Source organism: Pantoea sp. Seng (assembly GCF_009829935.1).
Taxonomy (GTDB): domain Bacteria; phylum Pseudomonadota; class Gammaproteobacteria; order Enterobacterales; family Enterobacteriaceae; genus Pantoea; species Pantoea communis.
Genome location: NZ_SZZV01000016.1, coordinates 1 through 57,671 on the forward strand (window position 1 = coordinate 1; position 57,671 = coordinate 57,671).

Consider the following 57,671-nt stretch of genomic DNA (forward strand, 5'->3'; position numbering starts at 1 on the left):
AGGCAAGGCGCCGACCGGGACGGAACGAAGGAGCATACTGAGGTATGTGACTGAGTTACGCGAGGGAGAGCAACGCAGCATCAGCACAAAAGACACAGGACAGAGCACAAGAATTTGCCTGGCGGCTTTAGCGCGGTGGTCCCACCTGACCCCATGCCGAACTCAGAAGTGAAACGCCGTAGCGCCGATGGTAGTGTGGGGTCTCCCCATGCGAGAGTAGGGAACTGCCAGGCATTAAATAAGTGAAGAAACCCTGAACGAAAGTTCAGGGTTTTTTTACGTCTGCAGATCGGCGAAATCAATACTAACAGCCACGAAGATCGCCAAAATACCGCTAAATGCGCTGCGAAAAAAGATTGAAGTGCTCCGTAAAATCCCCCATTTTTCCTCTCAAAGACTGTCATTACACCTCATCTATATGCAAAAAACGCATAGAACACCGCGTTGGTCGCGCAAAGATGTAGCATAAATAGGCGGATCAGACCTCCAAATCCCCCTTTAAACTGAAACATTTTCATAATCCGCATGAAGACTCGACATTCAGCGGATGTCAGGCTAATCTCGGGCATCTGGATGTCTAAACGTTTATACGGTTATCAGTAAGAGGTCAGTTAGCTATGCCAATCAGAATCCCCGACGAATTACCGGCAGTGAATTTTTTGCGTAATGAGAACGTGTTTGTCATGGCCTCATCGCGCGCCAGTGTTCAGGAGATTCGCCCGCTAAAAGTACTGATCCTCAACCTGATGCCAAAAAAGATCGAAACGGAAAATCAGTTCTTACGCTTACTCTCCAACTCGCCACTGCAGATCGACATACAGCTACTGCGCATCGACAGCCGTGAGTCACGCAATACGCCGAGCGAGCATCTCAATAACTTTTACTGCAACTTCGAAGATATTGAGCACGATAATTTCGATGGTCTGATCGTTACGGGTGCCCCGCTGGGATTGGTGGATTTCAATGACGTGGCATACTGGCCGCAGATTCAGCGTGTGCTGCACTGGGCGAAAGAACACGTCACATCCACGCTGTTTGTCTGTTGGGCGGTACAAGCCGCGCTGAACATTCTGTACGGCATTCCAAAGCAAACGCGTCAGAACAAACTTTCAGGCGTGTATGAACATCAAATCCTGCATCCGCATGCTTTGTTAACCCGTGGATTTGACGACAATTTCCTCGCGCCGCATTCGCGTTATGCTGATTTCCCGAGCCAGTTAATTCGCGACTATACCGATCTAGAGTTGTTTGCCGAATCTGACGCCACCGGGGCTTACCTGATGGCGAGCAAAGACAAGCGCCTGGCGTTTGTAACTGGCCATCCTGAATACGATGCGCTGACGTTATCCGGTGAATACCATCGTGATTATGATGCCGGGCTGCATCCGGAAGTACCATTTAACTACTTCCCACAAGACAATCCTGAACTGCCACCGCGTGCCACCTGGCGCAGCCACGGTAATCTGTTGTTCTCAAACTGGCTAAACTATTACGTTTACCAGATTACACCGTTCGATCTGCGTCATATGAACCCCACACTCGACTAAAGCAAAGCTCGCTTTTCTCGTTAAATGTGCCGTGACAGCCTCGTGCTGTCGCGGCATTTTTTTTGCCTTGCGCAAGCTTGTGGAATCCATTGCCTTTAATTTGAGAGTTTAAATTACATATTTATCAGTATAATAAGGCAGTTTAAATATAAAAATGGAAATAGTTTTTGAAAATAAGATAAAAATCATTATGCTCTGATCTTGCCGGTTAAAAATCACCCTACACCCGGATCCCCGTAAATGGGGACGGATCATAACAGGAGCAGCCCGCATGACAGATTCGGTTATCCACAATACGCTGACCTTCACTCAGCCCCTTACCTACGCGGAAAAGCAGCTGCTCACCCCGCAAGCCATCGACTTCCTGCACACACTGGTCGCGCGTTTTGCACCGGAACGTGAGCGCCTGCTAAAAGCACGTCAGCAGCGCCAGCATCGTTACGATCAGGGTGCCTTACCTGACTTTGATTCGGAAACCACTTCCATTCGTGAACGTGACTGGCAGGTTCGCCCGATTCCCCAATTGCTGCGCGATCGTCGCGTCGAGATCACCGGCCCGCCGGATCGCAAAATGGTGATCAACGCGCTGAATGCGAACGTCAACGTCTTCATGGCCGATTTCGAGGATTCGCTGGCACCCACCTGGCAGAAATTGATGGATGGCCAGCTGACACTGCGGGATGCGGTCAACGGCACGCTGAACTTCACCAGTGAAGCGGGCAAGATCTACCAGCTGAAATCCGATCCTGCTCTGCTGATGTGTCGTGTACGTGGGCTGCATCTGAATGAAAAACACGTTGAGTGGCGCGATCGGGCCATTCCCGGCGGGCTGTTTGATTTTGCGCTCTACCTGTTCCACAACGTTGAGGCACTGCTGGAAAAGGGGCATGGCCCCTGGTTTTATCTGCCAAAAACCGAGCATGCATCTGAAGTGGCGTGGTGGCGTGAGATTTTCCGCTTTAGCGAGGATCGCTTTGATCTGCCGCGCGGCACCATCAAAGCCACGGTATTGATCGAAACGCTGCCAGCGGTATTCCAGATGGATGAGATCTTGTGGGAGCTGCGCGATCACGTGGTGGGCCTGAACTGTGGTCGCTGGGATTACATCTTCAGCTACATCAAAACCCTGGCACAGCACGGCGATCGCATTCTGCCGGACCGCCAGCAAATCAGTATGGATCAGCCCTTCCTCGATGCCTATTCACGGTTGCTGATCAAAACCTGCCACCGCCGCGGCGCACTGGCGATGGGCGGCATGTCCGCGCTGATTCCGAGCAAAGATGCCGAGCGTAATGCGTGGGTGATGCAGAAAGTACAAGAAGACAAAGCGCGTGAAGCCGGCAACGGTCATGACGGCACCTGGGTCGCGCATCCGGGGCTGGCCGATATCGCCATGGCTGAATTCGACCGGCAGCTCGGCAATCAGCCTAATCAGCTGCAGGTCAGTCGCGATCAGGATGCACCCATCACCGCCGAACGTCTGCTGCGGCCATGTCGGGGTCTGCGCACTGAAGTGGGTATGCGCGCCAACATTCGCGTGGCGTTGCAGTACCTTGAGGCGTGGATTGGGGGTAACGGCTGCGTGCCGATTGATGGGTTGATGGAGGATGCCGCCACGGCAGAAATTGCCCGCACCTCCATCTGGCAGTGGATTCATCACAAGCAGATCCTCAGCGATGGCCAACTGGTGACCGCCGAACTGTTTGAGCGGCTACTCGATGAAGAGATGCTGGCCCTGCAACAAACGCTGGGCGAGGAGCGCTTCCGTAGCGGACGCTTTGCCGATGCCGCCGCGCTGATGGCGCAAATCACCACGGATAACGAGCTGGTTTCTTTCCTTACTCTGCCGGGCTACCGCCTGCTGCCATGAACCTGGAGATAACGCTATGAATCGTCACCAACAGATCAAACAACTGGAATCGAGCTGGAACGACGCACGCTGGCAGGGCATTACCCGCCCCTATAGCGCGGAAGATGTTATCAACCTGCGTGGCTCAGTGAATCCGGCCTGCACGCTGGCAGAGCGCGGGGCGAATAAACTGTGGTCGTTGCTCAATGGTGAGTCCACCAAAGGGTATATCAACAGCCTCGGCGCCTTAACCGGCGGGCAGGCAATACAGCAAGCCAAAGCCGGAATAGAGGCGATCTATCTCTCCGGCTGGCAGGTGGCTGCGGATGCGAATATGGCCGGGCAGATGTATCCCGATCAGTCGCTCTATCCGGCGAACTCGGTGCCGAATGTGGTCGAGCGTATCAATCAGAGCTTCCAGCGCGCCGACCAGATTCAGTGGGCGAATGGTCTGTCGCCAGAAGATGAAGGCTTTATTGACTACTTCCTGCCGATTGTGGCGGATGCAGAAGCGGGTTTTGGTGGCGTGCTCAATGCCTTCGAGCTGATGAAATCGATGATTCAGGCAGGTGCCGGTGCGGTGCACTTTGAAGATCAGCTGGCCTCGGTGAAGAAGTGTGGCCATATGGGTGGCAAAGTGTTAGTGCCCACTCAGGAAGCGATTCAGAAACTGGTGGCTGCGCGGCTGGCAGCTGATGTCATGGGTGTGCCGACGATATTGCTGGCACGCACCGATGCGGATGCCGCTGACTTGATTACCTCCGACTGTGACGAGCGCGATGCGCCGTTTATCACCGGGCAACGTACCGCTGAAGGGTTCTTCCGTACTCGCGCCGGTATTGAGCAGGCGATCAGCCGTGGCTTGTCGTATGCGCCGTACGCAGATGTATTGTGGTGCGAAACCTCGACGCCGGATCTCGAACTGGCGCAACGTTTTGCCGACGCGATTCACGCGCAGTATCCGGGCAAGTTGCTGGCCTACAACTGCTCGCCGTCATTCAACTGGAAGAAGAATCTCGACGATCGCACCATCGCCCGTTTCCAGCAGGCATTAAGCGACATGGGCTATCGCTTCCAGTTCATTACGCTGGCCGGCATTCATAGCATGTGGTTCAACATGTTCGATCTGGCACACGCGTATGCGCAGGGTGAAGGGATGCGCCATTACGTTGAGAAAGTGCAGCAGCCGGAATTTGCCGCGCGCGAAAAAGGCTACACCTTCTCCTCGCATCAGCAGGAAGTGGGCACCGGCTATTTTGATCGCATCACCAACGTGATTCAGGGCGGCCAGTCTTCCGTGACCGCACTGACCGGTTCGACAGAAGCTGCGCAGTTCTGATCAGTCTGCATGCGTACCCTACGAAAATTGCAAGACCCATTCGTAGGGTCGCCATTGATGCCGACTAAAACCGCATCGCGGACTTTCATCACGCCTGGCCCATGGATGGGCTCCCTTTGCCGGAGCGTTGCCGATGACACCGAGAGAATCTCTGATCGCCCACACCATTCTGCAAGGTTTCGACGCGCAGTATGGCCGCTTTCTGGATATCACCGCAGGCGCCCAGCAGCGCTTCGAGCAGGCCGACTGGCATGCCGTGCAGCAGGCAATGAAAGCGCGTATCCATCTTTACGATCACCATGTTGGATTGGTGACCAACCAACTGCGCATCCTCAATGATGTGTCAAACTGGGATGAAGCGTTCTGGCTGCGGGTAAAAAGCCACTATGAGACGCTGCTACCCGGTTATCCGCGCCATGAAATTGCCGAAAGCTTCTTTAATTCCGTCTATTGTCGCTTGCAGGGGCACAGCCATCTCGATCCCAATCGGCTGTTTATCTTCCCGTCGCAGCCCTATGTCGCCGCGCCGATGGCACAACGTCCATTGTCGCGGCTGTACCGTCCACAAGGCAGCTGGCATGAAGTATTAAGGCAGGTTCTGAACGATATTCCTTTGCGCTTGCCCTGGCAGGATATCACCCGCGATATCGGCTGGATCGTCCGCCACTTGCATGAACAGTTCAGCCCCGCTCAACTGGCCACCGCCACGCTGGATGTCGCCGGTGAACTGTTCTACCGCAATAAAACCGCCTGGATCGTGGCGCGATTGCAGTTGAGTGATGGCATGGTGCCTTGCTTGCTGCCCATCCAGCGCGATGAGGCGGGACGCTTGTGGATCGATACCTGCTTAACCGACAGCGACGACGCCAGCATCGTGTTTGGCTTCGCACGCGCCTATTTTATGGTGTATGCACCGGTGCCCGCCGCGCTGGTTGCCTGGCTGCAACCGATTCTGCCGGGTAAAACCCTCGCCGAACGCTACATGGCCATCGGCTGCCAGAAACACGGCAAAACCGAATGCTACCGCGAATACCTGCATTATCTGTCACACAGCGACGAAGAGTTCACCATCGCGCCCGGCATCCGCGGCATGGTGATGCTGGTGTTTACACTGCCCGGATTTGATCGCGTATTTAAGGTGATTAAAGATCGCTTCGCGCCGCAGAAAGAGGTCACCGATGCGCAGGTGCGTGACTGCTATCGCATGGTCAAAGAGCACGACCGCGTGGGACGTATGGCTGATACCCAAGAGTTTGAGTACTTCGCGATACCGCGCGCACGCATCCCGGCAGCGCTGATGGCGGAGTTTGAACGCGATATTCCGGAGAAGATGGAACTGCGTGACGATGTGCTGATCATCCGCCATCTGTGGCTGGAACGCCGTATGGAGCCACTCAATTTGTGGCTGGCGCAGGCCACACCAGAACAGCGTCAGCACGCGATTGGCGAATATGGCGATGCGATTCGCCAGTTGGCGGCAGCGAACATTTTCCCCGGCGACATGCTATTCAAAAACTTCGGCATGACGCGTCACGGTCGCGTGGTGTTTTACGACTACGATGAAATTCGGCCTATGACTGAACTGCAGTTCCGCGATGTGCCGCCAGCGCGTTACGAAGAGGATGAGCTGCAAGCCGAGCCGTGGTACAGCGTGGGGCCGGATGATGTGTTCCCGGAAACTTTCCGCTATGCGCTGTGCAGCGAGCCGGGCACCGGTAAGTTATTGCTCGCGCTGCACCCGCAGCTGTTTGATCCGGGCTGGTGGCGCGCGCTGCAAACGCGCATCCGGGAAGGGTATATCGAAGAAGTGATCGCCTGGCGCGCCGGACAGCGTTTCAGCGCGCGCTATGCGTCGGTGGCCGCTTAGCGGCCAGAATAGGTCTGCGTGACCTGCCTGGCGGCGCGGATCACCAGCGCGCCCAGTTCGGTCACACGGTCGTCGGTCATGCGTGCTATCGGGCCGGAAATCGAGATGGCGGCAAAAGGCTCGCCGTGCTCATCATAGATGGGTGCCGCCACGCAGCGCAGGCCCAGCGCGTGCTCTTCATCATCATGTGAGAAGCCCATCTTGCGAATCAGCGCCAGATTCTCTTTCAGGCTGTGCGGAGACATCAAAGTTTTCGGCGTGTAGTGGTGCAATCCTTTCTGATGCAACAGCGCGGTCACCTGCTCATCGCTGAGATGGGCGAGAAATGCTTTGCCTGCGCCAGACGCGTGCATCGGTAGCTTACCGCCAATCGGTGCCGACATACGCATCAGCTGCGTACACTGCACCTGGTCGATAATCACTGCCTGATAGTCGCTGAGATCCAGCACCGCCAGATTCACTGTCTCTCCGGCATCTTCCATCAGTTTACGCAGGATGGGATGCACAATCGCCAGCAGATTGCGGCTCTGAAGAAAACTGCTGCCGACCACAAAGGCATGTGAGCCGATGGTCCAGAAGCCCAGATCACCAACCTGATGCACAAATCCCTGCTGCTGCATGGTGGTCAGCAAGCGGTGCGTGGTGGAGTTAGGTAATCCGGCCTGTTGTGCCAGCTCGGTCAGGGCAACGCTGCCGTGAGATTCGGCGATCAGTTCAAGTAAACGCAAACCGCGCGTCAGGGATTGAACTTGCCCACCTGCCGGGGCGCTGGTGGCTGTTGCGGCACGCGGTTTTTTTCCACGTTTCGCCGGTACTGGGGTTGCCATAACGTCTCCACAATCGCATCAATGCTGGAAACCATTTTCGTTTTTGGGCGTATGAATGCAAACGCTGCTTTACTGGTCGGATCTGTAATGCTTTCAGGCTGAAAATGTCTCATCTGTCGTGACTTTTGCTCACCGGAAAGTTATGCCAGTATGTTTGGCTGGCATATTAGCCAACGCAATGACGTGGACGGGGCGAGAGTGAGCAATAAAACAGAAATGCTGCATCAGCAACTGGCACAGCGGATTATGATTTTGGACGGTGGCATGGGCACCATGATTCAGAGTTATAAACTCAGCGAAGCCGATTTTCGTGGCAGCCGTTTTGCCGACTGGCCCTCCGATTTGAACGGCAATAACGACCTGTTAGTGCTCACCAAACCGGACGTTATTCGCGAAATTCATGATGCTTATCTTGCCGCTGGCGCAGATATTCTGGAAACCAACACCTTCAACTCCACCACCATTGCGATGGCAGATTACGCGATGGAAGCTTTGTCAGCGGAGATTAACTTTGAAGCGGCAAAACTGGCGCGCGCCAGTGCGGATGCATGGACGGTAAAAACACCTGACCGACCGCGCTATGTTGCGGGCGTGCTCGGCCCCACCAACCGCACCTGCTCCATCTCGCCGGATGTGAATGATCCTGCCTTCCGAAACGTCACCTTCAATCAGCTGGTGGAAGCCTACCGCGAATCAACGCATGCGCTGATTGCGGGTGGTTCAGATCTGATCATGATTGAGACGGTGTTCGATACCCTGAATGCCAAGGCGGCGATTTACGCGGTGCAGGTCGAGATGGAAGCGATGGGCGTGAAGCTGCCGGTGATGATCTCCGGTACCATTACCGATGCCTCGGGTCGCACACTCTCCGGCCAGACCACAGAAGGTTTCTACAACTCACTGCGCCACGCCGAGCCGCTGTCGTTTGGCCTGAACTGTGCGCTCGGTCCAGACGAGCTACGCCAGTACGTGCAGGAGCTATCCCGCATTGCGGAAGGTTATGTCACTGCTCACCCTAACGCCGGTTTGCCGAATGCGTTTGGTGAATACGATTTAGATGCGGCAACCATGGCTGAACAGATCGGCGAATGGGCGCGAGCCGGTTTCCTGAATATCATCGGCGGCTGCTGCGGTACCACGCCGGAACATATCGCGGCGATGGCGGCGGCGGTTGAGGGCGTTGCCCCCCGCCAGCTGCCTGAAATCCCTGTTGCCTGCCGTCTGTCCGGTCTGGAACCCCTGAATATTCACGCTGAGTCGCTGTTTGTGAACGTCGGTGAACGCACCAACGTCACGGGTTCGGCCAAATTTAAGCGTCTGATTAAAGAAGAGAAGTACAACGAAGCGTTGGATGTGGCCCGTCAGCAGGTGGAAAGCGGCGCGCAAATTATCGATATCAACATGGACGAAGGCATGCTGGATGCGGAAGCTGCGATGGTGCGCTTCCTCAACCTGATTGCCGGTGAACCCGATATCGCGCGCGTACCGATCATGATCGACTCCTCCAAGTGGGAGGTGATCGAGAAAGGGCTGCAGTGCATTCAGGGCAAAGGCATCGTTAACTCAATTTCGATGAAAGAGGGCGTTGAGCCGTTTATCGAACACGCGCGTAAAGTGCGACGCTACGGTGCCGCCATGGTGGTGATGGCGTTTGATGAAGTCGGCCAGGCGGATACCCGCGCACGTAAAATCGAAATCTGTCGTCGCGCCTACAAGATTCTGACGGAAGAGGTCGGTTTCCCGCCAGAAGACATCATTTTCGACCCAAACATCTTCGCAGTCGCCACCGGTATTGAAGAGCATAACAACTATGCGATGGACTTTATCGGCGCCTGTGAAGACATCAAGCGCGAGCTGCCGCATGCGATGATCTCCGGCGGCGTGTCTAACGTGTCGTTCTCCTTCCGTGGTAACGATCCAGTGCGCGAGGCGATTCACGCGGTGTTCCTCTATTACGCGATTCGCAATGGGATGGATATGGGCATCGTCAACGCCGGTCAGCTGGCGATCTATGACGACTTGCCCGCAGAACTGCGTGATGCGGTGGAAGATGTGGTGCTGAACCGTCGTGACGATGGCACTGAGCGTTTGCTGGAGCTGGCGGAGAAATATCGCGGTAGCAAGAGCGACGGTGAGCAGGAGAAGCAGCAGGCCGAATGGCGTAGCTGGGATGTGGTTAAACGTCTGGAATACTCGCTGGTAAAAGGCATCACAGAGTTTATTGAGCTGGACACCGAGGAAGCGCGTCAGGCTGCCGCAAGGCCCATTGAAGTGATTGAAGGGCCGCTGATGTCCGGCATGAACGTGGTCGGTGATCTGTTCGGCGAGGGCAAAATGTTCCTGCCGCAGGTAGTGAAATCGGCGCGCGTGATGAAGCAAGCGGTGGCCTATCTCGAACCTTATATTGAAGCCAGCAAAGAAGCCGGGCGCAGTAACGGTAAAATCGTGCTGGCGACGGTGAAGGGCGATGTGCATGACATCGGTAAAAACATTGTCGGCGTGGTGCTGCAGTGTAATAACTACGAAATTATCGATCTTGGCGTGATGGTGCCAAGTGACAAAATCCTGAAAACCGCCATTGCTGAAAATGCCGATATCATTGGGCTTTCCGGGCTGATTACGCCTTCGCTGGATGAGATGGTCAACGTGGCGAAAGAGATGGAGCGCCAGGGCTTCACCATCCCGTTACTGATTGGCGGTGCGACCACGTCGAAAGCGCATACGGCAGTGAAGATCGAGCAGAACTACAGTGGTCCAACGGTGTATGTGCAAAACGCCTCACGCACCGTGGGTGTTGTCTCTTCACTGCTCTCAGAAAGCCTCAAAGAGGAGTTTGTGGCCCGCACGCGCAAAGAGTACGACACGGTGCGCATTCAGCACGCACGTAAGAAGCCACGCACGCCGCCGGTCAGCCTGCAAACCGCACGCGACAACGATTACGCCATCGACTGGGAAAGCTATACGCCGCCGGTCGCGCATCGCCTTGGGGTCAGCGCGGTTGAAGCCAGTATCGACACCCTCCGTAATTACATCGACTGGACGCCGTTCTTTATGACCTGGTCGCTGGCGGGGAAATACCCGCGCATTCTCGAAGATGAAGTGGTGGGTGAAGAGGCTAAACGCCTGTTTGCCGATGCCAACGCCATGTTGGACAGGCTCAGTGAAACCGGCACCCTCAATCCGCGTGGCGTAGTTGGGATTTTCCCGGCAAACCGCGTCGGAGACGATATTGAAGTCTACCGTGATGAAAACCGCGATCAGGTGATAGGTGTGAGCCATCACTTACGTCAGCAGACCGAGAAAACCGACTTCGCCAACTACTGCTTAGCTGACTTTGTCGCACCGAAATCCAGCGCTAAAGCCGATTATCTCGGCGCGTTTGCTGTCACCGGTGGACTGGAAGAGGATGCGCTGGCCGAAGCCTATGAACAGCAGCATGATGACTACAACAAAATCATGATCAAGGCGCTGGCAGATCGTCTGGCAGAAGTTTTTGCCGAATATCTGCATGAGCGGGTACGTAAGGTGATTTGGGGCTTTGCCGCTCATGAGAACCTGAGTAACGAAGAGTTGATTCGCGAAAATTATCAGGGCATTCGTCCTGCTCCGGGCTATCCGGCCTGTCCGGAACACACGGAGAAAGCGCAAATCTGGCAGTTGCTGGATGTGGAGACGCACACTGGCATGAAGCTCACGGAGTCCTTTGCTATGTGGCCGGGTGCGGCAGTATCCGGCTGGTATTTCAGCCATCCGGACAGCAAATACTTCGCTGTGGCGCAGATTCAGCGTGATCAGGTGGAAGATTACGCGGCGCGTAAAGGGATGAGTGTCAGCGAGGTTGAGCGCTGGCTGGCACCGAATCTGGGTTATGACGCGGATTGATGGGCTGATGGCGTAAAAGGATACGCAGAGCATTCAGTCGGGGCCCAACCAGGCAAGGCCCCGAAACCTCCAGGAATGCGCCTGGAGGTCAACGCCGTTTCAACCTTCCACACTTGTCGTTAATTAAACCGCGCATCACGATCTGAGGTCATGTCATACAGCTGATATTTACGCCCCAGCATCTGTCCGCCATCACGCGTTAGCGGCACCCAATTCACCTGCGCACGGCCACGGGTTGGCGTCACGGTAAACAGATCCATTGGAATCGAGATATAGAAGCCTTTGGTGAAGTCGCCTTCGCCATAGGCTTCGGCGGACACGTTGGTTTTGGTGGCGTAGAAGCCGACCATCACACCGCTGTCGAAGCGCTTCGACACATCGACCGTCACACCTTTATCTTTCGCCAGATATTCACCGACGCTGGCTTTCACCAGCACGTCCTGCATGAACCATGGGCGCCAGTACGCGGTGAAGTGTCCGGTTGGCGCTTTGTAGTCGGTGAACTGCATCATGTTGTCCCAGTCACGTTGTTTCACGTAGTTGGCATCAACACCAAAAGCCCAGTTGCTGTCTATCGGACGATACAACACTTCACCACCCACGCCGCCGTACATGGTTTCGAGATAACCGCCGTACACCTGGCCATAGAAGCCATTGCCGAGATACCCCATGTAGTTGGCTTGCAGGTCATTAACGTAGACATTGTTCTCGACGTAGTCGCGAATATGGGTACGCACGCGCGGCAGGGTGGAGTCAGCCGGTGCGCCGTTGTAGTTAAATTTGTCGTAGTTATTGGCGAGGTTACCAAACAGGCTGCCGCTAACCAGCAGGTGATCGGTCAGTGCGTAATCAACGCTGCCCATCACGCCCAGTTGGTACATGTAGAAGCTCTCAGGCCCACCAACCGACTGATTGAGCACCGGTGCCAGATTGTAGTGAAGGCGATCTTTGCGGATAAAGAAGCCTTGTTCAGTCTCGCCAGGATCGACCGGATTCTCACGCGTCTGCTGCAGCGGCTGCTCATGACCCAGCGGGTAACCGCTCAGCGCATTGTGCAGACTGGCGACATCAGTGCGGGTGGTCACCTGCGGCATATTGAGACGCGACTCGGTGACATCTATGGTATCAATGCCGGCCGGCAGGTTGTTCATGATGATGCGATTGGCACGATCGACGCCTTCGCGCGTATCGCGGTATTTCGTCTGTTCGCCAGAGACATACAGCGTACTGCCTTTGGTCTGGATGCGCGGACCGCTTAATCCGGCGTTGTACTTCAGATCGGTCAGCTGGTTGGCTACCACCGTCGGTTGCAACAGATCACCCTGCGGCTGCGGGTTATAAGCCGGTTTGGCACTATCAATGTGCGACTGGCGCAAATCGTTGAAGTTAGTGCGCACGGTCACGCCAAACATAAAGGTGTTGCCACGCTCATAGCTGGCGTTGATATCGGCCCAATCGGTCAGGCGATAAATCGCTCCCACGTTGACCTTGCTGCGCTGTTCCAGACGTCCGGCAAAGTCATCCTGATAGTCATTGCCTTCATATTCCAGCTTCAGACGTAGCGGCTGCCAGGGGGTTTGATACTCCACGCCGCCAAACAGTGCTGCCGGGCCGTGGAACATCTGGGAACCATTGATAGAACCCGCCGAGCCACCGCCGGTACGGCTACAGAAGCTATCGCTGTAGGAGCAGAACGGGTTTTTGATACTGCCGCTGTTACCGAGGTAGCCCCAGCCGATGCCCATGGTGAAATCAAACGGTCCCCAGGCTTTGGTTGCCACCAGATATTCACTGTCAAACAGGCCGGTACCGCCCAAATCACGCGATCCGACTGCCACTTCAGGCAGCCAGTAGCTCTCCTGCCACAGACGCAGCTTCACATCGAAGGCTTTGTCTTTATAACTTTGGTCGCCACTGAAGCCTTCAACTGCGCTATAGCGGCGCGTACGCACGTCAGTGTAACGCACGGTGGTTTCCAGCCATGGGAACAGCTGCAGCGAAGCAGAGTAGTAGCGATATTGATCGTTATCGCGGAAGTTCAGGCTGAATTCGCCCTCTTTCGCCATGCGTGCCGTGGGGGTCTGCATCAAACCCACGCCGCCGAAATCCGATTGTGATGGCCCGATGGGTTCCGGCCAGGTTTCCGCGTGCACCTGGCATGCCGCAGAGACAGAAGCAGCCAACAGGCTGAGAAGTAATTGTTTTTTCATCAGTCTGGAATCCGGTGTGTCAGAACAGAAAGCATGCGCGCATTCAAATCAGCTTTTCCCCACGGCAGGCTCCATGAGGTAAAGCCCAGCCAGATGATGCTGCCGGGTGCCACTTCCACGTGACGTTGATTCCAGTAGGCGACCGGCACCTGCTGCATCTGGCCCGAAGGCGAGATCACCGTGGCGAAACTGCGCTCGGCTCCTGACAGGCGATCGTGGGTATCAAGGTAATCACGCACGGTGCGACCGGGTTGCCAGCTTGCTTTGCCGGGATGTTCCAGCGCGCCGAGAATCAGCACCTGGTCAGGCTGAGGCAGCGTGTAGAGCTCGTAGCTGCCCTGTAGCGTGCGATTGGCTTCTGGACGCAGGCGCACCCAATCAGGATCGAGTTCAGTGAACTGGCGTCCGGTGACCTGTATCGTGCTGAGCTGATGGATCACTGCGCCAATGGTCGCTGCCAGCGCATCGCCGCTTTCGGCCTGCCAGGTGCGTAAATCAGCCAGCAGCTGTTGCTGTTGTTGCTGTGCCACCGCCGTTGCGCCACGTTCAGCGATCACCGTACCGGGCCACCAGGTGTGCAGTGCCGGGTTGGTGACCAGCTGCGCCAGATTCTGTGCATGATCGATCTGCAGGCTGTGTTGGCTGTGCTGGTCATGCACCGTTACCTGGCTATCTGCCTGCGCATAACCGGCCGTCAGCAGCGCGATGGCCGTTAACAGAGGGGAGATTATTTTCATGATTTTGCCGGCTTCAGAATAGTGGTTTCAACTGGGAAGGCATCTGCGGCGAGCATTTGATTTGCCTGCAAAACGCTGCCATCACGGTTATCGATCCAGAAGGTGTTTTGCCATTCTGCGCCGACATCATCCATTCGCACGGTCTCGATCCAGATACGGCAGGGCACGCGCTCACCGGCGATGTTCAGCACGGTGTCATCGCCGCGCTGAAAGGTGGAAGTGGCGGTGGCAGCGCGTACTTTCTCTTTCTCGCGCCACTGCACCACGCGGGTCCAGCTGAAATTGTTTTGCAGATGCAGCGCATCGGCGAGCGGATCCTGCGCCAGATTGCTGACCTCATCAAGGTTGCTGGCCAGCCCCAGTGTTTTGACGAGCCTGCCATGCTGCATCACCAGCATCGCTTTATCCTGGGTGATCCATTTCAGCTGGCCGTTTTCGTCATACCCAAGTACCACGAAGATACGCGGTCCTTCATTGATGCGCGCATACAGGCTGGCGTAAGGGAGACTGGCAACCTGCTCATCGGTGACGGTGACATCATCCGGACCTTTCACGGCCAGCATCACGGTTTGTTCCAGGCCTTTTTGTGTTTGTGTGCAGGCCTGCAGCAGCAGGCAGAAAAGTAGCAAGGAGAGTCGGTGCACTGTGTATATCCCTGTCAAAAATAAAACCAGGCAAAAAATAACCACACGGCTGTGTGGTTATGTTTAAAGGTGCTACATCAACGCGTGGTGCTCGTTGTGGTGGTCGTTGTTGTGCCGGTATTTGCGCCGTCACCGCCGCCAGCAGCAGCGATGCCGAGTCCTACTAACGCGCCCAGTGCGCCGATACCCACAGCGGTCGTGGCACCGGTCGAGATTGCTCCCGCCTGCGCGCCCGCTGCAGCACCAGCTTCTTCCGGTGCGGCAATCGCAGCGGAAGAAACGGCAACGTAAAGTAAGGCTGCACCGGCAACCATCAGTTTTTTCATAACAACGTTTCCTGCATTTTTAGAAACAAATGAATGAAGGATGTACCCTAATTTCGGGCGCGTTCAGTATAGGGCAACAAATTACCAGAGTTCATCGCCAGTAAAAGAGGGTGAAAAACAGGGGTTATTCTGGTGATAAATACGGCGAATTGGCGATAGCTGCTTTTTTTAAATGAATATTTTTCAGGTAGCGGGATATTTGAGTGGTTGGGGCTGACACGGCAGCATTTTTCACTTTTGCATTAAAAAATGGTACGGAATAGGATTAATCAGATTTTCCTGAGTGTGCTTTAATTTTAATGATAGATTAATCAAATAGATGCTTATTTTAGGTGGGCGAATTAGATCCATTTTTTGATGAGTGCCATGCTATTCATTTTAAACAAACTCCGATTTTCCTTAGCGCATTTTAAGAATTATCTAACCGTAACGGGATCGCTGAATAACAAAATTGCGAGGTTTATTGCATGTTTGATAGAAATAAGGCGGCAATTAAGCCGCCTTATTCAGATTGGCAGGAAAATTATCGCCAGGATTTATAGCGGTTAATTAAGCCATTAGTGGAACTGTCGTGGCTGCTGATCTGCGATTCATTTTCCAGCTCTGGCAGAATACGGTTTGCCAACTGTTTACCCAATTCAACACCCCATTGGTCAAAGGTGAAGATGTTGAGAATCGCGCCCTGAGTGAAGATCTTGTGCTCGTACAGCGCAATCAGTGCACCCAGGCTGAACGGGGTGATTTCACGTAGCAGGATGGAGTTGGTTGGGCGGTTACCCTCGAACACCTTGAACGGCACGATGTGGGCAACAGACTCAACGGATTTACCGGCATCGGTAAACTCTTTCTCGACCACCTCACGTGATTTGCCAAACGCCAGCGCTTCGGTCTGCGCGAAGAAGTTCGACAGCAGTTTCGGATGGTGATCGGTCAGTGCGTTGTGGGTCTGCGCCGGGGCGATAAAGTCGCAAGGGATCAGTTTGGTGCCCTGATGAATCAGCTGATAAAACGCATGCTGACCGTTGGTGCCAGGCTCGCCCCAGATAATTGGACCGGTCTGGTAATCCACCGGGTTACCTTCGCGATCCACGTACTTACCGTTGGACTCCATGTTGCCCTGCTGGAAGTACGCTGCGAAACGGTGCATGTACTGGTCGTAAGGCAGGATGGCTTCGGTTTCGGCACCAAAGAAGTTGTTGTACCAGATACCGATCAGTGCCAGCAGCACCGGCAGGTTTTGCTCGGCTGGCGTGTTGGCGAAGTGGTTGTCCATCGCATGTGCGCCGCTCAGCAGCTGTTCGAAGTTCTCGAAGCCCACTGACAGGATGATCGACAAGCCAATCGCTGACCACAGTGAATAGCGACCGCCGACCCAGTCCCAGAACTCAAACATATTGTCGGTATCGATACCGAACTCGCCCACCGCTTTACCGTTGGTCGACAGCGCAGCAAAGTGTTTGGCGACATGCTGCTGGTCGCCCGCGGTTTTCAGGAACCAGTCGCGCGCGCTGTGGGCGTTGGTCATGGTCTCCTGCGTGGTGAAGGTTTTAGACGCCACGAGGAACAGGGTGGTTTCCGGGCTGAGATCTTTCAGCGTTTCGGCAATGTGTGTGCCATCAACGTTAGAAACAAAGTGCATGTTCAGGTGATTTTTATACGGGCGCAGCGCCTCAGTCACCATGAATGGACCGAGATCCGAACCGCCGATACCGATGTTCACCACGTCGGTGATCGCTTTGCCGGTATAACCTTTCCACTCACCGCTGATGATGCGCTCAGAGAAGCCTTTCATCTTCGCCAGCACCGCATTCACTTCTGGCATCACATCTTTGCCATCAACAATGATTGGCGTGTTGCTGCGATTACGCAAAGCAACGTGCAGCACGGCACGCTCTTCGGTGCGGTTGATCTTCTCACCAGAGAACATGGATTTGATGGCGCCCGCCAGATCGGTCTCTTTTGCCAGCGCCTGTAACTTATCGAGGGTTTCCTGGGTGATGCGGTTTTTTGAGAAATCCACCAGCATCTGATCGTCGAAAGTGGCAGAGAATTTCGCAAAACGATCGGCATCATCTTTAAACAGGTCGGCGATCTGCACCGATTTCATCTGGTCAAAATGCTGCTGCAGCGCTTTCCAGGCTGCGGTTTGTTTCGGATTGATATTTTTCATGGCAACACTCTTGTTGAAATAAGAACCGTCATTCCAGCCGGGCGCGTCCTGCTGGCCCAGCGTGCTAAGCATTTCTTGTGGCTGATACGCTACCGCGAACGGGTTTCAGTATGACCACAGTTGCAAACGAAGGGAAAAAATTTGTGACCGTGGCCGCAAGGTTTCAGGTTAATCCGGCGGTGATTGTCGATGTTCTGGCAAAAAAATTCCCTGTGCCGCATCAGCAAAAAGCCGCGTTTTTGCGCGCCGTTGACTACTTTAGGCGGGTGTGGCTGCCAGCGTTTGTTCTGCGATGCGCTGGCGTAATTCTAAAAAAGAATTTTCAACGTGTTGCAAGGCTGGACAGCAGCAAAATTAATCAGTATTTTGTGCCCGCGACTTGCACCTTTGGGTGCAAGCCAGAAGAGGCGCGTCGCCCAGGCAGTGTGTTTGAGGATCCGTATCCAACGACAACACATCATGGGGTGCGACGCCGAGATGGAACAACACGCGGAGTGTTGTCCTGTCGGCTGCAGGGGCTGAATCCTCTGGGTTGTCACCAGAAGCGTCCGCAGTCGGACGTTTCGCAAGGTGAAGTGCTTTTGGTGACTCATCTCCTGATCTTGTCTGTCCAATTCTGCTCTTCTCTTGTGCCAAGGCTGAAATCACCTCTTCCGTTTAACCACGGGAGAAAGCTAATCTGACACGAGGTTCGTAACATGTCTCAAAACCTGATCGTGGCAAAATTTGGCGGCACCAGCGTTGCCGATTTTGATGCCATGAACCGCAGTGCGGATGTTGTGCTCTCTGATGCCAATACCCGTTTAGTGGTGCTCTCTGCGTCTGCTGGCGTGACTAATCTGCTGGTTTCTCTGGCTGAAGGCCGGGAACTGGAGCAGCGCGCGCACCTGCTGGACGAAATTCGCAACATTCAATACGCCATCATTGATCGCCTGCAATCCCCTGAAGTGATTCGCCAGGAGATTGATCGCATGCTGGAAAACATCCTGATGCTGGCGGAAGCGACTGCGCTGGCGACCTCACATGCGCTGACCGATGAGTTGGTAAGCCACGGTGAGCTGATGTCGACCCTGCTGTTCGTGGAAGTGCTGCGTGAGCGTCAGGTCAATGCCGAATGGTTTGATGTGCGTAAAGTGATGCGCACCAGCGACCGTTTTGGTCGTGCTGAGCCTGATGTTGCCACGCTGAAAGAGCTGTCCACCGCGCAACTGGCTCCACGTGTTGCAGAAGCACTGGTCGTTACTCAGGGCTTTATTGGTAGCGAAGGCAAAGGGCGCACCACCACGCTGGGACGTGGCGGCAGCGACTATACCGCAGCACTGTTGGGAGAAGCTCTGCAGGCATCGCGTGTGGATATCTGGACCGACGTGGCCGGTATCTACACCACCGATCCACGCGTGGTGCCCACCGCGAAACGCATCGAAGAGATCACCTTCGAGGAAGCGGCGGAAATGGCGATCTTCGGCGCGAAAGTGCTGCATCCAGCGACCTTGCTGCCAGCTGTGCGCAGTGACATTCCGGTGTTCGTCGGTTCGAGCAAAGATCCGGCTGCAGGTGGCACGCGCGTGTGCAATGAAACCCAGAATCCACCGCTGTTCCGCGCGCTGGCACTGCGTCGTAAGCAAACGCTGATGACGCTGCACAGCCTGAACATGCTGCACGCGCACGGCTTCCTGGCTGAAGTGTTCGCGATTCTGGCTCGCCATAACATCTCCGTCGATCTGGTCACCACGTCAGAAGTGAGCGTGGCGCTGACGCTGGATACCACCGGTTCTTCGACCACCGGTGAAAGCTTGTTGACGCAAGCACTGCTGACTGAGCTCTCATCACTGTGCCGCGTGGAAGTGGAAGAGAACCTGGCGCTGGTGGCGATTATCGGCAACAACCTGTCGAAAGCCTGCGGCGTTGGCAAAGAGGTGTTTGGTGCCCTTGAGCCGTTTAATCTGCGCATGATTTGCTACGGTGCCAGCAGCTATAACCTGTGCTTCCTGGTACCAACGCCAGACGCAGAAGAAGTGGTGCGCGCGCTGCATAAGAACTTGTTTGGCAGTTAATCCAGACATGCTGAAAACGAGCCGGACATCGTCCGGCTTTTTTATTTCTTTAACAGGCTACAGGCGTGCGATATCTCGTCCACCGCCTTAAAAGCAGCGGATATCATTGCCGTTTTCCCTGCTTTGCCGCAGACGATCCGCATTTTATCCTGCCAGCGACTTCCCGCCTTACGTCACGATAATGAAATGTTATGATCCCGCGTCCGTCGCTGTGGTCGTTCCCCGCGCGGCACTTCATCTGTGGCATATGAAATAAATTAAAAAATATCTAAGGAAGTCTCTCCATGCTCGCCAAATTAACCCGCCTGTTCCCGCTCTGGGCCGTGCTGCTCTCGGTCGCGGCGTATTACTCACCCTCGACGTTTCTCGGTATTGGGCCGTGGGTCACTTACCTGCTAATGCTGATCATGTTCGGCATGGGCGTCACTCTGAATATTGATGATTTCAAACGTGTGCTGACGCGTCCGGCACCGGTTATTGCCGGCACCTTTTTGCACTATCTGGTGATGCCACTCGCCGCCTGGGGCCTGGCTAAGCTATTCCACATGCCGCCGGACCTTTCAGCCGGGATGATCCTGGTGGGCAGCGTGGCCAGCGGTACCGCGTCCAACGTGATGATCTATCTGGCGAAGGGCGATGTGGCCCTGTCCGTGACCATCTCTTCAGTGTCTGCGCTGGTGGGTGTGTTCGCCACGCCGCTACTGACGCGCTTCTATGTCGATACTCACATTCAGGTCGATGTGATCGGCATGCTGCTCAGCATTATTAATATCGTGGTTATCCCGATTGGTCTGGGTCTGATCATCCACCACTCAATGAACAGCGTGGTGCGCCGTGTTGAGCCCTATCTGCCGGCATTTTCCATGGTCTGCATTCTGCTGATTATCAGCGCAGTGGTAGCGGGTTCTCAGGGCTTTATCGGTTCTGTCGGCCTGGTGGTGATTGCGGCGGTGATCCTGCATAACGCCATCGGCCTGCTGGGCGGTTACTGGGGCGGCAAGCTGTTTGGCTTTGACGAATCCACCTGCCGCACGCTGGCACTGGAAGTGGGTATGCAGAACTCCGGTCTGGCGGCAACGCTGGGCAAACTCTACTTCTCGCCACTGGCCGCTTTGCCGGGTGCGCTGTTCTCGGTGTGGCACAACCTGTCAGGTTCGCTGCTGGCCGGTTACTGGTCGGGCAAACCGATTGAGAAGAAGCAGAAGTAATCCTGCGAGCGGGCGGCCAAAGTGCCGCCCGCTGTCTATTTACTAAAGTTTTAGATAAGCGCGGATCCCATCCAGGAACATCTGCGTTGCCAGCATAATCAAAATCAAGCCCATCAACCGCTCCAGCGCGTTAACGCCTTTGTCGCCCAACAGGCGTAAAAACAGTCCTGACATCAGCAGAATGACCACGGTAACGCCCCAGGCAATCAGCAATGCGCCAACCAAATGTGACATCTGATTAGGATATTGATGTGACAGCAGCATCAGCGTGGCTAACAGCGAAGGGCCTGCGACCAGCGGAATCGCCAGCGGCACCAGAAACGGTTCTTCACCTGCAGGTAATCCGCTGGTGCTGGTTTCGCCAGAGGGAAAAATCATGCGAATGGCAATCAGGAACAGGATGATGCCGCCGGAGATCGAGACGGTTTCGGTGCGCAAATTCAGGAACGCCAGAATACGTTCGCCGGTAAACAGGAAAAGCAGCATGATGATCAGTGCGATCAGCATTTCACGTATTAGCACCGCGCGCCGGCGCTTGGGTTCGAGATGCTTAAGCACCGACATAAAAATCGGCAGGTTGCCTAGCGGATCCATAATCAACAGCAGCAATATGGTCGCAGATATCATTTCAGTCATAGGTAAAAGCCATCCCTTGTTCCCGTCATTTTTCAACTAAGGTGCGTTGGCGGCGATGGGCTTCCGGAGCGCTGACTCGCGTAGCCGATCGAGATACTCCGAATTTCCGCCTGCCCGTACCTCGATTCATTGAGGGGAGTATTAGTTGTACTGCTGAAAAAGTTGGCGCAATCGAATTAATTCACTTGCCAGAAAGCCTGCATTTTGTAGAGTTGGAGGTCGCAGGTAAACCTGATTATTACGCAGATCAACTGGATATTCCGCTTGGTCTTTTCCTCGCACCACGAAGGGCACAGTGATAACGCCCCGGACGGACAGAAAATGAAGAATGTAGGCTTTATTGGTTGGCGTGGCATGGTCGGCTCTGTGCTGATGTCACGCATGAGTGAAGAACGCGATTTTGATGTGATTAATCCGGTCTTCTTCTCCACGTCTCAGCTTGGTCAGGCTGCACCGACATTCGGCGGCAAGTCGACCGGTGCGCTGCAGGATGCTTTTGATATCGAGGCGCTGAAGGCGCTGGATATTATTATCACCTGCCAGGGCGGTGACTACACCAGTGAAGTTTACCCTAAGCTGCGTGAAAGCGGCTGGCAGGGTTACTGGATTGATGCGGCCTCGACGCTGCGCATGAAAGATGACGCCATCATCATTCTCGATCCGGTTAACCACAATGTGATTCGTCAGGGCCTCGACAACGGTATCAAAACCTTCGTCGGCGGTAACTGTACCGTCAGCCTGATGCTAATGTCACTCGGCGGCCTGTTCGCTAACGATCTGGTGGAGTGGGCCTCTGTCGCTACTTATCAGGCGGCGTCGGGCGGCGGTGCGCGCCATATGCGTGAACTGCTGACCCAGATGGGCATGTTGCACGACCACGTGGCGAAATCCCTGCAGGATCCGGCTTCGGCGATTCTGGATATCGAACGCAGCGTCACCGATTTCACCCGTTCAGGCACTTTGCCGACCGACAACTTCGGCGTACCGCTGGCGGGCAGCCTGATTCCATGGATCGACAAGCAGCTGGATAATGGCCAGAGCCGCGAAGAGTGGAAAGGCCAGGCAGAAACCAACAAGATTCTGCGCACCAGCAGCGTGATCCCAGTGGATGGTCTGTGTGTGCGCGTCGGTGCACTGCGCTGCCACAGCCAGGCATTCACCCTGAAGCTGAAAAAAGATATCCCGCTGAACGAAATCGAACAGCTGCTGGCTTCTCATAACGAGTGGGTGAAAGTGGTGCCAAATGACCGCGAAATCACCATGCGTGAACTGACCCCTGCAGCGGTGACCGGTACGCTGACCACGCCAGTGGGCCGTCTGCGCAAACTGAACATGGGGCCGGAATACCTTTCCGCCTTTACCGTGGGTGACCAATTGTTGTGGGGCGCGGCTGAACCGCTACGCCGCATGTTGCGTTTGCTGATCGACTAAGCGCAGCGACAAAGCAGACAGGCCGGGATTTCCCGGCCTTTTTTATGCCAACCAGGTTGCAAAACTTAACCCAAATTGCGCCTGACAAGTGATCCGCTTCCCCTTTTTGCTTGCCCGACAAGATTTTTTTGCTTTCCCCCCTGGCTTCTGCCAGCCCCAAGCTATGATTTAACAGTGATGTGCCGGTTGTTTACTGTTTTTGCTTTCCGAACTGAATGGTTGTTGTACACGGCAAAGATCTTCTCCCATGGACGGTGTCCTCTCTTGCTGATGTACGTATGGCTCAATGAAAAGCAGCGCACCAGAGGCGGCATTATTGTCCACTCCGGTCGCCTGCGCAAAATCATAGGAAGAAAGTCATGTCAGAGCTTCCCGATCGCCAGGCGATCAATGCCCTTTTTGCCGGGAATTATGCCGATCCCTTCTCTTTTTTGGGGATGCACCAAACTGTCGAAGGCCTTGAAGTGCGCGCGCTGCTGCCCGATGCCTCCGAAGTCTGGGTGATTGAAACCAACACCGGACGCAAATGCGCGCAGCTTAAATGCCTCGATTCACGCGGCTTCTTCTGCGGTGTGATCCCACGCCGTAAAAACCTGTTTCGCTATCAGCTGGCGGTCACCTGGCACGGCCAGCAAAACCTGATCGATGATGCCTATCGCTTCGGTCCTCTACTGGCCGAAATGGATGCCTGGCTGCTCGGCGAAGGCACGCATCTGCGCCCGTATGAAACGTTAGGTGCACATAACGCCACCATCGATGGCGTCAGCGGCACCCGTTTCTCGGTGTGGGCACCGAACGCACGTCGCGTCTCTGTGGTAGGCGAATTCAATTTCTGGGACGGTCGTCGTCACCCGATGCGCTTCCGCCGTGAGCTGGGTATCTGGGAGCTGTTTGTGCCGGGCGCGGTGAATGGCCAGCTGTACAAATATGAAATTATTGATGCGTCAGGGCAGATGCGCATCAAAGCCGACCCGTTTGCCTTTGAAGCACAGATGCGCCCGCAAACCGCCTCAATGATCTGCGGTTTACCGCCGAAGGTGGAGATGCAGCCGCAGCGCAAAGCCGCCAATGCTTTTGATCAGCCGATCTCGATTTACGAAGTGCATCTGGGATCCTGGCGCCGCCACACCGACAACAACTTCTGGCTGAGCTACAAAGAGCTGGCCGAACAGCTGGTGCCTTACGTCAAAGAGATGGGCTTCACCCACATTGAACTGCTGCCGATCAACGAACATCCGTTTGATGGCAGCTGGGGCTATCAGCCTCTTGGCATGTATGCACCCACGCGCCGCTTTGGTACCCGCGATGAGTTCCGCCACTTTATCGCCGCAGCGCACGATGCCGGCCTTAATGTGTTGCTTGATTGGGTGCCGGGTCACTTTCCCAGTGACGATTTCGGATTGGCGAAATTTGATGGCACCGAACTGTATGAGCACAGCGATCCGCGTGAAGGCTACCATCAGGACTGGAACACACTGATCTACAACTTTGGACGCCGCGAAGTCAGTAACTATCTCTCCGGCAACGCGCTGTATTGGATGGAGCGCTTTGGCATTGATGGCCTGCGTGTGGATGCCGTGGCATCGATGATCTACCGCGATTACAGCCGCAAAGAGGGCGAATGGATCCCTAACCACTTTGGCGGGCGTGAAAATCTTGAAGCGATTTCCTTCCTGCGCCACACCAACCGCACACTGGGCCGTGCGGCACCGGGCACCATCAGCGTGGCAGAGGAGTCCACCGACTATCCGGGTGTGACACGCCCTTCTGAAGATGGCGGCCTCGGCTTCTGGTTCAAATGGAACCTCGGCTGGATGCACGACACGCTCGACTACATGAAACTCGATCCGGTGCACCGTCGCTATCATCACAACCTGATGACGTTTGGCATGCTTTATAACTACACCGAAAACTTCGTGCTGCCGCTGTCGCACGATGAAGTGGTGCACGGTAAACGCTCGATTCTTGATCGCATGCCCGGCGATGCGTGGCAAAAGTTTGCCAACCTGCGTGCCTATTACGGCTGGATGTGGGGCTTCCCCGGTAAAAAGCTGCAGTTTATGGGCAACGAGTTTGCGCAAGGGCGTGAGTGGAACCACGATTCGAGCCTCGACTGGCATCTGCTGGAGGGCGAAGACAACTGGCACAACGGCGTACAGCGTCTGGTGCGCGATCTCAACCACAGCTACAAACACTTCACGCCATTACATCAACTTGATTTCGATGCGCAGGGCTTTGAATGGCTGGTGGTCGACGATCATGAAAACTCGGTGTTTGTGTTTGTGCGCCGCGATCGTGACGGCAATGAAATCATCGTTGCCAGTAACTTCACGCCGGTGGCGCGCCACGACTACCGCTTTGGCGTCAATCAACAAGGCGGCTGGCGTGAGGTGCTGAACACCGATCAGCAGGATTATCACGGCAGTAATATCCGCAATCACGGCATCGTGCATACCGATAACATTGAGAGCCACGGTCGGGCGCAATCCCTGAGCCTGACCTTGCCGCCGCTGGCCACGATTTGGCTGGTGCGGGAGGGCGACTGATGCTGGAGCCCGGGCAGCCAACGCCGTTGGGCGCCCATTACGATGGGCGCGGCGTTAACTTCACGCTGTTTTCCCGCCATGCCGAGCAGGTGGAGCTGTGCCTGTTTGACGCGCACGGCGTTGAGCGTCGCTTTACGCTACCCGCGCGCAGTGGGGATATCTGGCACGGCTATTTTTCGGCATTAAAGCCCGGCCAGCGTTACGGCTATCGCGTCCACGGTCCGTGGGCACCACAGCAAGGTCATCGTTTTAACCCCGCCAAACTGCTGGTGGATCCCTGCGCGAAAGCGGTGGTGGGGGATATTCCCGACGATCCGCGTTTTAGCGGTGGTGAGCAGCAGCCGGATGAGCAGGATAACGCCGCCATTGCGCCCAAATCACTGGTGATCGCTGAAGATTTTGACTGGGATGATGAGAAACCACTGCGTACGCCGTGGGGCAAGACGGTGGTGTATGAGGCGCACGTGCGTGGCTTAACCCGGCAACATCCGGAAATTCCGGAAAGGCTGCGCGGGACTTATGCGGCACTGGGCCATCCTGCTATGGTGAAGTACTTACGCCATCTCGGCATCACCGCGCTGGAACTGCTGCCGATAGCGCACTTCGCCAGCGAGCCGCGTCTGCTACGACTCGGGCTGAGCAATTACTGGGGTTACAACCCGTTCGCGCTGTGGGCGGTGGATCCGCGCTATGCCTCCGGCGAGCAGGGTTTAACGCCCTTGCAGGAGTTTCAGCAGGCGGTGAAAGCGCTGCATGCGGCGGGTATCGAAGTGATCCTTGATGTGGTGTTCAACCACACTGCCGAGTTGGAAGAGATTGGCCCCAACATTTCATTGCGCGGCGTGGATAACGCCAGCTATTACTGGCTCGACGCGCAGGGCGAATATCAAAACTGGACCGGCTGCGGCAACACGCTCAATCTCAGCGATCCGCAGGTGATGGAATGGGCATTAGAAGCGCTGCGCTATTGGGTGCGGGACTGCCATATCGATGGCTTCCGTTTTGATCTCGCCAGCGTGCTGGGTCGTACGCCGGACTATCGGCAGGATGCGCCGCTGTTCATCGCCATTAAAGCCTGTCCGGTGCTGTCACAGGTCAAATTGATTGCTGAACCGTGGGATATCGGCCCCGGCGGCTATCAGGTGGGCAATTTTCCCGAAGGATTCGCGGAATGGAATGACCATTTCCGCGATGCCGCGCGCCGTTACTGGCTGCACGGCCAGCTCAATAATGGCGAATTTGCCCGGCGGTTTGCCGCCTCCAGCGATGTGTTCCAGCGAGAGGGACGCTTGCCGCACGCCAGTATCAATCTGATCACCGCGCATGACGGTTTTACGCTGCGCGACGTGGTGAGCTTCAACAATAAACACAATCAGGCCAACGGCGAAGACAATCGTGACGGCAGTAGCAGCAACTTCAGCCACAACCATGGCAAAGAGGGGCTACAGGTCAATTTCGATATTGTCGAACGTCGTCGGCGTAGCGTGCATGCTCTGCTGACCACGCTGCTGTTGGCGCAAGGTACACCGATGCTGCTGGCCGGGGACGAACGCGGTCACAGCCAGCACGGTAACAATAACGCGTACTGTCAGGACAACCCACTCACATGGTTGCACTGGCATCAGGATAATTTTGGACTGGTCGACTTCACTGCCGCGTTAATCCGGCTGCGTCAGCGCATTCCTGCACTGACAGCGGATCGCTGGTGGCAGGAGGGCGATGGCAATGTGCAGTGGTTCAATGCCAGCGGCAAACCACTGGGAAATGAGGAGTGGGAACAGGGGGCGCACAGAATGCAGATCCTGCTCTCCAGCCGCTGGTTAATAACAATCAACGCCACGGAATCGGTGAGTGACCTTGCCTTACCAGACGGAGAGTGGCGTGCCATTCCTCCTTTCGCCGGGGAAGATAACCCCATCCTGACAACTGTCTGGCACGGGCCCGCACACGGCGTGTGTGTGTTCCTAAAGCAATCATAAGGAGTCAGACATGGTTAAGTTAGATAGAACAGATCCACTGATGCTGGCGCGCCAGCTCCCTACACAAACGGTGGCGTTGATCCTTGCTGGCGGGCGCGGTACGCGTCTGAAAGATCTCACCGCGAAACGTGCCAAACCTGCCGTTCATTTCGGCGGCAAGTTCCGCATCATCGACTTTGCGCTGTCGAATTGTATCAATTCGGGTATTCGGCGCATCGGCGTGATTACCCAATATCAGTCGCATACGTTAACGCAGCACATCCAGCGTGGCTGGTCGTTATTCAACGAAGAGATGAATGAATTTGTCGATTTGCTGCCGGCGCAGCAGCGTGCATCCACCGAGCATTGGTATCGCGGTACCGCCGATGCAGTTTCGCAGAACCTCGACATCATTCGCCGCTATCGAGCGCAATACATCGTGATTCTCGCCGGGGATCATATCTACAAAATGGATTACTCGCGGATGTTGCTCGATCACGCTGAACGTGGCGCGAAGTGCACCATCGCCTGCTTACCGGTGCCGCTCGACGAAGCCACGGCGTTTGGTGTGATGGCGGTGGATGCGGACAACAACGTGGTGGATTTTGTGGAAAAACCGCCGAAGCCACCGTCAATGCCGGGCGATGACACCAAAGCGTTAGCCAGTATGGGGATCTACGTGTTCAACGCTGATTACCTCTACCAGCTATTGGAAGAGGATTTGCTGATCCCTGAATCGAGCCACGATTTCGGCAAAGATTTGCTGCCAAAAATTGTCGCCAGCGGTGAAGCCTATGCGCACTCCTTTACCTTGTCGTGCGTACAGAACGATGAAAACGCTGAGCCTTACTGGCGTGACGTCGGAACGCTGGAAGCTTACTGGCGCGCTAATCTCGATCTGGCCTCGGTCACGCCGGAACTGGATATGTACGACCACGACTGGCCAATCCGTACGCATATGGAACCCTTGCCGCCCGCCAAATTTGTGCAGGATCGCTCGGGCAGCCATGGCATGACGATGAATTCACTGGTTTCCGGCGGCTGCATTATCTCCGGTTCCGTGGTGGTGAATTCGGTGTTGTTCCCGCGCGTGCGTATCAACTCATTTTGCAATATCGACTCTTCGGTGCTGTTACCGGATGTGGTGATCAATCGTTCCTGTCGTCTGCGTCGTTGCGTGATCGATCGCGCCTGCGTGATTCCGGAAGGCATGGTGATTGGTGAAAACCCTGATGAAGACAGCCGCCGTTTTTACCGTTCAGAAGAAGGCATCGTTTTGGTGACGCGCGCCATGCTGGCCAAATTGGCTGGCTGACCACGAACGCAACGAGCAAGCACATAATCGCCGCGGGGAACGCGCGCGATAACACAATAGGGGTCCAGGATGCAGGTTTTACATGTCTGTTCAGAACTTTTCCCGCTGCTGAAAACCGGCGGGTTGGCTGATGTCGTCGGCGCATTGCCTCAGGCTCAGATTGCGGGTGGTACGGATGCGCGGGTATTGCTTCCCGCTTATCCGGATCTGCGTAAAGGGATTCCTGACACCGAGATCGTTGCGGAATTGCATACTTTTGCTGGCCCGGTCCGTTTATTATTTGGACAATTCAATGGCGTTGGCATTTATTTAATTGATGCGCCGGGATTGTATGAGCGTCCCGGCAGCCCTTATCACGACACATCGCAGTTTGCCTACGTGGATAACTATCTGCGTTTTGCGCTGCTGGGCTGGATGGGCGCCGAGCTGGCCAGCGGGTTGGATACCTACTGGCAACCCGATGTGGTGCACGCGCATGACTGGCACGCGGGGTTAACCTGTGCTTACATCGCGGCCCGTGGACACCCGGCAAAAACGGTGTTTACCGTGCACAACCTCGCGTATCAGGGGCTGTTCAATGCGCGTCATCTGGATGAAATCCAGATCCCGCGCAGTTTCTTCGCCATGCATGGCCTGGAGTTCTACGGACAAATTTCGTACCTCAAGGCGGGATTATTTTATGCCGATCATATAACCGCAGTCAGCCCGACGTATGCTCTGGAAATCACCCGGCCAGAATTCGGTTATGGCATGGAATCCTTGCTGGAGCAGCGGCTCAAAGAGGGCCGGCTGAGTGGCATCCTGAATGGCGTTGACCCGGGCATTTGGGACCCGGCGCACGACCTGCTGCTGACGGCGCGTTACGACCGGGAAACGCTGGAGAGCAAAGCGGAGAACAAGCGCCAACTACAGATCGCCATGGGCCTGAAGGTGGATGACAAAGTGCCGGTATTTTGTGTCATCAGCCGTTTGACCAAACAGAAAGGGCTGGATCTGGTGCTGGAAGCGTTACCGGGGCTATTGGCGCAAGGCGGGCAGCTGGTGCTGTTGGGCCAGGGCGATGCAGAGTTACAACAAGGTTTCCTCGCTGCGGCGGCGGAACATCCAGGCAGCGTCGGCGTACAGATCGGTTATCACGAAGCCTTCTCACACCGCATTGTCGGTGGCGCCGATGTGATTATGGTGCCGAGCCGTTTTGAACCGTGCGGCTTAACTCAGTTGTACGGTTTGAAATATGGCACATTGCCGTTAGTGCGCCGCACCGGCGGGCTGGCAGATACCGTGCAGGACAGTTCGCTGGAGAACCTCGCTGACGGGGTCGCAAGCGGTTTCAGTTTTGAAGACAGTAACGCCTGGTCGCTGCTGCGGGCGATTCGACGTGCTTTTGTCCTCTGGTCCCGTCCTTCTCTCTGGCGCTACGTTCAGCGGCAGGCGATGGGGATGGATTTTAGTTGGCAGGTGGCCGCACAAGCCTACCGCGATCTTTATCAACGTTTGCTGTAATCAGAGATTGGGATACTGGATATGAATGCACCTTTCACCTATGCCTCACCCACGCTTACGGTTGACGCACTGAAGCACTCAATCGCCTATAAACTGATGTTTACTATTGGTAAAGACCCGTCGATCGCCAATCACCATGAGTGGCTTAACGCCGCCTTGCTGGCGGTGCGCGATCGCATGGTAGAACGTTGGTTGCGCTCCAGCCGTGCGCAGCTGTCGCAGGATGTGCGTCAGGTTTACTACCTGTCGATGGAGTTCCTGATGGGACGCACGCTGGGCAATGCATTGCTGGCGATGGGTATCTATGACGATCTCAATCAGGCGCTGGAGGAGATGGGGCTAGACCTTAGCGAACTGATGGACGAAGAGAACGATCCGGGGCTCGGCAATGGCGGCCTGGGTCGTTTAGCGGCGTGTTTCCTTGACTCGCTCGCCACCCTCGGTTTGCCGGGACGCGGTTACGGCATTCGCTACGATTACGGCATGTTCAAGCAGAATATTGTCGACGGTCAGCAGCGTGAATCGCCGGATTACTGGCTGGAATACGGCAATCCGTGGGAGTTCCAGCGCTTTAACACGCGCTACAAAGTGCGTTTCGGTGGCCGTCTGCAGCATGAAGGTGCGCGCGTTCGTTGGCTGGAAACCGAAGAGATTATCGCGGCGGCTTACGATCAAATCATTCCGGGTTTCGACACCGATGCCACCAACACGCTGCGCTTGTGGAGCGCGCAGGCCAGCAATGAGATCAACCTCGGCAAGTTTAACCAGGGGGATTACTTTGCGGCGGTGGAAGATAAAAACCATTCAGAGAACGTATCGCGCGTGCTCTATCCGGATGACTCCACCGATTCAGGCCGTGAACTGCGTTTGCGTCAGGAGTATTTCCTCGTCTCCGCCACGGTGCAGGATATTTTGAATCGCCACTGGCAAATGCATGAAACCTGGGACAACCTGGCGGATAAAATTGCTATCCATCTCAATGACACCCACCCGGTTTTAGCCATCCCTGAATTGATGCGCTTGTTGATCGACGATCACAAGTTCAGCTGGGATGACGCTTTTGAGGTCACTTGCCAGGTGTTCTCGTACACCAACCACACATTGATGAGTGAAGCGCTGGAAACCTGGCCGGTGGATATGTTCGGCAAGATTCTGCCGCGCCACCTCAGCATTGTGTTTGAAATCAACGATTACTTCCTGAAAACCATCCAGGAATACTATCCGGATGATTGGGATTTGATGTCACGCATCTCGATCATCGACGAAAACAACGGCCGCAAGGTGCGCATGGCGTGGCTGGCGGTGGTGGTCAGCCACAAGGTGAATGGCGTTTCAGAGCTGCACTCCAATCTGATGGTGCAGTCGCTGTTTGCTGATTTCGCGCGCCTGTTCCCGGGGCGTTTCTGTAATAAAACCAACGGCGTGACGCCGCGTCGCTGGCTGGCGCTGGCCAACCCGGCGCTTTCTGATGTGCTGGATGAGACGATTGGTCGCACCTGGCGAACCGACCTCAGTCAGCTGAGCGATCTGACGCCACACATCGATTATCCGGCCTTTATCGAGCAAATTTCCGACGCCAAATTCGCCAACAAAAAACGTCTGGCGGATTGGGTGGCGAAGAACATGGATATTGTGCTGGATCCGCATGCGCTGTTCGATGTGCAGATCAAACGTATCCATGAATATAAGCGTCAGCTGCTTAACGTGCTGCACGTCATCACCCGTTATAACCGCATCAAAGCCGATCCCACCGCGGATTGGGTGCCGCGCGTGAATATCTTCGCCGGTAAAGCGGCGTCGGCCTATTACGTGGCGAAGCACATCATCCATCTGATCAACGATGTTGCCAACGTGATCAACAACGATCCGCAGGTGAAGAACAAGCTGAAGGTGGTGTTTATTCCTAACTACAGCGTGAGCCTGGCGCAGATCATTATTCCGGCGGCGGATCTGTCCGAGCAGATCTCTACGGCAGGCACCGAGGCGTCCGGCACCAGTAACATGAAGTTTGCCCTCAATGGCGCGTTGACCATCGGTACGCTGGATGGTGCGAACGTCGAGATGCGCGAGCATGTGGGTGCGGAAAATATCTTTATCTTCGGCAACACCACGCCGCAGGTCGAGCAGCTGCGCAAGGATGGCTACAACCCGCGTAAATATTATGAGGAAGATGCCGAGCTGCACCAGGCGCTAACGCAAATTGCTAGCGGTGCATTCAGCCCGGGAGAGCCAGGTCGCTATCGCAATCTGTTTGATGCGCTGGTGAACTTCGGCGATCACTATCAACTGCTGGCCGATTATCGCAGCTATGTGGATGCGCAGGATAAGGTGGACAAGCTTTATCGTCAGCCGGATGAGTGGCAGCGCCGTGCGGCATTGAATATCGCCAACATGGGCTACTTCTCAGCAGACAGGACGATCCAGGAGTACGCGGACGAGATTTGGCATATTTCGCCGGTGAGATTGTAAGGTATGAAATGGGTCGCCATTAAAGGCGACCCTGAACGCAATGGATGAGATTTTCGAAGGGTGCGCTTTTATACGCACCTATAAAGCATTACTTGAGAGTGATGCTTTTCACGATCGCATCAGCATCGCTCTGCGCCTGCTGCTGATTGTCGGCTGGAAGAGTGATCTGCAGGGTCAGCAGTTTGCCTTCCACTTTTGCCAGAATCACGGAAGACCATGAGGTTTGGTTGTTGGCCGAAATCACGGTATCCAACTGCTGAGCTGGCTGATCTTTCAGCGTCACCGCTTTGTTAGAAACGACCTGCAACTGCGGATCGCGACCGCGCTGCTGCTGTTCCAGACGCTGTGACAAGGCATCCAGCGCTTCGTTGGTCGGATCGCCCGCAATCACAATAATTGCGCGCTGGCCGGTTTCATCGGCGTACACATGCATATTGGTAGATTCAGAACCGAGTTTACCGCTTTTATCAGACATGCCCGCCGGCAGACTGAAGCTCAGCTTGCCGTCCATCAGGTTCACCGTCTGGGCTGACTGGCTGGCGCTGGCACCGTTGCTGCCTGCCGCCGCATCTTCTTTCTTCTGATCACAGGCCGCAAGGCCTAACACCAACAAACCAATACCCGCATATTTCACTAAGTTACGCATTCTTTTCCCTTTGATGATTCCAGTCAGGTGCTTTCTACCCGGTATAAAAACGGAATCGGCGGTCAAAAGCAACCGCCGGTTTGTCAGGAAATCTTAGCGCGCTGCGGCGTTTCGTCTATGTGCAATTAGCCGAAATTGATCTGACGCTGTGTCGAGCGCTCTGCCAGACGTTTTAGCAGGCTGTTCAGCAACACACCGTAAGCAGGCAGGAAGAAAATCATGCAGATCAGCACTTTGAAGCTGTAATCCACCAGTGCGATCTCCACCCAATGCGCGGCCATGAACGGGTCCGGGCTCTTGTAGAAGGCGATGAAAAAGAAGGCCAGCGTATCGCTGATATTGCCGAGGAACATGGCTGCAGCAGGGGCGATCCACCACTGCGGTAAACGACGCAAACGGTTAAAAACGTGGACATCCAGAATCTGACCGAGCGCATAGGCCATAAAGCTGGCACTGGCGATACGTGCGACAAACAGATTCACCTGTTCCAGCGATGCCCATCCTTGCCATTCGCCCTGGTAAAACACACAGGACACCACGTAAGAGATAAACAGCGCCGGGATCATCACCGCCAAAATAATACGACGGGCTAACGGCGCGCCAAAGATGCGCACGGTGAGATCGGTAGCGAGGAAGATAAATGGAAAGCTAAAGGCACCCCAGGTGGTGTGGAAGCCGAAGATGGAAACCGGCAGCTGGACCAGATAGTTACTGGACGTGATCACCAGCAGATGGAATAGGGAAAGCCAAAACAGCGCATGCATGCGCTGACGTGCAGAGAAATCAATCATGTGAGACCTTTTTGAGTAATGGGGTGAGGGAACCCAACAATCCTCTTCATACTTCGCGTTGTCGCTTCGTTGGCTAAGTTCGCGTACCCCAGCCACTTACTTATGTAAGCTCCTGGGGATACACGCACTTGCCGCCTTGCTAAAACGCGAATTATTTCGAGGATTAAGCAATTTGGTAAAAAAACGGCGGCATCTTAGCGCGTTGCGCAAATAATGCAATGGTTAATTTTAACGCAATCGTTATCGCCTTGCGCTGAGCATTTAGCGCGCTAGAATGAGCGCCCATCTTGAATGAAGACAGAGAATCATGAGCGATCCCTTTTCTGCGCCGGACCACAAGCTTGATGCCCTTGGCCTGCGCTGCCCTGAGCCGGTAATGATGGTGCGCAAAACCGTGCGCACCATGCAGGCGGGCGAAACCTTACTGATCATTGCCGATGATCCGGCCACCACGCGTGATATTCCCGGTTTTTGCCGCTTTATGGAACATCAGTTGCTGGCACAGCAGACGGAAACGCTGCCGTACCAGTATCTGATTCAGAAGGGCACGGCTTAACGCTGTCGCAGCAATCGCAAAGCGTTGGCTGTGACCAGCGCTGTCGCACCTGAATCTGCCAGCACTGCCAGCCACAGACCGGTGAAACCGAGCAGTGTGGTGATCAGGAAAATGCCTTTCAGCCCCAGCGCTATCGCGATGTTTTGACGGATGATGGCGCGCGTGCGACGGGCCAGTGCGATAGTGCGTGGCAGAATTGCCAGACGGTTTTGTGTCAGCGCGGCGTCGGCGGCTTCCAGCGCGACATCGGTGCCGCTGCCCATGGCAATGCCAATCGTGGCCGCTTTCATCGCCGGGGCGTCGTTAATGCCATCGCCTACCATGGCCAGCGGCTGCTGCTCCTCCAGTTTGCGCACCATCTCCACTTTATCGGCAGGCAACAAGCCGGCGCGATAATCGATGTTGAGTTGCGTCGCCATCGACGCCGCCGCACGCGGGTTATCACCGGTCAACATCAGGCTATTAATGCCCAGCGCTTGCAACTGTGCCAGCGCCGTGACGGCTTCCTCGCGTAGCTGATCCTGCAACGCCAGGGTGCCGATGACGGTCTCATCCTGTAACAGCACCACCACGGTTTTACCTTGAGCTTCCCGTTGCGCGATCGCCTGCTGCTGATCGGTCGTGAGCGTGGTGGCATCGCGTGGTGCCAGCAGCTGATAGGTCACGCCATCAATCTGCGCACGGATGCCGCTGCCAGCCAGCGTTTGCTGCTGCCGGGCGCGCGGTAGCCTGAGCTGGCGCTTTTCGGCCTCACGCACGATGGCGATCGCCAATGGATGGCTGGAACCTTGCTCCACTGCCGCCGCAATGCTCAGCAGTGCATTTGCTTCCATCGCACTGAAAGATTCGACCTCGGTCACCTGCGGTTTACCCAGTGTGAGGGTACCGGTTTTATCGAATGCGATGGTCTGGATGCGGCTGAGACGTTCCAGCGCGGCGCCACCTTTGATCAGGGCGCCCTGTCGCGCGGCCGCCGCTAAGCCAGAGGTGATTGCAGCGGGGGTAGAAATCACCAGCGCACAAGGGCAACCTATTAACAGCAGCGTCAGGCCTTTATAAATCCACGGCAACCACGCTGCCCCCGCTAACAGTGGCGGCAGCACCATCACTAACAGCGCCAGCAGCATAATGGCAGGCGTATAAATGCGGCTGAAGCGATCGATAAAGCGCTCAACCGGTGCACGGTGGCTTTCAGCTTCTTCGATGAGCTGTAGGATGCGATCAATCGCGCTCTGGCCAGGTTCGGAGATGACTTTCAGCGTGACCAGGCGATCCACGCTAGTGGCGCCCGCCATCACCGTTTCGCCCGGCTGACGGGCAACCGGCACGGACTCGCCCGTCAGCGCACTTTCATCAAAACTGGCGCTCTGGTTTAGCAGCTCGCCATCGGCCGGCAAACGACCGCCAGCCGCGACTTCAATCGTATCGCTAGGATGCAAGTCGGCCAGCGCCACCTGCTCGCGCTGCGTGCCTTTCAAACGCGTAGCAGTATCGGGGCGCAGTGCCATTAACGCCGTCACACCGCGTCGTGCGCGAGAAGCTGCAAATGACTCCAGCCTTTCACCCAGCTGGAACAGCAACAGCACCATCGCGGCTTCGGCATGTGCGCCAATCACCAACGCACCGGTGGCGGCAAGGGTCATCAGGGTTTCGATACTGAAGGGTGAACCGCCTCGCAGCAGTTTCCACGCGCTGAATGCAATCGGAGCCAGGCCGATCAGCGTGGTCATCACAAACAGGCGATCGCCCCATACCGGAGAAACCTGGCTCAGCAGCCAACTGGCAAGCATCAGCAGCGCCAGTAACAGCAAACCGGCATTTTCCTGCCAGCGGCGTTGCGGTGCGGGCTGAGATTGCGGATCGTTTGAGGTCAGGGTAAAACCGACATTTTTGACGGCCTGTTCGATGGCCGGGCGAATATCCTGGTCGGCATCCACCACCAGTTTTTCACTGGCAAAAATCACGCGAGCTGTGCGCACCTGCGCCAGCTGTTGTACAGCACTTTCAATTTTTCGCGCGCAGCTGGGGCAATCCATTCCGGCAATCTGCCAGCGGAATTGATGAGATGTGGATGAGGGCCTGTCGCTTTCGGCGTCGCTTTCGCCGCCGGGACTGCCGCTGTCGTTGTCACAGCAACCGCAACCACTTTCTGGTGTGGCGGGGAGGGCGGCTGAGATTTTCAGCGTCGTAGGTGAAACACTGCGAATGGCGCACAGCGGCTGGGTTTTGCTGTGGGATTTTCCACAACGGCATGAATGAGAATGGGCGTGCATAGAGCCTCCGGTATCAATGCGGGCCACTGCCCGCATCCCGAATGCTACACTCTGGAGTCAACTCCAGAGTCAAGCAAAAGGTCATCTTTTCTTCAATACAGCCACAGCGAACGCACAATCATAAAGTGGCCGGCGAAATAGCAAGCGGCAACAATGGCGCTATCGGCACTGAAACGGCGGCGATAATGGGTGATAAACCAGATAATGTTGCCTAATAGCAGCAGTCCGGCGCCAACCAATAGTGAGAAGCTGTAATCCGTCGGGCGGAAGAAGTAATTCTCTGCCGCCATCCAGTTCATCACCAGCGTCATCCCAATTAGGGTACAGATCGGCCAGCGCAAATCCTCCAGCTTCGACCAGATAATGCCAATCACCACCACCCCAATCACCAGCAGCGTGACCGGAATCGGCCAGAAGAAACTCATGGTCATGTGGGCAGCAAAGCTGATGGTGTAGAGCAGATGTGACAGGAAGAATGCACCCAGCGCATAGAGCATTTGCTGGCGAGGCAGTAACGTCAGTGCATCGCCGACCAGAGTGGCAACCAGGCCAGCCAGAATCAGGTAATCGGTGGTATTGAGCGTGGGCGCTTGCCAGGCCCAGGCGACCAGCAACAGCAAGGTAACAGGTTTGAACAGCCAGCGTTGCCACTGCGGGCCACGGTATGAAGCATCAACGTACAGCCAACCGGAAAAAAGTACGGCAAGGAAAGACCAAAGCATGTTTTCTCCCTTTTCTGAACGTGCTGTTCAGAGTCATGAATTTTCCCAAAATCGCGATCTCAGTGTAAGTTACCGGCGACGAATGTGACAATCGGTCAACTCTGGTTGTATGCTTTGTCGTCTTTTACTGTTCCGACATTAACGCAAAGTGCGAGAGAAAACATGAGCAAACCACCGCTAATCTTTTTCATCGTTCTGGCGATTATTGCCGTATTGGCGACCCGTCAGTTTATTAAGCAACGCCGTGAAACCGCGGTAAATGATGCTTCACCGATTCGCTCACTGAGCGTAGAAGTGAAAACCAAACGTGAGTTTCCTTCCCCCAATCGCCGTTCGCGCCAGCGTGAAGAGATTGTGGCTGAAGATATGAAGTACGAAGCCTGGTTTCATCCACTCAATGGGGCGAGTGATATCAAGGTGGTGGTGAGCGCCGATGACTATCATCATATCGATAAGGGCGCGAAGGGAGAGTTGAAAATGCAGGGCAGTCGCTTTGTCAGTTTCACGCCTGCGCAATAAAACGGGCCGCTGCAGCGGCCCGTATCCTTACATCTTTGGGTAATGCTTTTTCTGCCACGCCAGCAGTTCAAACACACCAAAAAAGAAAATTTTCGCTTGCGTGACGCCACTGAGTTTTGGCGCCTCTTTCGGCTGAGTCGCGCGCAGCAGAACCAGCTGCAAGCCGTGCATGATCACCATGAAGAACAGTGCCACATGCACAAAGTAGCGCAGCGGTGTCGGGAAAGGATGCACCAGATTGAGCAGCAGAAATGCCCAGACGCAAATCATCAGTAATCGTCCCAGATTAAGCCACATCGTGCGTCTCCTGTTGGCGTTGATAAAGGCGATATGCCACCTGACCGGCAATTTTTTCGCGGTACAAGTCCCAGTTAGCGGGCGCCACAGGCGTGCCGTGCTCCACTTCGCTTTCGACGTAAATCAGTGCGTTCTCCGCCAGCCAGCCGTTGTTTTCCAGCAGCGTTAGCGTCTCCAGCAGTAATCCTTTACGGAATGGTGGATCAACAAACACCACATCGAACGGCTCTCCGGGTTGGCTCAACCACTGTAGCGTATTGGTCTGCACGACGTTGCCTTGCGTCGCACGCAGGGTTTGCAGATTCTGCGACAGCTGTTGGGCGACGGAACGTTCCATCTCAAGCAGCGTAGCAGACGCCGCATAGCGTGACAGTGCTTCCAGCCCGAGCGCACCGCTACCGGCGAAGCAATCGAGACAACGCGCTTCCTGAATATCCGGCGCTAACCAGTTAAACAGGGTTTCACGCACGCGATCGGTTGTCGGGCGCAGGCCTGCGCTATCCGGCACCGGTAATTTGCGGCCGCGCCACTGTCCGCCAATGATACGAATCTGGCCAGCAGCGCCGCTGCTGCGGGGGGATTTACTCATTTTGCTCACAACTCGTCATAATTTGTTGCGTAGTTTAACGGGCGTGGCAGGCAGAAGAAACGTAAAAAAGGGTGCTGTGGTGCGCTGGCTGGAAAGTGTTAGACTACTGAGTTGATATGGGGCGCGTAATTGCCTGATTTTTACGCCGCTCACGAACAAAAAATTGAATTTTTTATCCCCTGGGAACAGCGTGCTACCGGGAATAAGCCATCGAGGAGTGTGGTTACACAATGGCAAAAGAGAAAAAACGTGGCTTTTTTTCCTGGCTAGGCTTTGGCAAAGAAGAAGAGAAGCAGCAGCCTGCGGAAGAGCAGCAACCGGCCGAAGCGGCGCAACAGCCGATCGCTGAAGAGAGCGCGTTAGCAAGCGCCGAAGCGCAGGCGGAAGAGACGGTTGCCGTCACTGAGCACGTAGCCGAAGAACAACGGGCACAGCCGGAAGCGGTGGTGTCCAAGCCGATCACGGCAATTGAAGAGGAAGTGCTACCGGAGGAGGAAATCCATCCGGACGTAGCACCTGTCGAAGAAGAGCCTCAGGCAGAAGAACTGATTGTTGAAGCGCCTGCTGCGCAGCACGAGCCGGAGATCGAAGAAGCGTCCGTTGCGCCAGTAGTTGCGCAGTACGAGCCGGAAATCGCAGAAGCGGTCGTTGAGCCAGTGATTGCGCAGCATGAGCCAGAGATCGAAGAAGCGGTCGTTGAGCCATTGGTTGGGCAGCATGAGCCAGAGATCGAGGAAGCGGCTGTTGAGCCACTCGTTGCGCAGCATGAGCCGGAAATCGAAGAAGCAGCCGTTGAATCGGAAGACGACGCGTTAAGCGACGAAGAACTTGAAGCCTTGGCGTTGGCCGAAACCTATGCGGAAGACGCTGAAGCCGAAGCGCAGGATACTGTCAGCGATTTACCGCTGGCCGCAGCGCCGCTGATCACGCAGGAGCAGGATCGTCCGACCAAAGAGGGCTTCTTTGCTCGCCTCAAGCGCAGCCTGGTCAAAACCCGAGAAAACCTCGGTTCCGGTTTTGTTAGCCTGTTCCGCGGCAAAAAAATCGATGATGACCTGTTTGAAGAGCTGGAAGAGCAGTTGCTGATTGCTGATGTGGGTGTAGAGACCACGCGCCGTATCATCACCAATCTGACGCAGCAGGCTAACCGCAAGCAGTTGCGTGATGCTGAAGCACTTTACGGCCTGCTGAAAAGTGAAATGGCCGGCATTCTGGAAAAGGTTGATCAGCCACTGGATGTGGGCGGCAAAACGCCGTTTGTTATCCTGATGGTAGGCGTCAACGGCGTGGGTAAAACCACCACTATCGGTAAGCTGGCGCGTCAATATCAGGCTCAGGGAAAATCAGTGATGTTGGCGGCGGGTGATACCTTCCGTGCAGCAGCAGTGGAACAGCTTCAGGTCTGGGGTCAGCGTAACAACATTCCTGTGGTGGCTCAGCATACGGGTGCTGACTCGGCTTCCGTTATCTTCGACGCCATTCAGGCCGCGAAGTCACGCAACGTCGATGTACTCATTGCAGATACCGCTGGTCGCCTGCAGAACAAAGCCCATCTGATGGAAGAGCTGAAAAAAATCACCCGCGTGATGAAAAAGCTGGATGAGGATGCACCACATGAAGTGATGTTAACCCTCGATGCCAGCACCGGGCAAAACGCCGTTAGCCAGGCCAAACTGTTCCATGAAGCGGTGGGACTGACCGGCATCACGCTGACCAAGCTCGACGGCACCGCCAAAGGTGGTGTGATCTTCTCGGTTGCCGATCAGTTTGGCATTCCGATTCGTTATATCGGTGTCGGGGAAGGCATCGAGGATTTACGGCCGTTTAAGGCCGCAGACTTTATTGAGGCACTGTTTGCCCGAGAGGAATGATTGGGATGATTCGCTTTGAAGAGGTCAGTAAAGCATACCTGGGAGGACGTCAGGCGCTGCAGGGAGTGGATTTCCATCTTCGCCCCGGCGAAATGGCATTCCTGACCGGCCACTCCGGTGCAGGGAAAAGTACCTTGCTGAAGCTGATTTGTGGCATTGAGCGCCCGAGCGCCGGGCAAATCTGGTTTAGCGGCCACGATATTTCACGTCTGCGTCGCAGCGAAGTGCCTTTCCTGCGACGTCAGATCGGGATGATTTTCCAGGATCACCACTTGCTGATGGATCGTTCGGTCTATGACAACGTGGCGATTCCACTGATCATTTCCGGCGCCAGTGGTGAAGATATTCGTCGCCGTGTATCGGCAGCGCTGGATAAAGTCGGCTTGCTCGACAAAGCGAAGAGTTATCCGATCCAGCTTTCTGGTGGTGAACAGCAACGTGTCGGCATTGCCCGCGCGGTGGTGAACAAACCTGCGGTGCTGCTGGCGGACGAACCCACCGGTAATCTGGATGATGCCCTGTCAGAAGACATTCTGCGCCTGTTTGAAGAGTTCAATCGTGTTGGTGTGACCGTCTTAATGGCGACGCACGACACCGGGCTGATTGCCCGCCGCAATTACCGCTTGATGACGCTGAATCAGGGACGCCTGCACGGAGGCCATGATGGTCAATAAACGCAATAAGCGCCCAGCGGCGCCGAAGGCGGCGAAGGCGCCTTCGAAAAGTAAGGCGCTGAAAGGCGGCTGGCAGGAGCAGTGGCGCTATGCGCTGCGCGGTACGCTCTCGGATATGTGGCGTCAGCCGCTGGCCACGCTGCTGACCGTGATGGTGATTGCTATCTCGCTGACGCTGCCGAGCGTCTGCTATATGGTGTGGAAAAACGTCAGCCAGGCGGCGACGCAGTGGTATCCGGCACCGCAGTTGACGGTGTATCTGGATAAAGCGCTGGATGATACGGCGGCTGAGAATGTCGCTGCTGAGCTGAAAAAGTTAGATGGCGTGGATAACGTTAACTATCTGACCCGTGAAGAAGCGCTGAATGAGTTCCGCAACTGGTCTGGTTTCGGCGGTTCAATGGACATGCTGGAGCAAAACCCGCTGCCTGCCGTGGCCATCATCACGCCGAAACTGAATTTCCAGAATTCAGACACTATGGCTAACCTGCGCGACCGCGTGTCGAAAGTGCAGGGTGTGGATGAAGTGCGCATGGATGACAGCTGGTTTGCCCGTTTAGCGGCGTTAACCGGGCTGGTAGGGCAAATTGCTTCGATGATTGGTCTGCTGATGGTGGTGGCGGTGTTCCTGGTGATTGGTAACAGCGTGCGCCTGAGCATCTTTGCCCGTCGCGATACCATTAACGTGCAAAAGCTGATTGGTGCCACCGACGGCTTTATCTTGCGTCCGTTCCTGTATGGCGGCGCGCTGTTAGGTTTCAGTGGTGCAGTGCTTTCACTGCTGCTGTCCGAAGTGCTGGTACTGCGTCTGCAATCAGTCGTAGCGCAGGTGGCGACGGTGTTTGGCACCACCTTTGTTCTTGAAGGTTTTTCCTGGGACGAAGGGCTGCTACTGCTGCTCATCGCCGCCATTATTGGCTGGGTTGCCGCATGGTTAGCCACTGTACAACATTTACGCCGATTTACGCCGCAGTAACCAACAGCAACGTTTTTTGATATACTCTTCCTCTGCTGCCGACGATCTGGGAGCAGAGGAATCTTCCTATTTTCCCCGCCGTCATCTGTGTGTAAAATATTCACTGCTAATATTGAACTTGTGGATAACTTTGTCGTCCAAGTAGCACAGATTGCTTTTGGTTTTTTCGCGACGTTGACATAATGTAACGTCTGCGCAAAATACCGCGCAGCAAGTCCATTGAATTTGTGAGGGTTTGAATGACCAAAGAAATGCAAACTTTAGCGATTGCGCCTCTGGGTAACCTGGAATCTTATGTCCGGGCTGCCAACAACTGGCCGGTATTAACGGCAGAAGAGGAGAAGGCATTAGCGGAGAAACTGCATTACCAGGGCGATCTGGATGCAGCTAAGACGCTGATCCTGTCTCACCTGCGCTTTGTTGTTCATATTGCTCGTAACTACTCCGGTTACGGCCTGCCACAGGCGGACCTGATTCAGGAAGGTAACATCGGCCTGATGAAGGCGGTGCGTCGCTTCAACCCTGAAGTTGGCGTGCGTCTGGTGTCATTTGCCGTGCACTGGATCAAAGCAGAGATTCACGAATACGTGCTGCGTAACTGGCGTATTGTGAAAGTCGCGACCACGAAAGCCCAGCGCAAGCTGTTCTTTAATCTGCGTAAAAGCAAACAGCGTCTTGGTTGGTTTAATCAGGATGAAGTGGAGATGGTTGCGCGCGAGTTGGGCGTGAGCAGCAAAGATGTCCTCGAGATGGAATCTCGTATGGCCGCGCAGGATATGACTTTCGACATGTCTTCGGATGACGAAGCTGGCGAAGGTAAGCCGATGGCACCGGTACTCTATCTGCAGGATAAAACCTCAGACTTTGCCGACGGCATTGAAGAGGATAACTGGGATGCGCACGCTGCTGATAAGCTGAGCGATGCCATGCTGAGCCTTGATGAGCGCAGCCAGCACATCATCCGCGCCCGTTGGCTGGATGATGAGAATAAAACCACTTTGCAGGAGTTGGCCGACAAATATGGCGTCTCTGCAGAGCGTGTGCGTCAGCTGGAAAAGAACGCCATGAAGAAACTGCGTATGGCGATTGAAGCCTGATAACCATCGGGTGAAAAACGGGGCGACTTTATAGTCGCCCTTTTTATTTGCCCGCAGTCCGTAGCCGCGCAATGTATTGCGCATCAGTCACCAACCCTGGCGCTTCAGGACAGCGCGATAAATCGCGCCGTTACGTGTCCGCAATAATTAGCGCACCCAGCCATCGGCCTGCGCGCGAAAACCACAGGCCTGCATAAAGGCCGCGCGCACACTCTGATCGTCGTCGCCGTCATCGGCTACCCACCAATCTGCCAGCGCGCGATTCTGCGCGATAGTCTCTTCCAGCAAATATTGCCCGACTCCACGGCGGCGCGTCACTTCGCGCACGGTGAGGTGTGAAATCTTCCCCTGCGTGCCACAAATCTCCAGCTGCAACCCGCCCAACAGACGATCGTTAAACCTTGCCGCATACAACCGCTGCGTCTCGCTTAATGCAGCCTCAAGTTGCGAAATATCGATCTGCGACCAGACTTTAGCTAAATCCAACCGATCCTGCGGCGTGAGTGCGGTGATTCGCTGAATAGTGAGCTTCATTACCCTTACCTGTACTGCCAGAAAGGCCATAGTGTAGCGAATTTAGACAGTCAGCGTGCTGTCACTTTTTTGCGATGAAAATAGGTCAAATGCCAGCCACTTTGCCAGGATTGTGGAGGAAGCCATCAATGTTAGCTGAAAAAGCCAGCATAACGCGCTGGCATTTTGGCTAAAAACCGGCCATAAAAACCAGATGATTCTGCTGTGCAACGCGACTAATACTGAATATGTCAGTTGATTTACAGAAGAAAGTTCCTGTTTAATAACCTGAAAAATAAAGCCTTATTACCAATAAATGCCAGAAAAGAGCGCTAACTCATTATTCTTGAATCAGTTTTCCTCTTTGACTGGCAGAAAATAAACCAAACACAACGACACACGACACAACAGATGGGGAAGTTCGCATGAAAATGAGTAAAGGACGCGCATTACTGGCGGGTTGCGTTGCGCTGGCGCTGAGCCACGCGGCACTGGCGAAAGATATCAAGATTGCCATCGTTGGCGCAGCAACTGGTCCGGTTGCACAATACGGTGATATGCAGTTCACCGGTGCAGCGCAAGCCATTAAGGACATCAACGCCAAAGGTGGCGTGAACGGTGACAAACTGGTTGGCGTGGAATATGACGACGCCTGTGACCCGAAACAAGCGGTTGCAGTGGCCAACAAAGTGGTTAACGACGGCATCAAGTATGTGATCGGCCACCTGTGCTCCTCTTCTACTCAGCCTGCTTCCGACATCTATAACGATGAAGGCATTCTGATGATCACCCCAGCGGCAACCGCACCAGAGCTGACCGCGCGTGGCTATGCGGATGTGCTGCGTACTACCGGTCTGGATTCCGATCAGGGTCCAACCGCTGCAACTTACATTCTCAATGAGATCAAACCAAAACGTATCGCTGTGGTGCATGACAAGCAGCAGTACGGTCAGGGACTGGCCGAATCGGTGCAGAAAACCCTGAAAGCCAAAGGCGGCAATGTGGTGCTGTTCGAAGGTATCACCGCGGGCGATAAAGATTTCTCTACGCTGATTGCGCGTCTGAAGAAAGAAAACGTCGATTTCGTTTACTACGGTGGCTACTACCCAGAGCTGGGCCAGATTCTGCGTCAGGCAAAAGCAGCCGGTCTGACTGCTGGCTTCATGGGTCCAGAAGGTGTAGGCAACGCCTCACTGTCTAACATCGCCGGTGATGCATCTGAAGGCCTGTACGTCACCTTGCCGAAACGTTATGACCAGTTGCCAGAGAACAAGGCGATTGTTGAAGCCATCAAAGCTAATACCGCGTCTAACCGTAAAGATCCAACCGGTCCGTTCGTCTGGACCACCTATGCGGCCATTCAGTCGCTGGTGGCCGGTATTGAACGTAGCAAGAGCGCTGAGCCAGATGCCATTGCTAAAAACCTGAAAGAGGGCGCAGCGGTTCCAACGGTGATGGGCAACCTGAACTGGGATCAGAAAGGCGACCTGAAGGGCTTCGAATTTGGTGTCTTCAAATGGCACAAAGACGGTTCCTCTACCGCTGTTAAGTAATTCCCAAGCTTAAATAGATTGGCCCTCTCTTTTGCCGGAGAGGGCTGGGGGAGGGACAGCGCGTACCGTCTTGATGGGATCCCGCGCGCCTGTTCCCTCACCCTAACCCTCTGCCAAAAGGGAGAGGGGATTTTTAGTCCACATGCAGGTCCTCACTATGTCCGAGCAGTTTCTCTATTTCATTCAGCAGATGTTCAACGGGGTCACCCTCGGGAGCACTTACGCGCTGATCGCCATTGGTTACACCATTGTTTACGGCATCATCGGCATGATCAACTTCGCCCATGGCGAGGTGTATATGATCGGCAGTTATGTCTCCTTTATTGTGATTGCCGCCCTGATGATGATGGGTATCGATACCACGTGGCTGATGATCGCCGCCGGTTTTGTGATGGCGGTGATCATCTCCAGCGCTTACGGCTGGAGCATTGAGCGCGTGGCGTACAAACCCGTGCGCTCCTCTAAGCGTTTGATCGCCCTCATCTCGGCTATCGGGATGTCGATCTTCCTGCAGAACTACGTCAGTCTGACGCAAGGTTCGCGCGATCTGGCGTTGCCAAGCCTGATTACCGGCCAGTGGACGCTGGGCGAGAGCAACGGCTTTGCTGCCACGCTCTCCACCATGCAGCTGGTGATTTGGGTCGTGACCTTCCTCTCGATGCTGGCCCTGACGCTGTTTATTCGTTATTCACGTATGGGCCGCGCCTGCCGCGCCTGTGCGGAAGACCTGAAAATGGCCAGTCTGCTGGGGATTAACACTGACCGCGTGATCTCACTGACCTTCATTATTGGTGCGGCGATGGCGGCGGTGGCGGGCGTGCTGCTCGGCCAGTTCTACGGCTCTATTAACCCGTTCATCGGCTTTATGGCCGGGATGAAGGCGTTTACCGCTGCGGTACTGGGCGGCATCGGCAGTATTCCGGGCGCGATGATTGGTGGTCTGGTGCTCGGTATCGCTGAAGCGCTGACCTCGGCGTATCTGTCGACTGAATACAAAGATGTGGTGTCATTCGCACTGCTGATTGTAGTGCTGCTGGTGATGCCTACCGGCATTCTGGGCCGTCCGGAGGTAGAGAAAGTATGAAACGCCTCGGTCTGGTCAACGCCGTGATTTCAACGGTGATGTTACTGATTCTCGCCACCTTCTTTATGGGCGTCCGTCTTGATCTTGATGGCACCAAACTGGTGGTGGCTAACGCTGGCGCGGCGCGCTGGAACTGGATTTTCATCGGCTGTGCGGTGGTTTTTGTCTTCCAGCTGCTGCGCCCGGTGTTCCATGGAAAGTTCAAACGCAGCGGTAAAGGCTTTGTGCTGCCGGGCTTCGATGGTTCGACGCCAAAGCAAAAGCTGGTGATGGCGCTGTTGATTGCTGCTGCGGTGCTGTGGCCGTTTCTGGTGTCGCGCGGCAGTGTCGATATCGCCACATTAACGCTGATCTACGTGATGCTCGGTCTCGGCCTCAACGTGGTGGTCGGCCTGTCTGGTTTGCTGGTGCTGGGCTACGGTGGTTTCTATGCCATCGGCGCTTACACCTTCGCGCTGCTCAATCACTATTACGGTTTTGGTTTCTGGGAAAGCCTGCCGCTGGCGGGGATTGTCGCAGGTGCGTTTGGCATGATGCTCGGCTTCCCGGTACTGCGCCTGCGCGGTGACTATCTGGCGATTGTGACGCTCGGCTTCGGTGAAATCGTGCGTATTCTGCTGCTCAACAGCACTTCGATCACTGGTGGTCCAAACGGTATTGCGCAGATCCCTAAACCGAGCCTGTTTGGCATTGAGTTTGGGCGTCGCGTCAGTGAAGGCGGCTGGACCACTTTCCATGAGCTGACGGGCCTGCAGTACGATCCGAATCATCGTGTCATCTTCCTCTATCTGGTGGCGCTGCTGCTGGTGGTGCTGACCTTGTTCGTGATTAACCGTTTGCTGCGTATGCCATTGGGTCGCGCGTGGGAAGCGCTGCGTGAAGATGAGATCGCCTGTCGTTCATTGGGACTCAGCCCAACACGCATCAAGCTGACCGCTTTCACTATCAGTGCCGTGTTCGCCGGTTTTGCTGGCACGCTGTTTGCCGCACGTCAGGGTTTTGTTAGCCCGGAATCCTTCACCTTCGTCGAATCAGCCTTTGTGCTGGCGATTGTGGTACTGGGCGGCATGGGTTCGCAGTTTGCGGTGATCCTCGCGGCCGTGCTGCTGGTGGTGTCGCGCGAATTGATGCGTGATTTGAACGAGTACAGCATGCTGGTGCTGGGTGGTTTGATGGTGCTGATGATGATTTGGCGTCCGCAAGGATTGTTGCCGATGAAACGTCCACACCTGAAGTTGAAAAGCAGTAAACAAGGAGAGCAGGCATGAGTCAGCCTTTGTTAGCCGTTGAAGGCTTGATGATGCGCTTTGGCGGGCTGTTGGCCGTCAACAATGTGGCGCTGGAACTGCATCCCCAGGAAATCGTGTCACTGATCGGGCCGAACGGTGCCGGTAAAACCACGGTGTTCAACTGCCTGACCGGTTTTTACAAGCCGACCGGCGGTACCATCAAACTGCGCGATCAGGAGTTGCAGGGCCAGCCAGGCCAGAAGATTGCGCGTATGGGCATCGTGCGTACTTTCCAGCACGTGCGACTGTTCCGTGAGATGACGGTGATTGAAAACCTGCTGGTCGCGCAGCATCAGCATCTGAAAAGTGGCGTGTTCTCCGGCCTGTTCAAAACCCCGGCGTTCCGTCGCGGGGAGAGTGAAGCGCTGGATCGTGCTGCCACCTGGCTGGATCGCATCGGCCTGCTGGAGCTGGCCAATCGCCAGGCGGGCAACCTCGCTTACGGCCAGCAGCGTCGTCTGGAGATTGCGCGCTGCATGGTGACGCGTCCGGAAATCCTGATGCTGGATGAGCCTGCCGCAGGACTTAACCCACGCGAAACCCACGAACTGGACGAACTGATTGCCGAACTGCGCGGTGAGCATAAGGTCTCGGTACTGTTAATCGAACACGATATGAAGCTGGTGATGGGCATTTCTGACCGCATTTATGTGGTGAACCAGGGCACACCGCTGGCTAACGGTACGCCGGAAGAAGTGCGTAACAATCCGGATGTGATCCGTGCTTATTTAGGTGAGGCGTAATATGGCAAACCCAATTTTAACGTTGCAAGGGGTGAGTGCCCATTACGGCCCGATTCAGGCACTGCACAACATCAACCTGCACATCAGTCAGGGTGAAATTGTCACCCTGATTGGGGCTAACGGCGCAGGTAAAACCACGTTGCTCGGCACCCTGTGCGGTGAACCGCGTGCCACCAGTGGCACTATTATCTTCGACGGCAAAGAGATCACTGACTGGCAAACCGCCAAAATCATGCGTGAAGCGATTGCGATTGTGCCGGAAGGCCGCCGCGTGTTTTCCCGGATGACGGTGGAAGAGAACCTGGCGATGGGCGGTTTCTTTGCCACGCGCCAGCAGTATCAGGAGCGCATTGAGCGGGTTTATCAGCTGTTCCCGCGTCTGGCTGAACGTAAAGTGCAGCGCGCGGGCACCATGTCCGGTGGTGAACAGCAGATGCTGGCGATCGGTCGTGCGCTAATGAGTCAGCCGCGTTTGCTGTTACTCGACGAACCTTCTTTAGGTTTAGCACCGATTATTATTCAGCAGATTTTCGATACGATTGAACAGTTGCGTAAAGAGGGCATGACCATTTTCCTGGTGGAGCAAAACGCCAACCAGGCGCTGAAGCTCGCCGATCGCGGCTACGTGCTGGAGAACGGTCATGTGGTGCTGGAAGACAGTGGTGAAGCGTTGCTGTCCAACGAAGCGGTACGCAGCGCTTACCTCGGTGCCTGACCTGGCTTACTTGCCAGCTTGCGGTTGGGCAGTGCTCGCTATCCTCACGTACTACGTGTACGTTCCGGTGGCTGCGCGCTGTCCGCCCGCAATCTGGCTGCGCCGCCGACGGTCTGATAGAAGGTGCGGTCTGACTGCAACGCTGGCGGTCTAAACAGTGGCTCAAGTTTGAGATAACTTGTGCCACTTTAAACTTTCTAATACGCGCAATCTCCGTCACATTCCCGTCATAAACCTGTTATTAATCCGTCATTTCCCCGTGTCATGTTACTTCGCGAACAAAAAAATGCGTGATATCGCGCGTACCTAACAGCACAGGAAAAAACTTATGTCCGCTTTTACGCTTCGTCCCCGCCTGATGAGTGTTTTGCTTGGTCTGGCGCTCAGTGGTAACGCGCTGGCTGCCACTGACATTCCTTTCTGGCACTCAATGGAAGGCGAGTTAGGCAAAGAAGTCGATTCTCTGGCACAACGTTTTAACCAGGCTCACCCAGAATACAAAATCGTACCGACTTACAAAGGTAACTACGAGCAGAGCCTGGCAGCGGGTATCGCTGCTGTGCGTACCGGTAAAGCACCGGCGATTCTGCAGGTTTACGAAGTGGGTACGGCGACCATGATGGCTTCAAAAGCTATCGTGCCTGTGCATGACGTGTTTAAAGACGCGGGCGTGCAGATGGATCCAAAACAGTTCGTGCCAGCGGTTGCAGGTTATTACAGCGACAGCAATGGCCAGCTGATCTCTCAGCCGTTCAACAGCTCAACCCCAGTGCTGTACTACAACAAAGATGCGTTCAAGAAAGCCGGTCTGAACCCAGACCAGCCGCCTAAAACCTGGCAGGAACTGGCAAAAGACGCCGACGCACTGCGTAAAGCGGGCATGACTTGTGGTTACGCCAGCGGCTGGCAGGGTTGGATTCAAATCGAAAACTTCAGCGCCTGGCATGCACTGCCGGTTGCCACCAAAAACAACGGCTTTGACGGTACCGATGCGGTATTGGAATTTAACAAGCCGGTTCAGGTGCGCCACATCCAGATGCTGGAAGACATGAACAAGAAGGGTGATTTCACCTACTTCGGTCGTAAAGATGAATCCACCGCGAAGTTCTACAACGGCGATTGCGGCATCACCACGGCTTCTTCCGGCTCTCTGGCGGATATCAAGCATTACGCGAAATTCAACTTCGGCGTCGGCATGATGCCTTATGACTCAACTGTGCCTAACGCACCGCAGAACGCCATCATCGGCGGCGCGAGCCTGTGGGTGATGAAAGGCAAAGATGCCGACACCTACAAGGGCGTAGCCGAGTTCATGAAGTTCCTGGCTCAGCCAGAAATCGCCGCAGAATGGCACCAGAAGACCGGTTACCTGCCAATCACCACTGCTGCATATGAGCTGACCAAGCAACAGGGCTTCTATGACAAGAACCCAGGCGCAGACATCGCCACACGTCAGATGCTGAACAAAGATCCACTGCCGTTCACCAAAGGCATGCGTCTGGGCAACATGCCACAGATTCGTACCATTGTGGACGAAGAGCTGGAAGGCGTGTGGACGGGCAAACAGGCGCCACAAGCTGCACTGGATAACGCTGTGAAGCGCGGAAACGAACTGCTGCGTCGTTTTGAACAGCAAGTGAAGTAATTCCGTTGTCTCGGGGCTGGCGCATGGCGTCAGCCCCGATTTCTCTTTTGGCGAGTCTGCTATGTCCTCATCACGCCCTGTTTTTCGCTCCCGTTTTTTGCCCTATTTGCTGGTGGCACCACAACTGGTGATTACCGCTATTTTCTTCCTGTGGCCGGCCGGTGAAGCGCTGTGGTATTCGCTGCAAAGCATCGATCCCTTTGGTATTTCCAGCACCTTCGTCGGGCTGGATAACTTCAAACGCCTGTTCAGCGACAGCTATTACCTCGACTCTTTCTGGACCACCATCGAATTCAGCGCACTGGTTACGGTGTGCGGCATGACCTTCTCGCTGCTGCTGGCGGCTCTGGTCGACTACGTGGTGCGTCTGAAAAAACTGTACCAAACGCTATTGCTGCTGCCTTACGCCGTTGCACCGGTGGTCGCTGCCGTGCTGTGGATGTTCCTGTTCAACCCTGGCCTCGGCCTGTTCAGCCATCTGCTGAACCAGATTGGCTATAACTGGAACTACGCGCAAAACAGCGGTCAGGCGATGTTCCTGATCGTGCTGGCATCCATCTGGCAGCAGATGAGCTACAACTTCCTGTTCTTCTTTGCCGCACTGCAGTCGATCCCCAAATCGCTGGTGGAAGCGGCGGCGATAGACGGTGCTGGACCGGTGCGTCGCTTCTTCAATCTGTCACTGCCGCTGATCACCCCGGTGAGTTTCTTCCTGCTGGTGGTCAACCTGGTGTATGCCTTCTTCGACACCTTCCCGGTGATCGATGCCGCGACCGGCGGCGGTCCGGTGCAGGCCACTACCACGCTGATCTACAAAATTTATCGCGAAGGCTTTACCGGTCTGGATCTCTCGTCCTCTGCCGCGCAATCCGTGGTGCTGATGCTGCTGGTGATTGGCCTGACGATCCTGCAATTCCGCTTTGTCGAGCGTAAGGTGCAATACCAATGATTGAGAATCGACGCGGGCTGGACATCTTCAGCCATACCCTGCTGGTGCTCGGTGTCCTGACCATTCTGTTCCCACTGTACGTGGCGATAGTCGCCGCCACGCTGGATAACGAAGCGGTGTATCAGGTGCCGATGACCTTAGTGCCCGGCACACATCTGTGGGACAACATTTCGCGCATCTGGACCCAGGGCGTCAACGGCAGCGGTCCGGCCTTTGGCATGATGATGCTCAACAGCCTGATCATGGCACTCGGCATCACGGTGAGTAAAATCGCGGTGTCGATGCTCTCCGCGTTTGCACTGGTGTGGTTCCGTTTCCCGTTGCGCTCGCTGTTCTTCTGGCTGATCTTCATCACCCTGATGCTGCCGGTGGAAGTGCGTATCTTTCCGACGGTAGAAGTGATTTCAAACCTGCACATGCTCGACAGCTACAGTGGCTTAACCCTGCCGCTCATGGCTTCAGCAACTGCGACCTTCCTGTTCCGCCAGTTCTTTATGTCGTTGCCGGATGAGCTGATTGAAGCGGCGCGCATTGATGGCGCCAGCCCGATGCGCTTCTTCTGGGACATCGTTTTGCCACTGTCCAAAACCAACCTCGCGGCGCTGTTCGTGATCACCTTTATCTACGGCTGGAACCAGTATCTGTGGCCGCTGTTGATCATCAACGATCCCAGTCTCAGCACGGCGGTCGCCGGGGTGAAAAGTATGATCAACACCAGCGGTGGGCCGACGCAGTGGAACGAAGTGATGGCGGCAATGTTATTAACCCTGATCCCACCGGTGGTGGTGGTACTCGTGATGCAACGTGCCTTTGTGCGTGGCCTGGTGGAGAGTGATAAATAAATGGCAGGCGTAACCCTTCAGACCGTCACCAAATCGTATGACGGCAAAAATCAGATCATTCAGCCACTGAATATCACCTTCAATGATGGCGAGTTTATGGTGATGGTGGGCCCTTCCGGCTGCGGCAAATCGACGTTGCTGCGCATGGTAGCGGGGCTGGAACGTGTGACTTCCGGCGATATCTATATCGACGACAAGCGCGTCACCAATATGGAACCGAAAGATCGTGGCATCGCCATGGTATTCCAGAACTACGCGCTTTACCCGCATATGACCGTGGGCAAAAACATGGCTTACGGCCTGAAAATTCGCGGCATGGGTAAAGAGCAGATCGATCAACGCGTAATGGAAGCCGCGCGCAGTCTGGAATTGGATCACCTGCTGTCACGTCGTCCGCGTGAGCTTTCCGGTGGACAGCGCCAGCGTGTGGCAATGGGCCGCGCCATCGTGCGTGAACCAGCGGTGTTCCTGTTCGATGAGCCGCTGTCGAACCTCGATGCGCGCCTGCGTGTGCAGATGCGTCTTGAGCTGCAACAACTGCACCGTCGCCTGAAAACCACCAGTCTGTATGTGACGCACGATCAGGTAGAAGCCATGACGTTGGCCCAGCGCGTGATGGTGATGAACAAAGGTGTAGTCGAGCAAGTCGGCACGCCGGTGGAAGTGTATGAGCGTCCGGCGAGCCAGTTTGTGGCGTCGTTTATCGGTGCACCGGCAATGAACCTGCTGCCAGGCCAGATCAACAGCGACGGCACGCGCTTTACGCTCGATGCGCTTAATAGCTTGCCATTGGGCGAGAGCAAAGCGAAGTGGGCGAATCGTCCCCTTACGTTGGGCATCCGTCCTGAGCATCTGGTGCTCAGCTCGCAAGCAGCGGGCGGCATTCCATTAGTGGTCGATACGCTGGAGATGTTGGGTGCGGATAATCTCGCGCACGGCCGCATCGGTAATACCCGTCTGGTGGTGCGTTTGCCGCACAGTGAACGTCCGCAATCGGGCAGCACCTTATGGCTGCAACTGCCGCCAGATGCGTTACACTTCTTCGATTCAACCCATGGAAAGCGTCTGGAATGAGTGTAGAAAATTGGCCATACCCACAAATCGTCGCCCATCGCGGCGGCGGTAAACTGGCTCCGGAAAATACGCTGGCGGCAATAGATGTCGGCGCGCAGTACGGTCATACCATGATCGAGTTTGATGCCAAGCTGTCGGATGATAAACAGGTGTTCCTGCTGCATGACGATACGCTGGATCGCACCAGCAACGGCTGGGGTGTGGCGGGCGATCTCTCATGGAGTAAACTATCGCAGCTGGATGCGGGTAGCTGGTACAGCCGTGAGTATGAAGGCGAGCCGCTGGCACTGCTGCGTGACGTGGCCGATCGCTGCCGCCAGCATCAGATGATGGCGAACGTTGAGATCAAGCCGACCACCGGCAAAGAGGTGGAAACCGGACGCGATGTGGCGTTGGCCGCGCGAGAACTGTGGCAGGGGCAAACGGCGCCGCTGCTCTCTTCCTTCTCTTATGAAGCACTGGAAGCGGCAATGCAGGCGGTGCCTGAGTTGCCACGCGGATTGCTATTGGATGAGTGGCGCGAAGATTGGTTGGCGCTGACGAGCGCGCTGGATTGCGTCTCTATCCATCTCAATCACAAACTGCTGGATGCCGAACGCACCGCGCAGCTGAAAGCCGCCGGATTGCATATTCTGGTGTACACGGTGAATCAGCCCGCGCGGGCGCGCGAGCTATTGAGTTGGGGCGTCGATGCCATCTGTACTGACCGCATCGACATTATCGGTCCCGACTTCCGTTAATTCTGGTTTTGCTGCTGGCCCGGCTGTTGCTGAATCATGCGCTGCTGGGCGCTATCCCTTCGCTCCTGCATTTTCCGCTGTAACTCCTGATTCTGCTGCTGCTGATCCTGTTTCAGCTTCAACTGTTGTTGTTGCTGCTGAGTCTGCATTTGCGACTGCATGCGCTGCTGGCTCGGGTTATAGCCAGGCTTGTTCGGGTCATTTGTGCTGTTCAGCATATTTGCCATGCTGCTTAACGGCAGCAACGCAGCGATAACGATTAGCCATTTTTTCATGGTCTTCCTCCATTAATGCAGCCTGCTGTGTGCTGTCGCCATCAATATGGCAACCAAGGCTGCTGTCATAAGTTTATGCGATGTCACAAAGTCCTGAACCAGGAGTGCGCCGAATTTGGCTTACTGCTACGCTTTTTATCGTGTTTGCAAACACTTGCATCAAAAAATAACAAATGTAAATAATCGCAAAGGAAGATCGCAAATGAGACTAAAGGGCAGCGTGCGTCTGGTTGGCTGGGCATTATTGATGAGTTTTACCGTGGTACAGGGGGCGTTTTCCGCGCCCGCTAGCGCGCCACCGGTGTCATACGGCGTGGACAGTGACACCTTCCATCCGGTGAAGGCGCAGCACGGTATGGTGGCGTCGGTGGATGCGATAGCCACCCAGGTGGGCGTCGATATTCTGAAGCAGGGCGGTAATGCCGTGGATGCGGCCGTTGCAGTGGGCTTCGCATTAGCCGTCACTCATCCACAAGCCGGTAATCTCGGCGGTGGTGGCTTTATGATGCTGCGTACCGCCTCGGGACGCACCACGGCGATCGATTTTCGTGAAATGGCGCCGGCGCGTGCTTCACGCGATATGTTCCTCGATAAGCAGGGTAATGCTGACCCTAAACTGTCGCTCACGTCCCATTTAGCCTCGGGCACACCGGGCACTGTTGCTGGTTTTGCGCTGGCGGCACAAAAATACGGTACGCTGCCGCTGAGTAAACTGCTGGCTCCGGCGATTAAGCTAGCGCGTGAGGGCATCATCGTTAACGATGCGCTGGCGGACGATTTGGCGACCTACGGCAAAGAGACGTTGATCAATCACGACAACAGCCGGGCGATTTTCTACAAGGCAGACGGCAAGCCGTATCAAAAAGGTGAGCGTCTGGTGCAGAAAAACCTCGCGCACAGCCTGCAACTGATTGCTCAACAAGGGCCGGATGCGTTCTACAAAGGCAAAATTGCCGATGAGATCGCTGGAGAAATGGCACAGCATGGCGGATTGATTGGCAAACCGGATCTGGCCGCCTATCGTGCGGTAGAGCGTAAACCGGTCAGCGGCACCTATCGTGGTTATGAGGTGTTCTCAATGCCGCCTCCATCATCGGGCGGGATTCACATCGTGCAGATCCTGAATATCCTCGAAAACTTTGATCTGGCGAAGTGGGGCTTTGGCAGTGCGGACGCTATGCAGGTGATGGCGGAAGCGGAAAAATACGCCTATGCCGATCGTTCGGAATACCTTGGCGATCCGGATTTCGTCAAAGTGCCGCAGCAGGCGTTGACCAGCAAAGCTTACGCCAAAACCCTGGCGCAGCAGATTGACGTCAACAAAGCGCGTCCTTCCAGCGAAATCAAACCGGGTAAGCTTGAGCCATACGAAAGCAACCAGACTACGCACTTCTCGGTGGTGGATAAAGACGGTAATGCGGTCGCCGTGACCTACACGCTGAACACCTATTTCGGTAGCGGCATTGTCGCCGGGCAGAGCGGTATCCTGATGAACAACGAGATGGATGACTTCTCCGCCAAACCGGGTACGCCGAACGTGTATGGTTTGGTGGGTGGCGAAGCGAATGCGGTGCAACCGGCTAAGCGCCCATTGTCGTCGATGTCACCGACCATCATCGCCAAAGACGGCAAAACCTGGCTGGTAACGGGTAGCCCAGGCGGCAGCCGTATTATCACCACTGTGTTGCAAATGGTGGTGAACAGTATCGATTTCGGTATGAACGTAGCGGAAGCGACCAATGCGCCGCGTTTCCACCATCAATGGTTGCCGGATCAGCTACGCGTGGAGAAAGGCTTTAGCCCGGATACGCTGCGTTTGCTGGAAGCTAAAGGTCAGCATGTGAAAGTGATGCCCGCAATGGGCAGCACGCAGAGCATTATGATTGGGCCGGATGGCATGCGCTATGGTGCTTCGGATCCGCGCTCGGTGGATGATTTGAGTGCCGGGTATTAATTTAGCGTAATAAAGTGCGCCGCTACCGCCTCAGTACGAGTTGTAGCGGCGCGATTCATTGCGCAAGTTATTTCAATCGCGCCATGTAATGCGTATCAATCATCTCGCCGTCGCGCATGGCAAAACGCTTCGCCGTCCCTTCGATCTCAAAGCCAAACTTCTGATAAAGACCCATCGCTTTATGGTTATCAGCGAACACGGTTAACTCGATTCGTGTCACTTGTAGCCAGTTGTCACACAGGTCAATCATCGCGGCCATCAGCGCCGAGCCTACGCCGCGACGGTGAAAGGCGGGATCAACGCCCATGCCAAAGGTAGCGGCATGGCGACGTCGTGCGACAGATTGCACTTCTAGCGTGATTTGCCCAGCCAGTTGATCGTCAATCATTGCCACTAGCATATGCACACCCGGACGTGGATTGCTAAGGCGTTCCTGCCATAGCGTGGGTGACTGGTGTGGCAGTTGCAATGTATTCGCCTGCGTCTCCGGTTGGCTGTAGAGACGTGTTAGTGCAGCAGCATCTTCTGGGATTACGTGGCGAATGACGATCTGACTCATAAAGCGACTCCTTGTGCAAAGTGAATAAAATCCCCTTTAACATCAAGGAATTCTCGCAAGTCGTCAATTGAAAATAATTCTCAAAAGGGGTTTACAGACGCGAATGATAATGATTATTATTGTCATGCGGACCGGGAACGTCTCCTGACTACCGGGTAAGCACGACATTGCTCACATTGCTTCCAGTGTTTCTTAGCCAGCTCGGGT

General features: G+C 55.2%; 46 protein-coding genes, 1 rRNA gene and 1 riboswitch. Of the genes, 31 read left to right on the plus strand and 16 right to left on the minus strand.

The features are described from left to right. Window positions 1–117 precede the first annotated feature (117 nt). From rrf to aceK, 5 genes are all read left to right on the plus strand, one after another. Window positions 118–233 (plus strand): 5S ribosomal RNA (gene rrf, locus FD737_RS16575). 384 nt (window positions 234–617) lie between these two features. Beyond that, complete coding sequence (metA, locus tag FD737_RS16580; RefSeq protein ID WP_034827128.1) at window positions 618–1,547, plus strand: homoserine O-succinyltransferase; 930 nt, start codon at window positions 618–620, stop codon at window positions 1,545–1,547. Window positions 1,548–1,818: 271 nt separating this feature from the next. Continuing rightward, window positions 1,819–3,417, plus strand: coding sequence for a malate synthase A (gene aceB / locus FD737_RS16585; protein WP_160834048.1), 1,599 nt, complete (start codon window positions 1,819–1,821; stop codon window positions 3,415–3,417). Window positions 3,418–3,433: 16 nt separating this feature from the next. Next, window positions 3,434–4,735, plus strand: a complete 1,302-nt coding sequence (aceA, locus tag FD737_RS16590; RefSeq protein WP_058960030.1) for an isocitrate lyase — start codon at window positions 3,434–3,436, stop codon at window positions 4,733–4,735. A gap of 133 nt (window positions 4,736–4,868) precedes the next feature. Beyond that, window positions 4,869–6,602 (plus strand): bifunctional isocitrate dehydrogenase kinase/phosphatase, encoded by a 1,734-nt coding sequence (aceK, locus tag FD737_RS16595; protein WP_160834049.1) that lies wholly within the window; start codon window positions 4,869–4,871, stop codon window positions 6,600–6,602. On the opposite strand, the gene iclR is transcribed toward aceK, so the two are convergent. Continuing rightward, on the minus strand, window positions 6,599–7,429 hold the full coding sequence (gene iclR / locus FD737_RS16600; protein ID WP_038643723.1) for a glyoxylate bypass operon transcriptional repressor IclR: 831 nt from the start codon (window positions 7,427–7,429) through the stop codon (window positions 6,599–6,601). The two genes, aceK and iclR, sit on opposite strands and share 4 nt — an antisense overlap. Window positions 7,430–7,627: 198 nt before the next feature. Here iclR and metH point away from each other — a divergent pair, with 198 nt between their 5' ends. Next, window positions 7,628–11,311, plus strand: a complete 3,684-nt coding sequence (gene metH / locus FD737_RS16605) for a methionine synthase (RefSeq protein WP_160834050.1) — start codon at window positions 7,628–7,630, stop codon at window positions 11,309–11,311. 119 nt (window positions 11,312–11,430) lie between these two features. On the opposite strand, the gene FD737_RS16610 is transcribed toward metH, so the two are convergent. The 5 genes from FD737_RS16610 to pgi form a co-directional block, all read right to left on the minus strand. Next, window positions 11,431–13,521, minus strand: a complete 2,091-nt coding sequence (locus FD737_RS16610) for a YjbH domain-containing protein (RefSeq protein WP_058960031.1) — start codon at window positions 13,519–13,521, stop codon at window positions 11,431–11,433. Next, entirely contained in the window at window positions 13,521–14,258 is a 738-nt protein-coding gene (locus tag FD737_RS16615) for a capsule biosynthesis GfcC family protein (protein ID WP_160834051.1), read from the minus strand. Before FD737_RS16615 ends, FD737_RS16610 begins: the two co-directional genes overlap by 1 nt. Then, a complete protein-coding gene (locus FD737_RS16620; RefSeq protein ID WP_160834052.1) occupies window positions 14,255–14,902 on the minus strand; it encodes a YjbF family lipoprotein in 648 nt (215 codons plus the stop codon). The genes FD737_RS16615 and FD737_RS16620 overlap by 4 nt, the downstream gene beginning before the upstream one ends. A gap of 77 nt (window positions 14,903–14,979) precedes the next feature. Beyond that, window positions 14,980–15,228: an exopolysaccharide production protein YjbE gene (yjbE, locus tag FD737_RS16625; protein ID WP_034827112.1), complete on the minus strand. Its 249-nt coding sequence runs from the start codon at window positions 15,226–15,228 to the stop codon at window positions 14,980–14,982. Between the two features lie 523 nt (window positions 15,229–15,751). Next, complete coding sequence (gene pgi, locus FD737_RS16630) at window positions 15,752–17,398, minus strand: glucose-6-phosphate isomerase (RefSeq protein WP_160834053.1); 1,647 nt, start codon at window positions 17,396–17,398, stop codon at window positions 15,752–15,754. Between the two features lie 394 nt (window positions 17,399–17,792). Then, window positions 17,793–17,987, plus strand: a riboswitch (Lysine riboswitch). A gap of 109 nt (window positions 17,988–18,096) precedes the next feature. Here pgi and lysC point away from each other — a divergent pair. Next, window positions 18,097–19,452, plus strand: coding sequence for a lysine-sensitive aspartokinase 3 (lysC, locus tag FD737_RS16640; protein ID WP_034827106.1), 1,356 nt, complete (start codon window positions 18,097–18,099; stop codon window positions 19,450–19,452). A 284-nt stretch (window positions 19,453–19,736) separates the two neighbouring features. Then, on the plus strand, window positions 19,737–20,660 hold the full coding sequence (panS, locus tag FD737_RS16645; protein WP_160834055.1) for a ketopantoate/pantoate/pantothenate transporter PanS: 924 nt from the start codon (window positions 19,737–19,739) through the stop codon (window positions 20,658–20,660). A 42-nt stretch (window positions 20,661–20,702) separates the two neighbouring features. Here the strand turns inward: panS and FD737_RS16650 are convergent, their stop codons facing one another. After that, window positions 20,703–21,296, minus strand: coding sequence for a YhgN family NAAT transporter (locus FD737_RS16650; protein ID WP_034827091.1), 594 nt, complete (start codon window positions 21,294–21,296; stop codon window positions 20,703–20,705). Between the two features lie 321 nt (window positions 21,297–21,617). Between FD737_RS16650 and asd the strand changes: the two genes are divergently transcribed. From asd to glgP, 6 genes are all read left to right on the plus strand, one after another. Continuing rightward, on the plus strand, window positions 21,618–22,727 hold the full coding sequence (asd, locus tag FD737_RS16655) for an aspartate-semialdehyde dehydrogenase (protein ID WP_097118913.1): 1,110 nt from the start codon (window positions 21,618–21,620) through the stop codon (window positions 22,725–22,727). A 359-nt stretch (window positions 22,728–23,086) separates the two neighbouring features. Then, window positions 23,087–25,273 (plus strand): 1,4-alpha-glucan branching enzyme, encoded by a 2,187-nt coding sequence (gene glgB, locus FD737_RS16660; RefSeq protein WP_160834056.1) that lies wholly within the window; start codon window positions 23,087–23,089, stop codon window positions 25,271–25,273. Next, a complete protein-coding gene (gene glgX / locus FD737_RS16665) occupies window positions 25,273–27,252 on the plus strand; it encodes a glycogen debranching protein GlgX (RefSeq protein ID WP_160834057.1) in 1,980 nt (659 codons plus the stop codon). Before glgB ends, glgX begins: the two co-directional genes overlap by 1 nt. Before the next feature lie 10 nt (window positions 27,253–27,262). After that, a complete protein-coding gene (gene glgC / locus FD737_RS16670) occupies window positions 27,263–28,546 on the plus strand; it encodes a glucose-1-phosphate adenylyltransferase (RefSeq protein ID WP_097118916.1) in 1,284 nt (427 codons plus the stop codon). 69 nt (window positions 28,547–28,615) lie between these two features. Then, window positions 28,616–30,049, plus strand: a complete 1,434-nt coding sequence (gene glgA, locus FD737_RS16675; RefSeq protein WP_160834058.1) for a glycogen synthase GlgA — start codon at window positions 28,616–28,618, stop codon at window positions 30,047–30,049. A gap of 21 nt (window positions 30,050–30,070) precedes the next feature. After that, window positions 30,071–32,518, plus strand: a complete 2,448-nt coding sequence (gene glgP / locus FD737_RS16680) for a glycogen phosphorylase (RefSeq protein WP_160834059.1) — start codon at window positions 30,071–30,073, stop codon at window positions 32,516–32,518. Between the two features lie 88 nt (window positions 32,519–32,606). Here the strand turns inward: glgP and FD737_RS16685 are convergent, their stop codons facing one another. Next, on the minus strand, window positions 32,607–33,164 hold the full coding sequence (locus tag FD737_RS16685) for a DcrB family lipoprotein (RefSeq protein WP_160834060.1): 558 nt from the start codon (window positions 33,162–33,164) through the stop codon (window positions 32,607–32,609). Between the two features lie 125 nt (window positions 33,165–33,289). After that, window positions 33,290–33,955 carry a 7-cyano-7-deazaguanine/7-aminomethyl-7-deazaguanine transporter gene (locus FD737_RS16690; protein WP_034827083.1) on the minus strand — a complete coding sequence of 222 codons (666 nt, stop codon included), beginning with the start codon at window positions 33,953–33,955 and terminating at the stop codon, window positions 33,290–33,292. A 307-nt stretch (window positions 33,956–34,262) separates the two neighbouring features. Here FD737_RS16690 and tusA point away from each other — a divergent pair, with 307 nt between their 5' ends. Then, window positions 34,263–34,511, plus strand: coding sequence for a sulfurtransferase TusA (tusA, locus tag FD737_RS16695; protein WP_034827082.1), 249 nt, complete (start codon window positions 34,263–34,265; stop codon window positions 34,509–34,511). On the opposite strand, the gene FD737_RS16700 is transcribed toward tusA, so the two are convergent. Together FD737_RS16700 and FD737_RS16705 are read right to left on the minus strand one after the other, a co-directional pair. Next, a complete protein-coding gene (locus FD737_RS16700) occupies window positions 34,508–36,784 on the minus strand; it encodes a zinc/cadmium/mercury/lead-transporting ATPase (RefSeq protein WP_160834061.1) in 2,277 nt (758 codons plus the stop codon). The genes tusA and FD737_RS16700 overlap by 4 nt on opposite strands. Before the next feature lie 92 nt (window positions 36,785–36,876). Further along, complete coding sequence (locus tag FD737_RS16705; protein ID WP_034827077.1) at window positions 36,877–37,506, minus strand: lysoplasmalogenase; 630 nt, start codon at window positions 37,504–37,506, stop codon at window positions 36,877–36,879. 162 nt (window positions 37,507–37,668) lie between these two features. Here FD737_RS16705 and FD737_RS16710 point away from each other — a divergent pair, with 162 nt between their 5' ends. Then, the gene (locus tag FD737_RS16710) at window positions 37,669–38,025 is read left to right on the plus strand and encodes a DUF2500 domain-containing protein (protein ID WP_160834062.1); all 357 of its coding nucleotides are present in this window, start codon (window positions 37,669–37,671) and stop codon (window positions 38,023–38,025) included. Window positions 38,026–38,052: 27 nt separating this feature from the next. Here FD737_RS16710 and FD737_RS16715 read toward each other — a convergent pair whose 3' ends face one another. Then, window positions 38,053–38,322: a DUF1145 family protein gene (locus FD737_RS16715; protein ID WP_034827067.1), complete on the minus strand. Its 270-nt coding sequence runs from the start codon at window positions 38,320–38,322 to the stop codon at window positions 38,053–38,055. After that, window positions 38,312–38,911, minus strand: coding sequence for a 16S rRNA (guanine(966)-N(2))-methyltransferase (gene rsmD, locus FD737_RS16720; RefSeq protein WP_058960042.1), 600 nt, complete (start codon window positions 38,909–38,911; stop codon window positions 38,312–38,314). The genes FD737_RS16715 and rsmD overlap by 11 nt, the downstream gene beginning before the upstream one ends. Before the next feature lie 230 nt (window positions 38,912–39,141). Here rsmD and ftsY point away from each other — a divergent pair, with 230 nt between their 5' ends. From ftsY to rpoH, 4 genes are all read left to right on the plus strand, one after another. Next, window positions 39,142–40,782, plus strand: a complete 1,641-nt coding sequence (ftsY, locus tag FD737_RS16725; RefSeq protein WP_160834063.1) for a signal recognition particle-docking protein FtsY — start codon at window positions 39,142–39,144, stop codon at window positions 40,780–40,782. Window positions 40,783–40,787: 5 nt separating this feature from the next. Further along, window positions 40,788–41,456: a cell division ATP-binding protein FtsE gene (ftsE, locus tag FD737_RS16730; RefSeq protein WP_034827061.1), complete on the plus strand. Its 669-nt coding sequence runs from the start codon at window positions 40,788–40,790 to the stop codon at window positions 41,454–41,456. Next, the gene (gene ftsX / locus FD737_RS16735) at window positions 41,446–42,432 is read left to right on the plus strand and encodes a permease-like cell division protein FtsX (RefSeq protein ID WP_058960044.1); all 987 of its coding nucleotides are present in this window, start codon (window positions 41,446–41,448) and stop codon (window positions 42,430–42,432) included. Before ftsE ends, ftsX begins: the two co-directional genes overlap by 11 nt. A 239-nt stretch (window positions 42,433–42,671) precedes the next feature. Beyond that, window positions 42,672–43,529 (plus strand): RNA polymerase sigma factor RpoH, encoded by an 858-nt coding sequence (gene rpoH / locus FD737_RS16740; protein WP_034827057.1) that lies wholly within the window; start codon window positions 42,672–42,674, stop codon window positions 43,527–43,529. Between the two features lie 147 nt (window positions 43,530–43,676). On the opposite strand, the gene panM is transcribed toward rpoH, so the two are convergent. Further along, on the minus strand, window positions 43,677–44,063 hold the full coding sequence (gene panM, locus FD737_RS16745) for an aspartate 1-decarboxylase autocleavage activator PanM (RefSeq protein ID WP_058960046.1): 387 nt from the start codon (window positions 44,061–44,063) through the stop codon (window positions 43,677–43,679). Window positions 44,064–44,467: 404 nt separating this feature from the next. On the opposite strand from panM, the gene FD737_RS16750 reads away from it, so the two are divergent. The 10 genes from FD737_RS16750 to ugpQ all read left to right on the plus strand — a co-directional run bounded on the left by FD737_RS16750 (window position 44,468) and on the right by ugpQ (window position 54,676). Further along, complete coding sequence (locus FD737_RS16750) at window positions 44,468–45,595, plus strand: branched-chain amino acid ABC transporter substrate-binding protein (RefSeq protein WP_045815772.1); 1,128 nt, start codon at window positions 44,468–44,470, stop codon at window positions 45,593–45,595. Window positions 45,596–45,752: 157 nt separating this feature from the next. Beyond that, window positions 45,753–46,679, plus strand: coding sequence for a high-affinity branched-chain amino acid ABC transporter permease LivH (livH, locus tag FD737_RS16755; RefSeq protein ID WP_160834064.1), 927 nt, complete (start codon window positions 45,753–45,755; stop codon window positions 46,677–46,679). Further along, complete coding sequence (locus FD737_RS16760) at window positions 46,676–47,947, plus strand: high-affinity branched-chain amino acid ABC transporter permease LivM (RefSeq protein WP_160834065.1); 1,272 nt, start codon at window positions 46,676–46,678, stop codon at window positions 47,945–47,947. Before livH ends, FD737_RS16760 begins: the two co-directional genes overlap by 4 nt. Continuing rightward, the gene (gene livG, locus FD737_RS16765; protein WP_034827032.1) at window positions 47,944–48,711 is read left to right on the plus strand and encodes a high-affinity branched-chain amino acid ABC transporter ATP-binding protein LivG; all 768 of its coding nucleotides are present in this window, start codon (window positions 47,944–47,946) and stop codon (window positions 48,709–48,711) included. The genes FD737_RS16760 and livG overlap by 4 nt, the downstream gene beginning before the upstream one ends. A 1-nt stretch (window position 48,712) precedes the next feature. Then, on the plus strand, window positions 48,713–49,426 hold the full coding sequence (livF, locus tag FD737_RS16770; RefSeq protein ID WP_034827030.1) for a high-affinity branched-chain amino acid ABC transporter ATP-binding protein LivF: 714 nt from the start codon (window positions 48,713–48,715) through the stop codon (window positions 49,424–49,426). A gap of 328 nt (window positions 49,427–49,754) precedes the next feature. Beyond that, on the plus strand, window positions 49,755–51,071 hold the full coding sequence (ugpB, locus tag FD737_RS16775; protein ID WP_034827028.1) for a sn-glycerol-3-phosphate ABC transporter substrate-binding protein UgpB: 1,317 nt from the start codon (window positions 49,755–49,757) through the stop codon (window positions 51,069–51,071). Window positions 51,072–51,132: 61 nt separating this feature from the next. After that, window positions 51,133–52,020, plus strand: coding sequence for a sn-glycerol-3-phosphate ABC transporter permease UgpA (ugpA, locus tag FD737_RS16780; RefSeq protein ID WP_034827026.1), 888 nt, complete (start codon window positions 51,133–51,135; stop codon window positions 52,018–52,020). After that, the gene (gene ugpE / locus FD737_RS16785) at window positions 52,017–52,862 is read left to right on the plus strand and encodes a sn-glycerol-3-phosphate ABC transporter permease UgpE (protein ID WP_160834066.1); all 846 of its coding nucleotides are present in this window, start codon (window positions 52,017–52,019) and stop codon (window positions 52,860–52,862) included. The genes ugpA and ugpE overlap by 4 nt, the downstream gene beginning before the upstream one ends. Next, on the plus strand, window positions 52,863–53,936 hold the full coding sequence (locus tag FD737_RS16790) for a sn-glycerol-3-phosphate import ATP-binding protein UgpC (protein WP_160834067.1): 1,074 nt from the start codon (window positions 52,863–52,865) through the stop codon (window positions 53,934–53,936). After that, window positions 53,933–54,676 carry a glycerophosphodiester phosphodiesterase gene (ugpQ, locus tag FD737_RS16795; protein WP_160834068.1) on the plus strand — a complete coding sequence of 248 codons (744 nt, stop codon included), beginning with the start codon at window positions 53,933–53,935 and terminating at the stop codon, window positions 54,674–54,676. The genes FD737_RS16790 and ugpQ overlap by 4 nt, the downstream gene beginning before the upstream one ends. Here ugpQ and FD737_RS16800 read toward each other — a convergent pair. Then, complete coding sequence (locus tag FD737_RS16800) at window positions 54,673–54,951, minus strand: DUF2756 domain-containing protein (RefSeq protein ID WP_097118926.1); 279 nt, start codon at window positions 54,949–54,951, stop codon at window positions 54,673–54,675. The genes ugpQ and FD737_RS16800 overlap by 4 nt on opposite strands. Before the next feature lie 202 nt (window positions 54,952–55,153). Here FD737_RS16800 and ggt point away from each other — a divergent pair, with 202 nt between their 5' ends. Beyond that, window positions 55,154–56,905: a gamma-glutamyltransferase gene (ggt, locus tag FD737_RS16805; protein ID WP_097118927.1), complete on the plus strand. Its 1,752-nt coding sequence runs from the start codon at window positions 55,154–55,156 to the stop codon at window positions 56,903–56,905. A 67-nt stretch (window positions 56,906–56,972) separates the two neighbouring features. On the opposite strand, the gene FD737_RS16810 is transcribed toward ggt, so the two are convergent. Then, window positions 56,973–57,464, minus strand: coding sequence for a GNAT family N-acetyltransferase (locus tag FD737_RS16810; RefSeq protein WP_058960055.1), 492 nt, complete (start codon window positions 57,462–57,464; stop codon window positions 56,973–56,975). Between the last annotated feature and the right edge of the window lie 207 nt (window positions 57,465–57,671).

Coding starts and splice junctions, on each gene's coding strand:
- FD737_RS16615 (WP_160834051.1), bottom strand. CDS start 14,258: ATGAAAATAATCTCCCCTCTGTTAACGGCCATCGCGCTGCTGACGGCC.
- rpoH (WP_034827057.1), top strand. CDS start 42,672: ATGACCAAAGAAATGCAAACTTTAGCGATTGCGCCTCTGGGTAACCTG.
- FD737_RS16800 (WP_097118926.1), bottom strand. CDS start 54,951: ATGAAAAAATGGCTAATCGTTATCGCTGCGTTGCTGCCGTTAAGCAGC.
- ugpE (WP_160834066.1), top strand. CDS start 52,017: ATGATTGAGAATCGACGCGGGCTGGACATCTTCAGCCATACCCTGCTG.
- FD737_RS16760 (WP_160834065.1), top strand. CDS start 46,676: ATGAAACGCCTCGGTCTGGTCAACGCCGTGATTTCAACGGTGATGTTA.
- ugpA (WP_034827026.1), top strand. CDS start 51,133: ATGTCCTCATCACGCCCTGTTTTTCGCTCCCGTTTTTTGCCCTATTTG.
- glgA (WP_160834058.1), top strand. CDS start 28,616: ATGCAGGTTTTACATGTCTGTTCAGAACTTTTCCCGCTGCTGAAAACC.
- lysC (WP_034827106.1), top strand. CDS start 18,097: ATGTCTCAAAACCTGATCGTGGCAAAATTTGGCGGCACCAGCGTTGCC.
- aceB (WP_160834048.1), top strand. CDS start 1,819: ATGACAGATTCGGTTATCCACAATACGCTGACCTTCACTCAGCCCCTT.
- FD737_RS16690 (WP_034827083.1), bottom strand. CDS start 33,955: ATGATTGATTTCTCTGCACGTCAGCGCATGCATGCGCTGTTTTGGCTT.
- FD737_RS16715 (WP_034827067.1), bottom strand. CDS start 38,322: ATGTGGCTTAATCTGGGACGATTACTGATGATTTGCGTCTGGGCATTT.
- FD737_RS16810 (WP_058960055.1), bottom strand. CDS start 57,464: ATGAGTCAGATCGTCATTCGCCACGTAATCCCAGAAGATGCTGCTGCA.
- FD737_RS16650 (WP_034827091.1), bottom strand. CDS start 21,296: ATGACTGAAATGATATCTGCGACCATATTGCTGCTGTTGATTATGGAT.
- iclR (WP_038643723.1), bottom strand. CDS start 7,429: ATGGCAACCCCAGTACCGGCGAAACGTGGAAAAAAACCGCGTGCCGCA.
- glgX (WP_160834057.1), top strand. CDS start 25,273: ATGCTGGAGCCCGGGCAGCCAACGCCGTTGGGCGCCCATTACGATGGG.
- FD737_RS16705 (WP_034827077.1), bottom strand. CDS start 37,506: ATGCTTTGGTCTTTCCTTGCCGTACTTTTTTCCGGTTGGCTGTACGTT.
- glgP (WP_160834059.1), top strand. CDS start 30,071: ATGAATGCACCTTTCACCTATGCCTCACCCACGCTTACGGTTGACGCA.
- glgC (WP_097118916.1), top strand. CDS start 27,263: ATGGTTAAGTTAGATAGAACAGATCCACTGATGCTGGCGCGCCAGCTC.
- aceK (WP_160834049.1), top strand. CDS start 4,869: ATGACACCGAGAGAATCTCTGATCGCCCACACCATTCTGCAAGGTTTC.
- panM (WP_058960046.1), bottom strand. CDS start 44,063: ATGAAGCTCACTATTCAGCGAATCACCGCACTCACGCCGCAGGATCGG.
- ftsX (WP_058960044.1), top strand. CDS start 41,446: ATGGTCAATAAACGCAATAAGCGCCCAGCGGCGCCGAAGGCGGCGAAG.
- ftsY (WP_160834063.1), top strand. CDS start 39,142: ATGGCAAAAGAGAAAAAACGTGGCTTTTTTTCCTGGCTAGGCTTTGGC.
- metA (WP_034827128.1), top strand. CDS start 618: ATGCCAATCAGAATCCCCGACGAATTACCGGCAGTGAATTTTTTGCGT.
- livH (WP_160834064.1), top strand. CDS start 45,753: ATGTCCGAGCAGTTTCTCTATTTCATTCAGCAGATGTTCAACGGGGTC.
- glgB (WP_160834056.1), top strand. CDS start 23,087: ATGTCAGAGCTTCCCGATCGCCAGGCGATCAATGCCCTTTTTGCCGGG.
- pgi (WP_160834053.1), bottom strand. CDS start 17,398: ATGAAAAATATCAATCCGAAACAAACCGCAGCCTGGAAAGCGCTGCAG.
- FD737_RS16750 (WP_045815772.1), top strand. CDS start 44,468: ATGAAAATGAGTAAAGGACGCGCATTACTGGCGGGTTGCGTTGCGCTG.
- asd (WP_097118913.1), top strand. CDS start 21,618: ATGAAGAATGTAGGCTTTATTGGTTGGCGTGGCATGGTCGGCTCTGTG.
- ftsE (WP_034827061.1), top strand. CDS start 40,788: ATGATTCGCTTTGAAGAGGTCAGTAAAGCATACCTGGGAGGACGTCAG.
- ugpQ (WP_160834068.1), top strand. CDS start 53,933: ATGAGTGTAGAAAATTGGCCATACCCACAAATCGTCGCCCATCGCGGC.
- FD737_RS16790 (WP_160834067.1), top strand. CDS start 52,863: ATGGCAGGCGTAACCCTTCAGACCGTCACCAAATCGTATGACGGCAAA.
- FD737_RS16610 (WP_058960031.1), bottom strand. CDS start 13,521: ATGAAAAAACAATTACTTCTCAGCCTGTTGGCTGCTTCTGTCTCTGCG.
- FD737_RS16710 (WP_160834062.1), top strand. CDS start 37,669: ATGAGCAAACCACCGCTAATCTTTTTCATCGTTCTGGCGATTATTGCC.
- livF (WP_034827030.1), top strand. CDS start 48,713: ATGGCAAACCCAATTTTAACGTTGCAAGGGGTGAGTGCCCATTACGGC.
- ggt (WP_097118927.1), top strand. CDS start 55,154: ATGAGACTAAAGGGCAGCGTGCGTCTGGTTGGCTGGGCATTATTGATG.
- FD737_RS16700 (WP_160834061.1), bottom strand. CDS start 36,784: ATGCACGCCCATTCTCATTCATGCCGTTGTGGAAAATCCCACAGCAAA.
- rsmD (WP_058960042.1), bottom strand. CDS start 38,911: ATGAGTAAATCCCCCCGCAGCAGCGGCGCTGCTGGCCAGATTCGTATC.
- aceA (WP_058960030.1), top strand. CDS start 3,434: ATGAATCGTCACCAACAGATCAAACAACTGGAATCGAGCTGGAACGAC.
- panS (WP_160834055.1), top strand. CDS start 19,737: ATGCTCGCCAAATTAACCCGCCTGTTCCCGCTCTGGGCCGTGCTGCTC.
- tusA (WP_034827082.1), top strand. CDS start 34,263: ATGAGCGATCCCTTTTCTGCGCCGGACCACAAGCTTGATGCCCTTGGC.
- yjbE (WP_034827112.1), bottom strand. CDS start 15,228: ATGAAAAAACTGATGGTTGCCGGTGCAGCCTTACTTTACGTTGCCGTT.
- FD737_RS16685 (WP_160834060.1), bottom strand. CDS start 33,164: ATGCGTAACTTAGTGAAATATGCGGGTATTGGTTTGTTGGTGTTAGGC.
- ugpB (WP_034827028.1), top strand. CDS start 49,755: ATGTCCGCTTTTACGCTTCGTCCCCGCCTGATGAGTGTTTTGCTTGGT.
- livG (WP_034827032.1), top strand. CDS start 47,944: ATGAGTCAGCCTTTGTTAGCCGTTGAAGGCTTGATGATGCGCTTTGGC.